Below are 57,671 nucleotides of genomic sequence, written 5' to 3'. Positions count from 1 at the left end.
TCGTAATCAAAAACCAAAGGTTCTTTGAATTTCATGGTAGCTTTCACGCCCATTTTTTTCAATTTCAACCCTTTTTTATCAAACGCACGACGGAATCCATCGATCACAACCGGAACGACAATTGGTTTGGTTTTCTTCACCAACAAAGCTGTCCCTCTTCTACCTGGTGCAAAAGCCGTGGTAGTTCCTTGTGGAAATGTAACCACCCAACCATTTTGCAAGGCTTTTTCAATATTGGAAATTTCCGAAATATCAACTTTTCGATTGATATTTTTCCCTGCCTCTCTCCAAGTTCGCTTCACCATGATAGCACCCGTATAGGCAAATAATTTCGTTAAAAAATTATTTTTCATGGTTTCTTCGGCTGCAATGTAGTAGAAATCTGTTTTCGGATTTAACAAATAAACCGGATTTTTAATGGTGTCAATGAACCCATTTTTCACACTACAAAAAACGTGATACATTGCAAATACGTCTGCAAAATAGGTTTGGTGATTGGAAACAAACAACACATTGGTATTGGGTAAATTCACCAAATGTTCCGTACCCGAAACTTTTAATTTGTTATACCCATTGTATCGATTATAGGTGAAACCTCCAAAAAGAAAAATCAATGATCTTTTGAGAAAATACAGATGTCCAAAAGCATCTCTGTATACATTTTTCTTAACCGCTTTTTGCTTTGCCATTTTTAATTTTACCCTTAATTGGAACTTGCAAAGTTACAGTTTTTCTATTAATGTTCCGAATTCGCTTAAGATCATTGCTGTTGCTCCCCATATGAATTCATTCTCACCCAACTCATACGCAGGAATATCGACGATATTTCCAGAAAAATCTCGCTCAAATGTCATAGGACTTGCTGCCATAAAAGCTTCCAAGTTAATCGGAACAATTTCAGCAACTTCCATTTCATCGGGCATGAATTCAGGAGATCCATGATGAATGGCAATGTACGGATAAACCAAAAAATTGCTCGGTGGAATGTACAATTCGGTCAATTGAGCAATAATTTCCAAATTATCTTCATCTACCCCCAATTCTTCAACCGTTTCGCGCAAGGCAGTATACGCCAAATCGATGTCCTCTGGCTCAAAAGAACCGCCTGGAAGCGAATATTGATTGGAATGAACACCTTCATAAGTATGGCGCAAAATCACAGGAAATTCTATGTCACCTTCATCATTTTCATACAAAACGATCAATACAGCGGCAATTCGAGGATTGGTCTTTTTCACTTCCTCCAAATCATAGGCTTGTCGATAAGGTGGCGAAAGCCTCAATTGAGCTTCCAATCCAGGCAATTCTCTGTCAAAATTTTCTAGCTTTTCTCGTAATTCCTCTAAGTACAATTTGGTAAATTTTCTTCAAATTTAACCATCTTACAACCAAAACTCCAATTTATCTTCTAAAGATTTGGGCAAATCTCGTTGGAAAAAAACTCAGAAAATTAAAATTCAATTCTAGCCAACGAGACCGGGCTATCCGTTCTATCTTTTTTGGATCAGGTTCCATTTCATTCACCTTCCCAAAAAAAGGATGCCACTGCTATCCCTTTTGCATTTAAAATCCTTACAATGCTATTGGTTTTGTGTATAGTAGTTAAAATCCTTCATCACAATATTGATAAACTCATAATCAGATAGATTGGATTCTATTTCCATTACTTCTTCCAATTTCCTTCTAAGTTTTTTAACCGTGACGAAATCCTTTCTTTTGGTAGCAGCAACAAAGGTATCTTTTATAATTCGCGCATCATTGTCAGACAATCGGATCACTTGCGGATAAGTTGGCACATAATCTTCTTTTAAATCTTCCAAAATGGTGATGTTGATGGAATGTTTTTCTTTCAGTTTTAAAACAGTTGTTCCCGCCACTATATCGCCCAAACGTTGCGAATTTTTCGTTTTTGAAATAAAAAATACCGCAACGATACCAGATACAGTCAAAAACATGGCAGAAATTCCAGCGCCAATTTCTTGCCCAAAAATGGGAATGAGAAAAAGAATCAAAAAGGAACCAGTCCAGAAATCAATGAATCGGAAAATCCATCTCGTGAAATACTCAGGAAAACCAGCTTTATATCCATCCAATTTCACAACTCTAATTCGGCAAATCATTTTCCCAAACGTTTGCCCTCTGAAAAGCATTTCGGTCCAAAGCGAATAAAAAAGAGCGGGAAAGAGTAAGATGATGTACAAAAACTCGATAAAAACGTTGATATCATATCGGGTTTGATCATCTGTATGGAGAATACTTGAGGTCATTCCCAGAATATTGACAAAAAAATATGTCATCGCAATTATGTAGACATAAATAAAAAACAAGTCGAGTAAAAACGCCAAAATACGCCATCCAATCCCTGCATGTGGGATGTTGACATTTACATTGAGCGGAGTTTTGATCGAAACAAATTGCATAAAAGGTTTAAACTGTTCACAAAGATTAAGAAAGAATTTTTAAAACCATGAATTTATCCACGCAAATTTTATACTTTCGAAATCAAGAAAACAAAAACCTAATATTATTGCTTTGAGAGAAGCTGCTTTTATTAAACAAAACAAGGAAAGGTGGTTAGAATTTGAAAAATTATTGTACAATTCTTCTAACAACAAACCTGAACGCTTGGCTGAGTTATTTATCCAAATCAACAATGATTTGGCGTATGCGCAAACCTATTACCCAAAAAGCAATGTCATAAAATATCTCAATGCAATAGCCGCTACTGCTTATCATAAAATCTACGGAAAATCAAAATCGGGCAATGGCTTCAAAAGTTTTTGGTCCTATGAAGTTCCCATGATTATGTTCCTTTACCGCAAATATTTCTATTTTTCTTTTGCTGTGTTTTTTCTGATGGTCATCATAGGAGTTTTTTCTTCCATTTATGAACCCGAATTCGTACGATCTTTTTTGGGTGATGACTATGTAAACATGACCGAAGACAATATTGCCAATGGCGATCCATTGGCAGTTTACAACAATGCAACGAGTTTTGGAGATTTCAATAGCTTTTTCATGATTGCTTTGAACAATCTTCGAGTTGGAATGATGGCTTTCATTTATGGAATTTTTGGAGGAATTGGATCCTTGTATTTTATGTTGGTCAATGGCATTATGGTGGGAAGTTTCCAATATATGTTCTTTGAAAAAGGGCACTTTTTTTTATCGCTTCGTACGATTTGGATGCATGGCGCCATGGAAATTTTTGCGATGTGTATTGAAATTGGTGCAGGCGTATTAATGGGAACTAGCTATTTATTTCCAGGTATTTTAACCCGAAGACAAGCTTTTTTCCAAAAAGGAAAAGCGGCTTTGAAAATTGTGATCAGTACGATTCCTTTTACAATCTCTGCTGCTTTAATTGAAGGATATTTAACCCAATATGCCAACGAAATGCCCATTCCAATTGCTGCAATAATTGTTTTGGGAACTTTTGGATTTATTTTTTGGTACTATTTAATTTATCCGCATTTTGTTTTCAAACGAAACCATTTTGATTATCATCATCTATTAAAAGAAGTCGGAAATGAGAAAGTGTAACTATCTGACATACTTCTTCTTTTGTTTATCAATTTTGGTGTTTTCACAAAATCCACCAGCGATTGAATCAATTTCCATTGAAAACGATGAGGATGAAACAATCGAATATTACGAAACCGATGACTATAATGATGACTATGATGAAGTTTCAGAAAATACCATCATCACAACTCCCTCAAGAGAGGAAAGAGGAGCCATATTTTATGAACAACGAAACTTAGATTCGAAATTTAAAAACGATTACAAAGGCAAAAAATATGACTACGATCGTGTGGTCAAACAAAAAGAAAAAGTCTTTAATCCGCCTTCTTTCAATTTTCCAACAGGGATTTTTAAGTTCTTGATGTATTTCATTCTTTCCGTTATTGTTTTGTTGGTCGTGTATTATATTCTCAAAAACGCAGGCGGATTTCGATTTGGAAATGAAAAAAATCGGATTAAAATTAATAATTCCGATGAAGAACAATTGGAAAATGAAGAGGAAATTTCCCATCATAATTTTGAACAATTGATTCAAAAAGCGAAAAACAATCAGGAATATCGCAAAGCCATCCGTTATTATTATTTATGGGTTTTACAAAAATTGGCAGACAAACGATTGATTCAATACAATAAAGAGAAAACTGATTATGATTATTTAGTCGAATTGGGACAAAATCCAATTCGAGAAGATTATTCTCAAACCACCTATTTGTATGATTATGTGTGGTATGGAAATTTCGAACTGAATGAAAGGCAATTTGGACTTGCCGAACGTATTTTTCAACGAACCATTCAAAAAATAGCATGAGAAATTGGTTCTATTACATAGGAATTTTGATTTCACTTCTGTCCACCAGTTGTGTCGATGATCCCGTTAATTGGACGCCTACCTATGATTCCACACACACCATACCGTATGGTACGGAAGTTTTGAGAAAGGAATTACCCAAAATATTTCCAGATTCCAAAATTCAAAACATCGGCGTAAACACCCATGAATTTTTCGATGAAACCGATGCTTACTACTCTTATGCGCATTATATGTACATCAATGAAATCGACATACATACGATAAGTACATGGAGTTTAATTTCTAATTTTGTTTATGAAGGAGGTTCTGCATTTATTGCAATCGGTCAAGGCAATACGGTACTTTTAAATGATTTAGGGATAAGTATCGATTCTTTTACAAAAGTTAAGGATGAACAGGCTATTTCATTAAGCCTACAAGCAGGAACTACCGAAAAATCTTTTGTGGCCGAAAAGGTTTTCAATACTGAGTACATTTCGAATTATAATCCCGAAACAACAGATATTCTGGGCTATCTGACTTATAATGGTCAAAAGGAACCCAATCTGGTCAAGGTCTATCATGGGAATGGATACTTTTTAATCAGCACCACTCCTAGCCTTTTTACCAATTATCATGTTTTGCGTAAAAATCACAACCAATATGTCCTCAACACCTTTTCTTTTTTGGAAGATGCCGATATATATTGGGACAATCACCGAATGAACCAACGAAGAGCAGGCGAGAAAAATGATGGTGGATTTTTCAATGGTTTAAGTTTCATTATGAAACATGAATCGCTTAGATGGGCGTTTTTCTTGCTTCTTTTATTGGGAATTCTTTATTTAGCTTTCAATTCAAAAAGAAGACAAAGAGCAGTTCCAATCATTTTGCCCTATTCAAATTATACACTTGAATTTGCCAAAACACTTTCAGAATTGTATCGTGGCAACCCCGACCATACGGCAATGGTTCGATACAAAATCAATTATTTTTTAGAACAAATTAGACAGAAATATCATATTACCTCAAAAGATACAGAAAAAGATTATGCTGAACTATTGAGTTTAAAATCAGGTGTTGACATCTACACCTGCCAAATAATTGTCACAACAATAGAATTATTTAAAGCGAAATCCTATTTAGACCGAGAAGATTTCGTTAGAATACAATCGCTTATCCAATTATTTAATCAAAAATCCCAAGCATATGCAAGATCCAACACAAGATCCTAATTCTTCCTATATGCCGCAAAGCAATGCGCAACCCAATGAAGAAACACAATCAACAGAATCTAATTTGGAATTTCAAAATCGAATTGATTTATCCAAAATACGTAATGGTGTTTTGGAAATTCGTCAACAACTAGGCAAAGTCATCATAGGGCAAGAAGATTTCATTGAATTATTGATTGTCAGCATCTTCTCCAATGGCCATGCTTTGATTGAAGGTGTGCCGGGAGTTGCGAAAACCATCACCGCAAAATTGCTGGCCAAAACCATGGATGTTGGATTTAGTCGAATTCAATTCACACCCGATTTAATGCCGTCAGATATTTTGGGAACTTCGGTATTTGATATGAAATCCAACGATTTCACATTCAAAAAAGGACCTGTTTTTTCCAATATTATCTTAATTGATGAAATCAATCGTGCACCAGCTAAAACTCAAGCGGCTTTGTTTGAGGTAATGGCGGAACGTCAAATCACCATGGATGGAACCCAATACGAAATGGATTTGCCATTTTTGGTGTTTGCCACTCAAAATCCCGTTGAGCAAGAAGGGACCTACCGATTACCCGAAGCACAATTGGATCGATTTTTATTCAAAATAGAAGTTGGCTATCCTTCTTTGGAAGATGAAGTGAAAATCATAGATGGAAATAATTCGCGTAAAAATCAAGATCCGTCGGATTTGATTCAACCGATCTTCAAAGCAAACGAAATCGCAGAATTTCAAGAAATCATACAAGGTGTTTTGGTAGAGAATAAACTCGTCCATTACATTGCACAGATCGTACATGCCACTCGAAATAATCCATTTCTATTTTTAGGAGCATCTCCGCGAGCTTCGATTTCCATTTTGAATGCAGCCAAAGCCTTGGCGGCTATTCGAGGAAGAGATTTCGTGATACCAGAAGACATCAAATTTGTCGCGATTCCAGCCTTGAAACATAGAATTGTGGTTTCACCAGAAAAGGAAATGGAAGGAACAACTGCAGACCAAATCATTCAGCAAATCATTGAACGAATTGAAATTCCTCGCTAATGAATTTTTGGAAGCAAATATTTTTGAATAAACCCTTTTTCTATGCTTTTGCAGTCGTCATATTTGGCTTCTGTCTAGGTTTCTATTTCCCCCTATTTTTAGACTTATCCAAATTGCTTCTATTCGCAGTGTTTTTGGTTTTCCTTGTTGACTATATTTTACTTTTTTCCCATCGAATTGGAGTTAGTGGACAACGAATGGTTCAAGATAAACTATCCAATTCCGACAAAAATAAAGTTCGCATTCAATTCAAAAATCATTTCCCTTTTCGAATCAAATATGAAATACTGGATGAAATTCCTATCCAATTTCAAGAATTTGATTTTAAGATAAAAGGTGTGCTTTCAGCGAAATCACAAAAGGAACATGATTATACCTTGACTCCGCACGAAAGAGGTGTCTATGAATTTGGAACAACTCAAATTTTTGTGAGTTCACCCATTCAATTTCTTCAACGAAAAATAACACTTGAAACCCAAAAAACCATCAAAGTATATCCATCATTTTTACGTTTGAATCATTTTAGTTTGAAAAATTTCAAAGCGCATATCAATGAAATAGGTCAAAAGAAAATTAGACGAATCGGACATAGTATGGAATTTGAGCAAATCAAAAACTATGTTATGGGCGATGACATCCGAACCTTAAATTGGAAAGCAACAGCTAAACATCAGAAATTGATGGTTAATCAATACGTCGATGAAAAATCACAACAAGTTTATTGTGTTATTGACAAGGGACGAATTATGAAAATGCCCTTTCATGAAATGACGCTTTTGGATCACGCCATCAACTCTTCACTTATATTTAGCAATATCGTCTTACAAAATCAAGATAGAGCAGGTATTTTTAGTTTTTCCAATCGCATAGAAAACTTCGTCAAGGCAGAAAGAAGAACCAATCAATTGCAAAAAATATCGGAATCCCTTTATGCTCTTCAAAGTAATTTTATGGAAAGTGATTTTGGTAAATTATACAATTCCATCAAACATAAAATCACCCAAAGAAGTCTCCTATTGTTGTACACCAATTTTGAAAGCATGGATTCTCTCCATCGCCAATTACCCTATTTGTTAGGTATCAATAAAAATCATTTATTGGTGGTAGTATTTTTCCGAAATACGGAGTTGGAAGATTTCTTACATAAGCCAACGCAACAACAGGATGAATATGAAGAAGCATTGGTTGAGAAGTTTATTTATGAGAAACAGCAAATTGTATTGGAATTAACCAAATATGGAATACAAACCATTTTAAGCAAACCCGAAGATTTAACGGTAAATTCTATAAACAAATACCTCGAGATAAAATCCCGAGGCATGATTTAAATTCTTTGATTAAAGGATTATAATTCCACGAATTCGGAAATATGAGAACCTCTTTTAATTAGTTTATTGTCTTTGTCCAATAAGAAAATGGTAGGTGTAGAAGTAACGCCAAACTCAGCAACTCCCGTTGTATCCCATTGCAATAATTCGGTATAATTCAGCCATTCAAAATCTTTGGTAGCTGATTCAAATGCTGCTTTGTCGATATCTAAGGAAATACTTAATATCTCACCTCCTTCTTGTTTAAAGTTGCGATAATATTCTTTTACAAATGGCATTTCATCATTACATGCTGGACACCATGAAGCCCAAAAGATGACCAATTTTTTGTCGGCTTTGATGTCATGCAACGATTTAATTCCTTTTATTGGAGTTTTGAAAACCAAATTTGGAACGACTTTACCAGGAGCAACATTGTTATGTGCATTCAAAGAGGTTTTCAATTCATCTGTAATTTCACAAGTTAATGCAGAAGCTTTAGAATAATACTTTTCCAACAATCCAGAAAACTGCTCCGCAGGTAAAACCAAAAAGATAGATGATAGAATGTTTTGTCCACGAGATGTCTCCAAATCAGTTTTTTCTAATAGAAGATCAATTTCCTTTTCCAAAGTCGTATTAATCTCTTGCTGACTTTGAGCACCTACAATAGAATTACGCAAATAATCCAAAACCAATTTGGACATAAAGCCGCTTCCTTCCAAATAATCATTGTCATTAACAAAACGAGTCAAAATTTTGTGCATATGCATTTGTGCAGCAGGTTTCCCTTCTGGTTGAGTATTGGACAAATCGCTCAATTCTACAAAATATTTCAACAATGGTAAATCAGTACTAGGGTTTAAAGTTTTGATTCTCTCTTCTTCCTTTACAACTGCTTTGTAAAATTCATCATCAGTTTTATAAACCTGTTTTACCATCGGAAAAACACTGTTTTTAATATCATTGAAAGCTTGAAAGTTCTGATAATTTTGAAACCCTTTGGCATTTTTTCCTTCTTTGAACTCCAAATTGGTGATACCATTTGAACTCAATTCAGAAGAAAATTGAACATTTTCATTGTCCGTTAAAATATCAACCAATGCGTTATTTGCAGGTAATGTTAAACGAACAATTCCACTAAATTTCTCTGGAATACTAACTTGAAATTTACCGGCTTTATCTGTCGTAATTTTGTTGATAAGCTTATCAGATGATCCTTTAAACAAACGGACCATCACTGCTTGTTCGTTATAATTCTTGATTTCTCCTGTTATTTTAAACTGAGAGAAAACAAGACTTGAGAAGGTTAAACCTATGGTAAGAAAAAAATATTTCATGAATTTCTAAATTTTTATCAAATATAAAAAAAACCCTTCCGAAAGAAAGGGTTTAGATTGTATGATCGTTAAAACTATTTAGTTTTTAACTAATTTTCTTTGATTCCAGAAATAATATGCACCAATCAAGGCAAATGCCAAAACCAAGATGATTAAATATTGATCGATTGGCGTATCTTGAGCTCCAGGTGTTCCAGAATCTTCACCATAATCTGGTGGAGGTGGAACTTGGGCAAAAATACTAAGTACAGGTACTACAAGTAGTAATATGGATAATAATCTCGTTTTCATCAAATTTATGTTTAGGAATTGGTTATATTATTTAACAATTTTTTGGGTATAAACATCACCAGTATTAGATTCAATCTTCACGACATAAATTCCATTGGTTGGCAATTTAATTTCAAAGTCAGCATCAGTTTTGACATTGAAATACTCCATAATTTTTCTACCTGACAAATCGTACACTTTCAATGTATTTGCTAATGACCATTCTGGGTTGAAACGTACTTTATGAGTAGCCTTATCTTTGTAAATAATAGTTGATTCTGCAATTAATTCCTCTGCAATAAGCTCTTTATCAGCAGTTGGAACAGCATTCCAATAAACTTGATATCTGTTTGTCAAATTCTCTCCAGAAGCTTGGATGTTATATGAGAAATCTGTTGTGATAGGTAATAAAACATCTTCTACACTATCATGGAAAAAGAATGAATTTCCATCTTGGTAGTTAAAATCTGATTCCGTCAATTTTGAAAAGATATCATGGAAATACAAGTTTGCTTTTACTACATATGTTTCATTATCTCCAGCTTTTCTATTAAAGAAGAATGGAATTGGCTTGTTGGTATAATTCAATGCGATTGTGTTGATATGCATCTTTCTATCAGAAGCGTCAACCAACGTACCATTTGCTCTTTCTTGAGCTAAATAGAAACCAGTTCTCTCTGCGAAATCACTGTATTCAGATTCTAATTTATTTGGAACTCCATTTTTTGCCATATTTGTTGCAACCACGAAAGCTTTATTTCCAGTAAACTCATCAGCCTGATTGTACAACATTAACTCAGCTTGATAAAAGTATTTTTTAGTAGAGAATGAAGCAGCCATTGAATTGTTGTTATGAACTCTATCTTCAGCTACATCTCCTTCTGCTGTTTCCATAGCGTTATCATCTTCTAATCTTGGTGCAACTGGTGCAGGATTAACTACTACTCCAGGAGCCATTGCAAAAGTCTTCAATTTATCACTGAAATTGATTACACGTGCATCACCAGATGCTGCATCATCCAAAATAATGATAAATGGTTCGAAAGGCTTAACGATTAACGCATCTGCGCTTCCTGACCACATATGATTTGTGTTGTCATATTTCGCAATAAACATATTGGATTCAGAAGTAATATTTCCACTCAATGGAGTCCATACAACTTTACTCAATTTAGCTACACCAGCTAAGTTTGTAATATGGTTTCCATCATCATATCCATCTGCTCTTCCAATAAACGCCAAATTTAAATTAGACGTATATGGGTTTCCAAACTGATAATGGTATTTACCGTAGTTAACGTCTGCGGTTCCATTTTGACGAATTTTATCATCAATATAAGTTCTATAACGCTCGTTGTGGCTATTTTTCAATTCTTTCCAATCATTCCAGTTTCCTGTAGGATATACAGAAGTTTGAAAAGTTCTAGAAAATGAACCATTAGTAGGGGTACCTGGATATAATAATTTATTGCTAGAAGTATCTTCCATTAACGTTCTGATACCACCGCTATAATATTTCAAATTCAAAATAACGTAATCACCAGGTGACATAGGGGAAGTAGATACAAGATGATCAAATTCTGGTTTATCTGTATTATCCCACGTCATCATAGAAGAATAATATCTTGATGATTGAACATAATTTGTTCCGAACAAAGCATTCATTGCATCATTTGCCGTTGCAAAACTATACGGAATAGAAAACTGTCCCCAATCAAAAGAGGCAGGAGAGATTTTTCCTTTTTCCATAGCCAAATGATTGGCTGTAGATGCTTCATTGATGATAACTTGTCCGTAATTTTTTTCGGCAGTCCAAGTGCTAATGAAATTTTTACCAGTTGCATCACCTGCATTAGCGAAATTTCCATTTACTTTAATGTTTCCAGCATTTTCTACCACTTTCACTGCTGTTACCGCATTGTTAAGTGTAAGGTTTCCACCAAAATAAACTAAGGTGTTGGGATTAACTTTAACCTTTTGGTTTCCAGTTACATAAGCGTCTTGAGCAATGGTAGTTGAAGATAACACCCCAATGCACAATGATAAAAATAAGTAGCTATTTTTCATTTACGATATATTTTAGGTTGGGTTTTACTAAAATTTTTCACGAATTTGCTACAAAGCGAAATTCGGTACAAATATAATATAATTTTCTAGTATCTAACAAGTTTGTTGAAAAATCTACGGATTGATTTTATCAACAACTTTATCAAAACTATTCTGATTAATCATTTCAGGAGTAACGGATAAGTCTTTGGGTAATTCATCAATTCTGTACATCAAATCCGTAAAAATCTCCTCCGTAACCGATCTTAATCCTCTTGCTCCCAAACCAAGTTCATCTGCCTTTTTCACAATTAAATCCAATGCTTCATCGGTCACATGAAGATTCACCCCATCCAATTCAAACAATTTCTCATATTGTTTGATCAAAGCATTTTTTGGCTCTGTCAAAATTCTCTTCATTGCAACATCATCAAGAGGCGTTAAATTGGCAATAACAGGCAAACGTCCGATCAACTCTGGAATCAATCCAAACGCTTTTAAATCCATTGCATTTACCTCTTTCAACAAATCTTGCGAATCTTTTGGAGCATCTTCATTTTTGAAACCAATAACATGGGTATTCATACGATTGGCAATATGTCTTTCGATTCCAGAAAATGCACCACCTGCAATGAACAATATATCTTTGGTATTGACTTCCACGAATTTTTGATCAGGATGTTTTCTTCCGCCTTTTGGTGGAACATTCACAATTGTTCCTTCCAAAATTTTCAACATCGCTTGCTGAACTCCTTCTCCCGATACGTCTCGTGTAATGGATGGATTATCGCTTTTTCGTGCAATTTTATCGATTTCATCAATGAAAACAATTCCTTTTTCGGCTAATGAAACATCATAGTTCGCATCTTGAAGCAATCTGGTCAAAATACTCTCAACATCCTCTCCGACATATCCTGCTTCGGTCAACACCGTAGCATCCACAATCGCAAAAGGAACATTCAACATACGAGCAATAGATTTCGCCAACAAAGTTTTCCCACTTCCGGTTTCTCCAACCAAAACAACATTGGATTTGTCAATTTCTACTTCGTCTTCTTCTCTGGTCGGATTCAATATTCTTTTGTAGTGATTGAATACTGCTACCGACATGATTTTTTTTGCGTGATCTTGTCCTATAATGTATTCATCCAAAAAAGATTTTATCTCTTTCGGTGACTTTAACGGCAATGGATTCACTAAATTTTGATTTTTCTTGAAAGAAATTTCTTCCTGAACAATCCCATATGCTTGTGAAATACATTGGTCACAAATATGCCCATCAATCCCTGCCACAAGCAGATTAACTTCACTTTTTCCTCTACCACAAAATGAACATTTATTTTCTTCCAATTTTTTCAATTTTTTGAGTTTGCAAATCTACGAAATTTCAACTATTTGGTAGAAAAGAATTTGTTAAGCATTCCAGCAGGAAGAATTTTCCTCCATTCTTCATCGGTCAATAAAAAACCATAAAGAAGTATAACAATCAATTCAAATTTCCACAATTCAAACTGAACCATCATCGTAAAGTGAATAATGATAGATAAACCGATAGCTAAAAATCTTGTTTTCTTCCAAATGACCAAGGGTACAAATGTCAATTGCTGTACAATGACAAAATAGCCAAGGTATTTTGAAATAAATGCATGGGATAATATTGGTTTAAAAATACTGGTTTCAAATCCTGCGTATTGAGAAAAACTATAAAACAAGGCTCTTCCACCCTGCCAATCTCCATCCATCATTTTGAAATAGGCATTGTTCATATATACCAAAAATAAATGCAGTATGATGGACCAAATTCCCAATTTGGAAATTACCCCTTGGTAATTGGATTTTTGAACCGATAGATATTGAAAGGAATTAACCAAAACGAAGTAAAGCAAGCTAAACTTTAAAATGGTATCTCCCCAAGTTAAAAGCGGCATTGTCATTTCTACCCAATACCAATAAAATAGAAATACCAAAAAGGAAATGATCGTTCGTCCTATTCCCAAAATGAAGAGTAATAGAATCAATCCATATACTCCAGAAAAGATTTTCCAATTTTCTGATAAAACAGATACAGTTCCTGAATTTGGAATGAAATTGTTATAGGTTGAATCAAATAAAAAGCTGCCTGAAGGAAGTGTGAAAATCAAATCTGTTAATAGCAATAATCCGATTAACACACGAAAGATCGCTGGATAAATTGTTCGATTAGCAACCCAGAACTCTTTCATTGGTTAAAGTTTAAGTGGGTTTTGAAAAAAACTCCTTTTCCAATTTCGTAGGTAAAATCATTTTTGAAATCGGGTTGGAAATTTAAAATCATCGGATCTCTTTTAACAGAAATCGAAACGCTATCAGATTTAAAATTTGAATTTTCTGCAAGATATAATTTCGCAAAATTCTGTAAATTCTTTTCAATTCGTTGAATTTTTGGCTGATTTAGCAAATGTTCATTTAAATCCAAAGAATCCTTCTTGTAACGCTTTTTATACAAAGCTGATTGAAATTCGAAATCTAAAACTTTTAGTGGTCCCTCGTAAACTTTGCTTTTGGCAAAATTCGTTTTGTCTTGAAAAATCCCTTTGGAATCATCCGAATGAATGTATTCTGACAATTCAACTGATTTCACTTTTTGTCCTGTCAAGTAGAAATCATATTGAACATGGTAATGCGTATTGGTTACGGGCGCATACATTTTGTAGGCCGATGGAATGATTCCTTTGAAAACAGACTTGGAAATTCCATCATAAAAAAAGGCTACTCCGTACACGCCGATCCAGTAAAGGATAAACAGTACAAAAAGTAACCTTTTGGGTTTCATATGAACGAAATTATTTCTTAGGCAATAATACCTCGTCAACCATTCCGTATTCTTTCGCTTCCAAAGAAGTCATCCAATAATCTCTTTCACCGTCTTTCTGAATTCTTTCAACCGTTTGTCCTGAATGCTCTGCGATGATATTGTACAATTCATCTTTCAACATCAAAATTTGCTTCAAGGTAATTTCCATATCGGTTGCTTGACCTTGTGCTCCACCCAATGGTTGGTGAATCATCACACGAGAGTGTTTCAAAGCAGAACGTTTCCCCGCAGCTCCAGCACACAATAAAACCGCTCCCATAGAAGCTGCCATACCTGTACAAATAGTTGCTACGTCTGGTTTAATGATTTGCATGGTATCGTAAATACCCAAACCTGCGTGAACTCCACCTCCTGGAGAATTGATATAGATCTGAATATCTTTGCTTGCGTCTACACTTTCCAAGAACAATAACTGAGCCTGAATGATGTTGGCAATTTCGTCGTTGATAGGCGTACCCAAAAAGATGATACGATCCATCATCAAACGAGAAAAAACATCCATTTGTGCTACGTTCAATTTACGCTCCTCTACAATATATGGAGTCATACTTTCAACATAACTATCCACATGAAGGCTATTGATGCCTTGATGTCCAGTTGCGTATTTTTTAAATTCTTCTCCGTAATTCATACTAATTTTTCTTTCTAATTCTAAGTGTTTAAGTCAAAAACCATGCAAAACGAAAGGTATGACTTTTTGTCCACTTTAATTAATTAGTGATTATGATCGTGGTCGTGAGAATGAGCTTTTTGTTTCTCTTCCATCAACTTCACGAATTCATCAAATGTAACAGATTTTTCATTCAATTTCACATTTGACTTGAAAGTTTCCATCATTTTGGTAGCAAAAACTTGGTCTGCCAAACGTTGGAATTCTTGTTGATTTTGCAAAGACCCTTGAACGATTCTTTCTAAATCTTCTTCTGGAATGTTTGCTTGTCCGTACATAGCCAATTGTTCTTTGATGATGTTACGCGTTGCTTCTTCAACATCTGCAAATTCAACTTTCAAATCATAGGTTTCGGCAACTTTCGCTTCGATCAATTGGTAACGTAAGCTATCTTCCATTTTCTTTACCTCTTCTGCGGCTTGTTCCAATGATTCTACTTTATCATTGGTTTGGTGCAACCATCTGTTCAAGAAATCGGTTGGCAAATCAAATTTGGTATCTTTGATCAAAGCCTCAACTACTTCGTTCATCATTTGTTTGTCCGTCTCACGGTCGTACATTTTTTCTGCTTCCGTTTTGATTTTGTTACGGAATTCAGCTTCGTCAGCTACAGAACCTTCACCATATACTTTATCAAACAAAGACTGGTCTACTGGAGATGCTTCCATCGCAGTGATTTCTTTGATTTCAAATTGCAATTGACCCTCAAATCCAGCAACTTTTCCTGCATCCCAAGAAAGGATTTGCTCCAAAGTCACTGCATCTTCATTGATTTCTTTTGCTTTTACAACCACAACATCACCAACTTTTTTCCCGATGAATTTTTTCGGTTTTGACAATTCGTCAACAAATAAGAACAAGTCTTTTTCTGTTCCTTCTATTTCTTTTTTGTCAGCATCCAATTCTTTCATCGTTACTTTCACGTTTGCTCCTTCTTCTACTTTTTCCAAAGTTTTCATGGAACCAAAACGCTTCGCGAAATTGTCTACATATTTTTGAACTTCTTCGTCGGTTACATTTACTTTATAGGTATCTGCTTTTACTTTTGATAAGTCAACTTTGAAGTCTGGAGCCAATCCCAATTCAAATTCAAATTCCAATTGGTCTGCATCCCAATCCATATTTTCATTGAATTTTGGAAGTGGATTTCCTAAAATGGAAATTTTTTCTTTTTGAATATATTCGTTGATTCCAGTTTGCAATAATTGGTTTACCTCATCGAAAATGATGCTTTTCTCAAATTGTTTTTTCACAAAGCTCATGGGAACTTGTCCTTTTCTAAACCCTTTGATAGCAGCATTTTTACGGTAATTATTTAAGGCTTTTTCAACTTTTTCTTTATAGTCGTCTTTTTCGATTGTTACGGTAAGTACAGCATTTAAATTATCGATACTGTTTTGAGTAATATTCATTTTCTAAAAAATTTTGGTGTGCAAAGGTAGAATAAAATTAATTGGTGATAGAAAAGTTTGAACCGAAAATTTCTTAACAAATTGAAAAAGAAGAGCAATCTTATCTATATTTACTTTTTATTCACTTAATCTTTCATGAAAACTTTACATTCTGTTTACCTATTTATATGGTTTAGCATTTCATTTGCTCAAAAAATACATTGGGGCGAATTGAAACAAAATGAAATTGAATTAAAAACAGTTGATTTTGAAACCGATGCAGACTTGGTAATTTTAGAAGAATTTGGAGATCTTAAAATCACAAGATTTGGATATGAAATTTTGGAATATTCCAAAATCAAAATTCTTACGCCAAATGGTTTGGATCTCATCAATCGATCATGGACCTATCCAAAAAATAACATCCATAATAAAGTAAGCTTTGAGAAAGGGAACGTTTTGAATGTTGAAAATAACGAAGTACAAATTCATCCTTTAAAAAAAACAGATCTGATTATTCATAGCATCGATGAAAATACAGAAGAACTAAAAATCCTCTTTCCCAATATTAGGGTTGGTTCCGTTGTGGAATATCGACGAAAAATACTTTCAAATGCAGATTTATATAGTTCTCCTTGGAGATTTCAAAACGATCATCCTACCTTAAAGTCTACCTTACGATTACAAAATGCAAGTAATTTTAAGTACAAGATCATTTTAATGGGGGATCGCTTGCACAAAAAATATGGAAACAAATCCAATCAAAAAGTATGGGAATTGACGAATATCCCAAGCACTAAAACCATCACTCATGTTCATAATGTAGAAGATTTCCGAGAGCGACTAATGCTTCAATTTGATTCTTCTACTTCAACTCATGGAACTTATTATTCCTCTACCAGATGGTCTGATTTCAAAAAGGTATTGATCAATGACATCAACACTTCTCTATACAAATTGAGCATTTCCAATATTGCTGCAAAAATTCCAAGTGGAAAGACCAAAGAGCAAACCCTTATCAATTGCATTCAATATCTACAAGACAATTACAAATGGTCTGGAAGATATTCAGTTACTCCAAAGGACTTAAAATTAAATTTATTATCGAATCAGCCTGCGCATTCAGCAGATTTCAATATTTTACTCAAAGAAATTTTAGCTTACAAAAAAATCAATTCCTATTACGTTATTGGAAGTTTTAGAAGCAGAGGGAAATTGGTTTTGGAATACCCTGTTTTTTCCCGAATGAGCAATCTATTTTTGGTAGTTGATTTGGACCAGAAAAAACAAAGACTGATTGATGCAGCAAGTATGGATCCTAAAAATATTGATTTTCCAAATCTCCGATTTTTCAACAATTCCTTTATACGAGTTGATACTTCTGTCGATATATTTTTAGCCATAGAACCGCAATTATCCGTTATGGAAACGGTAAGTGAATTGAATTTTATGAAATCAGAAGTTCAATTGAAATCACTTACCAAAGCAAATGGATACTTTGATGAAATTCGTATTCCTGAAATTGTTCAAAAGAATGCTGAATTTTCTACAAAATATGAAAGTGAACCTCAAACAAAGGACAACTGGACTAGCAAATCAAAAATCTTTCAAACAAATGATTTAAAAAACATCTTTCAATTTGACAATCCATTTGTTGATGATTTTCAAAAATTTGAAATTGAAAACAATCGAAATATTCCCATTGAATTTGATTTTCCATTTATCAAAACCTTTGTTCTTAAAATTAATCATTTTGATCGATACCAACTGATGAATGATAACTTCAATTATCAAGTAAGTTGTTTAGATTCTAGCCTAATTTATAGCCAAGACCTCCAAAAAATGGATGATCACTATCTCGTTACTTGGCAGTTTTTAGTAGGAAAATCTCATATCAATACGAGTGAAATCAAAGAATTCACCGAATTCCTTCAAAAAGTAAAATTGAATTTACAGAATAGCCTTATCCTTAAAAAGTCAAACTAGGAGAATTCTAAAAAAAACCAAGGTTTCATCAATTCCTCGTAAATTTGTACCTTAATATTAATTGAAATGAGCTTAGAATCGAAAATAACCGAACAAATGAAAGAGGCAATGAAAAGCAAAAATCAAATTGCCTTGGAATCTTTGCGTGCCATGAAATCTGAAATTTTATTGGTCAAAACTTCTGGTGGTAATGGAGAGATGAACGAATCTCAAGAAATTGCCATGTTGCAAAAATTGATCAAACAACGCAAAGAAGCAGCAGAACAATTCACCAACAATGGTCGTACTGAATTGGCCGAAAAAGAATTGGCTCAAGCAGAAATTATTCAAGGTTTTTTACCTCAACAATTGACGCAAGAAGAACTAGAATCTGAACTAAAAGCAATTATTGAAGAAGTTGGCGCAACATCTGCCAAAGAAATCGGCAAGGTAATGGGCACTGCATCAGCAAGATTGGCTGGAAAAGCAGAAGGAAAAATGATCGCTGAAACCGTCAAAAAACTCTTGAATTAAGCTTTAATTGTTAAAATTTTTAACAAATTATTAATTTTTAACATAAGTTTAACCGGGATAACTAATCCTTTTTCTACAAAGGATTTACACAAAAAATATGGGTTGATTTCGACCCATTTTTTTTGTCCTATATTTTTTGAAAACACAACCAACTTACCTTTGCATGAAATCTGAAAAATAATAAAAATGAAATCAATCATTACATTTGTATTAGTAATAGGGTTTATCGCATTTAGTGGAGCAGGTCTTTACAATGGTGCTACTTGGTTAGCAGGTAGTGGAAAAGCTTCTTATTATGGAGAAAAATTCCACGGTAAAAAAACCGCCAGCGGCGAAAAATATGACATGCATGACATGACAGCCGCACACAAATCACTTCCATTTGGAACGAAAGTGAAAATTACTAATCAACGCAACGGAAAATCTGTTGTAGTTGAGATCAACGACAGAGGTCCATTTGTAAAATCTCGCCAATTTGATTTAAGCAAAGCCGCTTTTTCAAGTATTGGGAATTTAGACAAGGGCATTATGACTATCGACTACGAAGTCATCAATTAGTAGACAACAAAACTGATTATAAAAGCATCCAAAATTTGGATGCTTTTTTTTTGTACTTTTAATTTCTAACAAAGTCCGCCATGTTAAGCCATTATATTCTGTTCAGCTGTATCAGTTTGATTTGTATCTTATCGGTATTGCCCTTACTCAAATCACCTAAGTGGTATGTTCGAGTTTGGGATTATCCAAGGTTTCAATTTTTTTGCGTTTCTATTTTCTTATTGATTTGCTATATCGTATTCATCGATTTTGAACATACGGCAGATTGGATCTTTTTGGTTGTTTTGATTGCAACAATCGTTTATTTGTTTTGGTTCATTTATCCTTATTCATTTTTATCTAAAAAAATGTTACCAAATGAAACATCTCAAAACCCGAAACATCGTTTAAAACTTCTAACAATCAATGTATACCAAGACAATGAGGAATATGCCTTAACAGTTGAACGAATCAAAGAAGTCAATGCAGATATTGTCTATTTGTTGGAAACCGATCAAGAGTGGATGGATGCTGTTCAGGAAATCAAAAAAGATTATCCCTATTTCATTGAAGTTCCTCAAGACAACACTTACGGTTTGCTGCTCTATTCCAAATATGAAATTCTCAACGAATCCATCAATTTTTGGATTGACGAGGAAATTCCCTCTTTAACCTTTGATATCAAAATCAAGGACAAACTTGTTCGTCTGTATGGCATTCACCCTACTCCACCCGTTCCCCAAGAAAATCCAGAAAGTACGGAACGCGATGCAGAAATATTAATTGTGGGCAAAAAATCTGAAGAATTCAAAGGACCATCTATTGTGTTTGGAGATTTGAATGATGTTGCATGGAGCCATACAACTCGTTTGTTTTTACGCATTAGCAAAATGCTAGATCCAAGGATTGGACGAGGAATGTTCAATACGTTTCATGCGAAATATTGGTTTGCCAAATGGCCACTTGATCACTTTTTTGTCAGCAGTCATTTTCGTTTAATTGAAATGAAAGTTGAAAAATCTGTTCAGTCCGATCATTATCCGATCAGCATCGATTTATCCATCCAATGGGAATTGAAAGAGAATGAATTAGAAGCAAGTCAAGATGACAAGGAGGAAGCTACCGAAATTATTGAGGAAGCTCGGGATTGATTTCATCAAAATCGAAAAAGGAAAAATGAACGTTTCCATATTTTCGGGTTTGCAACAAATGCTGATGTTCCTCAAATTTTATGGTAGCTGAATGTTCCACGACCAATTCACCTCCTTCATTTAACCATTTGTTCTCTCTTACCATTTCCACCAACTTATCGTATTCTTCCTGGGTAAACGTATAAGGTGGATCAACAAAAACAATATCAAAACTTCCGTAGGTATTGCGTTTCAAAAATTGGAAAACATCATTTCGTACGATGGTCATTCGATCTGCAATGGACAATTTCTGAGCAGTTTCAGTCAAAAACTTCACACAACCTGGATCTTGATCAACCGATACGATACGTTGACTTCCGCGCGAAGCAAATTCCCAAGAAATACTTCCGATTCCTGCAAATAAATCCAAAACCGAAATTTCATCAAAATGATAATGATTGTTCAAGACATTGAACAAAGCCTCTTTTGCAAAATCCGTGGTTGGACGTCCAGGTAAATTACTTGGAGCTATGATTTTTTTTCCTCGGAAGGAACCAGAAATGATTCGCATTTTGTTAAATTAAATAAAGTAAAATGTTCTAAAAAATTTTCGTCTTTCAGTCCTACACTTACATGTCGAACATATTTTTTGAAAATTTGAAATACTTTTGTATTGGCCAATAATTGACCATAGGTTTTGAGTTCAACTTTATTGGTATCCAAACTAATTTGCTCAATTGCAAACAATGTATAAAATAAAATGTCTTCGCCTGTTAAGGTTTCAAACAAATTGTAATAACCAATCTGTTCACCATTCATCACCAAAATCTCCAAATTTTGATGAACCAAATTCACATGAACAATGGTATTTGATGAAAGGGTAACGGAATTAATCAATACTGATCCTGAATGGTAAATTTCAACCTTGGCATATAATTCATTCAGCTTGTTGATCAACAATTGTGATCCACCAAACAAGAAACTTGCATGGAATCTCGTTGAACTTTCCAACAATATATTTTCTTCAAATTCAGATTCACTAAAGTTTAACAAGGATTCTGAATTGACGCTTAAATATTCATTGGGCACCATATTGAAAAAGCTTGTTACCAATCCAACTTTCACAACATCAAAGGTTCTTCTCAACAATAAATTCACTTCTAATTCACGTACGACCTCTTCTTCCCATTTGCTAAAATGCGACACTTCAAAAGTTGAAACTTTCGACATATTCCCATCTGCAGATTGGGTACAAAACGAAAATCCATTCTTATAAAAAAGCAATTGCAATGAATTCATAGGTGATTTTTCGCTGAACTGAATTAAAAATTTAAGCCGTAAAGATAACGACTTTCCAAGTAAAAACCGAAGCAAGATTCTGTGAATCCTTTAAAAATCGAATTATCCCAAGTAATCGTCCTACTTTTGCGATAATTTTGTAGATTTGATAAAACACAATTAGATTTTGAAAACCATTGCTGTTATTCCTGCACGCTATGCTGCAACCCGTTTTCCTGGTAAACTGATGGCTCAATTAGGAGATAAGTCTGTTATTTGGATGACCTATTTGAACACCATCCAAACCGAGCTTTTTGACGATGTTTTTGTAGTAACCGATTCTGAAGTAATTTTTGAAGAAATCACCAAAAAGGGTGGAAAAGCAATCATGAGCATCGCGGAACATCAAACAGGTAGCGACCGAATTGCAGAAGCAGTGAAAGATTTGGATTGTGATATCGTCGTAAACGTTCAAGGTGACGAACCTTTTGTGAAAAAAGAAGCGTTGGCAAAATTGGTTGAAGCCTACGAAAAGGATTTCAATCAAGAAATTTCCTTGGCAACTTTGGCGCAAGAAATAACCAACGAAGAAGACATACACAACCCCAATAGTGTGAAAGTGAATTGGGACATACATAATTTTGCCTTGTATTTTTCAAGAAGTCCGATTCCTTATCCACGCGAAACCAATTTCAAAGCAAAATATTACCAACATATTGGTATCTATGCATTTCGAAAATCTGCCTTATTAAATTTTGCAAAATTACCCATGAGACAAAATGAAAAAGCAGAAAAATTGGAACAATTGCGCTACTTGGAATATGGAATGAAAATAAAAGTATTGGAAACTGGATTTATGGGAATCGGAATCGATACACCAGAAGATTTAGAAAAAGCCAATGCTTATTTGAACAACCACCTAACTATTACGAAATGAGTTTTAGAAATTTCCCCATGGTTCCCCGTGTCATTTACGGAAAAGGATCTTCGCAACAAGTTGAGGAAATAGTGGAACCTATTCGTCAAAATGGGTATCCTATTATATATTTTGCCGATCATTTTTTCAAAGACAAATCTTTGGTTCAACATATTCCGGTTCAAAAAAATGATAAAATCATCTTCATCGATACAACCGAAGAACCCAAAACATCTGATGTTGATCAAATTAGAGATCAATTAATAGAAGAATTTGGAAAGGTTTCTGGGATCATTGGATATGGTGGAGGAAGTGTGATGGATATGACCAAAGCAGTTTCCTTGATGATGAACAATGAAGGTTCTTCTGCCAATTATCAAGGCTGGGATTTGATTCAAAACGAAGGCGTTTATCATGCGGGAATTCCTACTCTTAGTGGAACGGGAGCTGAAGTATCTAGAACCTGTGTCTTGACAGGTCCTGAAAAAAAACTCGGTTTAAATTCAGACTTCACGCCATTTAATCAAGTAATTTTAGATCCCAATCTCACGCAAGGAGCACCCAAAGAACAAGTATTCTTTACGGGAATGGATTGCTATATCCATTCGATTGAATCCTTAAATGGAACATTTCTGAACGCCTTTAGCCGTAGTTATGGTGAAAAAGCACTCGAATTGTGCAAGAAAATATTTCTAGAAAAATCGGAATGGGATGAGGAATCTGATGAAGATTTGATGATGGCTTCTTGGCATGGCGGTATGAGTATTGCCTATTCACAAGTTGGCGTTGCACATGCATTGAGTTATGGATTGTCATATGTTTTGGGCATCAAGCATGGGGTTGGAAATTGCATCGCTTTTGATCAAATTGCCGAATTCTATCCGGAAGGAGTCAAAGATTTCAAAAAAATGGTGGACAAATTTGAAGTGGAAATTCCAAAAAATATCTGTCAGAACTTATCGGACGAACAAATGAATAAAATGGTGGCTGTTGCCCTAAGTCTAACTCCTCTTTGGGAAAATGCATTGGGGAAAAATTGGCATCAACAGATAACCGAAAAGAAAATCAAAGAATTGTATGAAAAAATGTAGTTTGAAAATGAATTTAAAAATCTTTTCTCTCTTTTTAATCCTCTTTAGCGCTGGAAACTTGAAAGCGCAAACCGCAAAAAGTATCATTGAAAAAAATCTAGAAAATTCTGGAGGAATTCAAAAATGGCGTTCTTTAAATTCTATTATTTTAAAAGGTGATGCCGTTTGGGGATTGGATCAAAGTTTTCCAATGACCGTTTATCACAAACGTCCTTCGCAAAAGAAAGTTGTCTTTCTGATAGATGGTAAGGAGATATTAAACGAAGGCTATGATGGTAAAAATGGTTGGACCTACAACGAAATTTCGGGTAAAAACACAATCAAAAAAGACTATCAACCCGATTCTTTTGAATCTGACATTTTGGATTATGACAAGAAAGGATTTGAAGCAGTTTACAAAGGCAAATCAACTTCTGAAGGACAAGAATGTAATTTGGTAGAACTTACGAAAAATGTCAATAAAATCACCTATTGCTTTTCAACAAAAGATGCAAGTTTATTGTGGGAAGAGAACAAGGAAGAAAAAATGTATTACTACGATTACAAAATCTTTGACGGATTAAGATTTGCTACGCGAATGGTGGGTCACCCAAAAGAAGGAGGTGAATATGTCATCAAATTCTACCAAATTCAAATCAATCCAACAATTGATGATAAAGTATTTCGTTTTTAAAGACACAAAATATTAAATCCAAAACTGCTCACACTCGAGCAGTTTTTTTTATCAATAGGTTTGAATTTCCACATCTTTTTCCGAATTCAACACAATTTGAGGTTTGCCTTTGAATTCCACCAATTTTCCTTTGGCACAAACAGTTTTTCCCACAAGAAATTCAGCTGGATCATAGGAGAAATTCTTCCGATCTTTGGCATAAACCACAAAGGTTATAGGATTATCTGGAAAATCTTCACCCACATTTAATAAGGTTACTGGAGAATTTCCTTTGGTTAAATAGGAACCATAAATCTTGTCACAAATTTTGACATTTTTCCCCATATAATCGGGAATTTGATCAAGACTAATTAGTTTCTGACCAAATGAAATAGAAGAAACCAACACGAAAAAGAATAATAATCGCATCATAATCGTAAGTTTTTAAGTTGTTTAGGCTTAAAAAGATACGAAATTATCCAATAGAAAATTGTTAAAATTATCGACGCATTCCGATTTCAATTCCTTTGATTCTTCGGTACAATTCTGTCGCATAATTGTCGGTCATGCCCGAAACGAAATCCAATACGCCCAAAACCTTATGGTAATCTGACTGATCTTCGTATAAAAATTGATTGGGAATTAATTTAATCGCTTTTTCATCTGCTTTGCTTCGATTTTCAGCATGTAAAATTGGAGGAATGAAATGAGACAATAATTCTGACATAACGTTGAAACCTGCGTTTTCGATTTCCACCACTGCATGATGGTTGTAAATATTTTCAATCGAAAAGGTTTCTATCTGTTTCAATACAGCTTTGGAATTTGAATTTTTCTCTTCATCAATTAGACTTAACAAAGGCTTTTCCAAAGTTCCATTTAAAATTTCCTCAAAATGATTTTCAAATGTTTTAGCAGCATTCATCATCAAATGCCCGATAGATTTCGCACGTAAAAAAGCAATTTTTTCGTTTTTATCCTGAATCAAATGATGGCGATTTTTCAGTCCGTCCAATCCTTTTGCATCCAAAGAATCAATCAAGTCCAATAATAAATTCACGCATTTATCATGATCGATAATTCCTAAACGATGCGAATCTTCTAAATCGATGATGTTGTAACAAATGTCGTCTGCAGCTTCTACCAACCAAACAAAAGGATGTCTTTTGTAAATGGTTGGAATGGTTTGTTCCAAAATCATTTGGGTTTCTGTCGCAATTTTCTGGAAATTCTCCTTTTCTGCTTGGAAGAAGCCAAATTTCTTTCGATGCAAAATACCTTTGGTTCTAGCGATGGATTCACAGGGATATTTCGCAATAGCCGCCATGGTTGCAAAAGTTAAACCGATGCTTCCTTCCAACTTTCCTGTTTGCTGTTGAGTTAAGATTCGGATCGCATTGGCATTTCCTTCAAAATGGATAAAATCGGTCCATTCTTCTGCTGAAAATTTCGGTTTGTAAGTCGATTCATTTTTCTCAAAAAATGATGCAATCGCATCTTCTCCCGAATGCCCAAATGCCGGATTTCCTATGTCATGGCACAAACAAGCAGAGGAAATCACATTGTATAAATTATGACGATAAAACGATCTTGATTCTTTTGTTAACTGCTCTTTGTATTTTTTGACAATGAATTCACCTGCTAAATTTCCTAGTGAACGCCCAACAGATGCCACTTCCAAAGAATGCGTCAATCGATTGTGTACAAAAACACTACCAGGCAAGGGGAAAACTTGGGTTTTGTTTTGCAATCGACGAAAGGCAGAAGAAAAGATAATTCGGTCAAAATCACGTTGGTATTCTGTACGAGTATCTTTACTCGCATCTACTCCCAATCGTTTTCCAGAATATAGTTCGTTCAAATCCATCATAGAGCAAAGATAGAATTATGGATTGTAAGATTCGAATTCTTGAAAAATTTAATGCGAAAGAACTTTTGGTTTGGCGAGGGGAATTAAAAAGGCGACACCTAATTGATGGGTATTGATACCTTTAAATTCTTGGTTCGTTAATTTCCAGTTATATCCATAAAATATTTTCATTCCAAGAATCGTAGTTCCAATTTCCGGTCGGAAAACAAAACTTCCTTTTTCAAAATTGGTATAATAAATAGCGTTTAATCCTATTCCTAGTCCCATTCCAAAATACAAACCCAATTTAGGTCCAACAATAAAATCGGAACCACCCATTCGAAATTCTGAACCTATAAATTTGGTTACAAAAAGCATATGATGATAGGTAGAATGCAACGCAAATCCAAATTCACCATAAGAATTATGACCTAAATTATATCCTAAAATAACCGCTGGGCGATTGGAATAACTATGCGGATGAGCTATTCGAAGAGAGTCTGCAGAACTTCTTTTCCTTTCAAAATCTTTGATTTCCAAAGAATCTTTCTGTGCAAAAGATTGGGAAAATCCGAGAAGCAGAAATAACAAAAAATAGGATTTCCATTTCATGAAAAATTCAGTCAATATATATTAGTATGATGTGGATTAGAATAGAAAATATATCACCAACTTCCACTGGCTCCACCTCCACCGAAGCTTCCACCACCAAATCCGCCGAAACCACCTCCTGAGCTGCCACCGCCCCAAGAGCCACCTCCGCCCCATGAACTTCCGCCGCCCCAAGAACGAGTTCCACCGCTGGTAAGAATGACATCTCCCCAGTTAAATCCGCGACGACCACGATTTCCACTTCCACCGCCACCACCTTTACTTGAGATAATGATGAACAATAAAATGATGACAAAGAAAAATATAAAAACTCCCCAACCATCGCTACTGGATTGATTGGATTTGGGTTTTGCTTGGTATTTCCCAGCAAGGCTTAGGTGAATTGCATCAAGCGCATTGACCAAACCTTGGTAATAATTTCCATTTCGGAATTGAGGAATCATCTCTTTGTCGATGATCAATTTTGCAATACTGGGAGGAAGATGAATTTGCGCTCCGTAACCTGTACGAATGTCCACTTTACGATCTTCATTACTCAAAACAATGACAATACCATTGTGATCATCTTTTTGACCTACTCCCCAATTTTCACCAATTTCACTTGCTAAAAGATGAATGGGATAGCCATCTAGTTTTTGAAAAGTAACAACGACAACTTGAACAGAAGTTGAATCGTTATAGGCGACCAATTGACGTTCTAAATCGGCTTCTTCAACCGGATTCAACATATCGCCAAAATCATGCACCAACTTTACCGCTGGTTTATAATCTTTTTTCACAACCTCAAAAGGAGTTTGCGCAAAAAGGATGAATCCAATGAGGAAACTGATTAAGAATAATAATTTAGCCCCAACTGATTTCATCTGGCAATTCATTTTGGTCATCGTCTTGATAAGGAAAATGTTTTTGCAAAGCAAAACCGGCCATTTCAATGCCTTTTACTAAGCCTTTTACATATTTTCCTTTTTTAAATTTTTTAATCACTACATCTCTTATTTCATCCCAAAAATCATCGGGCGTCACAGCATCAATCCCAATGTCACCAATTATGGTGAAATTATGGTCTTTGGGTGAAACATGAAAAAGTACTCCATTGCGGTCTCTTGTTTCACTCATTTTGAGCGAATGAAAAACCGCAACGGCTACTTCCAAGTGATTAGGAGCTGGATCTGCGTCAATATGCACACGGATTTCTCCGCTTGTATTGCGTTCCGCTTCCTGAATCGCTTTGATGATCTTTTTCTGATCTTTTTTATTGAGTGTAAATTCCTTCAAAATCCATTATTTCGAAAAGTCAATTTTTGGAGCATTTTCTGATCCTTCAGTTGCCTTAAAGAATCCTTTCTCTTTGAAATTTAAAAAACCTGCTATTATGCTCTGAGGAAATGTTACAATCATTCTATTATAAATTTCTGCTTGATCATTATATTTTCTTCTTTCAAATAAAATCTCTTGTTCCATACTTGAAATTGTAGCTTGTAAACTAGAAAAATTTTGTACCGCTTTCAAATCGGGATATCTTTCAAAAGATGCTATCAATCTACTAAATGCACCTCCTAATTGGTTTTGTGCTTCTTGAAATTGAGCAATTTTTTCCGGCGATAAATCCGTACCTTCATCTATGTTAATTTGAGTTGATGTTGCTGTGGCTCTTGCATTTATTACTTCATTTAAAGTTTCTCTTTCATATTCTGCTGCTCCCTTAACAGTACTGACTGTTTGATCAATTAAATCCATTCTTTTTTGATAAGTATTTTCAACATTACTCCATTGTTTTTGAACAGCTAGATCTTGAAGTTTAACTTTATTATTAAAATTAATACCCCAGAATACCATAATTGCTAATAGAACTAATAGAATTCCACCACCTACTAAACAGCCTTTTTTCATAGTTTAATGTTTTTAATTTAATGTAAATGTAATTAATTCAATTGATGTTTTTACACATTTGTGGCTTGAATTAATGTTGCTGCCCAACTTTCTGAAAGAGGCAATTCCCATCCTTCTTCAAATGCGTCTAACCTTGTAATTCCATTGTGAAATACGGAAGCATGCATCGGAATTTCATTGTTTTTTACTTTTTGTTTGAATTCAGCCAATGGCAAAGTAATAATCTCTCCATCAATCTGATAGGAAACCAACATGCGGTTCAACAAACCAAACTGATATTTTTCTTCTAATCCTTTGATGATTCGGGTCATGCTATCAATGGAGCATCCCGATGCTTTGGTATGGTTTTCATCAACAGCCAACACGATAAAGCGATCATATGGAATTGCATAGGCAGCTGTTAAAGCCGCACCATGAGCATTCCACTCCTTCATAAATGCATCCAAGGTTTGTTCAATTTCTACAATTTCTTCCGCAGTAAAATTTCGTTGCGATTGGAAAATCCATATTTTGGAATCTTGTGGTAAGTTCATATTTTCAATTCTTCTTGCAAATATCGCAAATCCTTTACCAAAGTTTCCTTTTTCTCCTTGAAGAATTCAATTCGCAAAAAAAACATTCTTACATCATTGATTTGGAATGATTTTTAGTAAATAACCTAATCAAAATAAAACCCTATGAATAACCTCATTAAAATTTTAGTCATTTGCTTTTTACCTTTAGCAGGATTTGCTCAAACCATTGGATATGATTTGGACAAAAATAGATGTAACAAAGCTGCAGGTATGACGTTTTCGAAAATTAAAAACGAATGCGTTCAGCCGTTTAATCAACCGATTATGGTTCAAAGTTTGGATGATGGAACGAAATCTTATTCGACACAAACACCCTTGATTTTCAATGAAGATAAATCCAAAGTTGAAGTATTTCTTCCCGATTCAAACAAATCCTTGATTTTGAAAAGAAGCAAAAAAGATCCTACCACATGGAAAAAATCTGGTGTTCAAGTAAAAGAAGATGGTAATTCCTATCAAGTGCATCAAAAAGGTAAACTGATTTACCAATCAGCATAAAATGAAAAAGCCCGAATGATTTCGGGCTTTTCTATTTCTAAATTGTTTGTTTTTATAAATCTTGTGCTTCGGCAATCAATTCGGCTAAATCCTTCACCAAAACTTCTGATTCTTTGTTGGCGTGTTTTACACCGTCGGTCATCATGGTGTTACAGAAAGGACAACCCGTTGCAATGATGTTGGGTTGTGTTTCCAAAGCCTCTTCTGTACGCTCGATGTTGATGTCTTTGTTTCCTTTTTCTGGCTCTTTGAACATCTGAGCACCACCAGCACCACAACAAAGTCCGCGGGTACGGCAACGTTTCATTTCGACCAATTCTGCGTCCAATTTTTCAATCAAACTTCTTGGTGCTTCGTAGATATTGTTTCCTCTTCCCAAATAACAAGGATCGTGGAAAGTGATTTTCTTTCCTTTGAAAGGCTGGCTACCTTCGATGGTCACGCGACCTTCATTGATTAAATTTTGTAAATATTGGGAATGGTGTAATACCTCATAATTTCCACCCAAAGACGGATATTCGTTTTTAAGAGTATTGAAACAATGCGGACAAGCTGTTACAATGGTTTTGATTTCGTAAGCATTCAAAACTTCGATGTTCATCATGGCTTGCATCTGAAAAGCAAATTCGTTTCCAGCACGTTTTGCAGGATCACCTGTACAACCTTCTTCGGTTCCCAATACGGCAAATTCTACTCCTACTTTGTTCAGAATTTTGACAAATGCTTTGGTAATTTTTTTTGCTCTATCATCGAAACTTCCAGCACATCCTACCCAAAATAAAACTTCAGGTTGTTTGCCTTCCGCCATGTATTGTGCCATTGTTTTTACTTCCATCCTACTCGTATTTTAAAACTTCAAATTTTGGATTTAATTTTTAGGACAAACCCATTAGTCTTTTGCCCAATTTAATCGGTCTTGTTGGTTAAATTGCCATGGAGCGCTATTGTTCTCGATATTGGCCATCATCAAATTCAACTCTTGAGGAGCTGCCGATTCTTCCATCACCAAGTATCTTCTCAAATCCACAATAATGGACAAAGGATCAATATTAACAGGACAAGCTTGGGTACATGCATTACAAGTTGTACACGCCCATAATTCTTCTGCAGAAATATAATCGTGAACCAATTTTTTGCCATCATCTTCCCATTTTCCTTTTTCATCGATGATTTTGCTTACATCTTCTAGACGATCGCGCGTATCCATCATGATTTTACGAGGCGATAATTTTTTGCCTGTAATATTGGCTGGACATTCAGATGTACAACGCCCACATTCTGTACAGGTATAAGCATTCAATAGCTGAACTTGATTCAAATCAAAAATATCTTTCGCTCCAAAGGTTCCCGGATCGGCCATTTCGGTTCCTTCAGCAGGAGCTGCAAATGGATCGGCATTTGGGTCCATCATCAATTTCACTTCATTGGTTACCGATTGTAAATTGTTGAATTCACCTTTTGGTTCCAATTTTGAAAAGTAGGTATTTGGAAATGCTAAAATGATATGCAAATGTTTGGAATAGTACAAATAGTTCAAGAAGAATAAAATTCCAATGATATGAAACCACCAACATACACGTTCTATGATGATCAAAGTGGATTCACTTAAACCCGATAAAAGAGGTTCGGTCAACCAACCACTCATCAAGAAACTTCCTGTTTGGGTATAACCTTCAGCACCTAATTTCTGCAAGGCTGCATCAGCACCATTCATCATTAACAAAGCCACCATAAAGGCAACTTCCATATATAAGATGTAATTGGCGTCAGATTTTGGCCAACCTTTCATTTCTGGATTGAGGAATCGTTTTACTTTGACGATGTTTCTTCTGATCAAGAAAATGATACATGAAACCAAAACCATAAAGGCTAAGAATTCAAAGAATCCGATCATTCCTGTATAGAATCCGCCTAAGAAACTTAACACACGGTGCGTTCCGAAAATCCCGTCAATAAGAATTTCCATCACTTCAATATTGATCAAAAGGAAACCTACATACACAAAGCCGTGTAAGATAGCTGGAATAGGACGAACGCCCATTTTGCCTTGTCCCAATGCGACGCGAAACATGGTGTTCCAACGATCGGCAGGGCGATCAAAACGATTTAAGGGTTTACCTAACTTGATATTACGGATTAATTTCTTGACGTTTTTGCTGAAAAACCATCCTGCGAATCCTAAAATAAGTACAAAAATAATGTTGTCTATGTATTGCATAAACTAGTCTTCTTTGGGTGTTGCTTGCTTTTTGCCAAAGATAGAAAATTGTACATATCTGTTTGGATTTTCTTTAAAATCTAGCAACAAAGCATCCAATGTTTCTGATGTTCTCGTTAAATTATCATACAGCTCACGATCGTTCAAAAGTGCGCCCATAGTGCCCTTACCGCTGTTTATATCATTCATGGTTTGGTTTAATTTTGCAGATGCCTCTTCAAAATTAGCCATAATTTTTTCCAATTCTAAATTATTCATTTTATCGGCTACCAAAGCAAATTTGTCCATTGCTTGTTCGGCAGAAGCCAAAGTATTTTTCAATTGCGCATTGTTATCTGCGATTAATTTATTGGCACCATCAGAAGTACGTGTCAATGACTGAGAAGTTTGACCAATATTTTGCAAGGTTGCATCTAAGTTTTTCAACACTTGTTTCAAGGTTTGACGATTTTCTTCGTCTAGCATTTTGTCAACACTTCCCATGGTCGAATTAAACGTAACCAATAAAGAGTCTAATTTGTTTTTGGTAGGTCCCAATTCTTTGGTTAACATATCGGTCATTGCCGATTTGATCGTACCTTGAAGTGTATCACCTGATTCAGCTTTTGGACCTTGATAATCCAATAATAATCGAATTTCTGGACCAGACATCAAACCTGGTTCCCAAATTTCAGCTTTGGTTTCTTTTGAGAAATCAATGTGACGATCCAATTTGATGGAAACAATAAAGGAAATGGGTGTTTTATCATCTACAATAATGATATCTTCAATACGACCAATTTTTAAACCATTTACTGTAACTGATTTTGAGGGTGTTAAACCGCTTACATTTTCATATTTAATATAATAGGTTTCCCCACTTGAAAATAAGTTTTTTCCTTTTAAGAAATTATAAAGTGCATAAAACGCTATCAACGTCACAATCACTACAAAACCCGTCTTCACTTCTTTTGTGATTCTCATCTTCTCATTTATTTAGGGCAAAAATACGGAAATAATTCTGCCTAGTTGTTGGTTAGTTTTTCTCCATCAAATAGTACAATAAAAGCATTTTTAAATCCTTTGTCTTGTACCAATTTTAATTGTTTTTGGGCATCTTCATAAGTTTTACTCGATCCATAGAAATACAAATGCATATCTCCACGTTTCACACGTAATACATTTTTTAAGCCGCCAAATTTATTGTCACGATCTCTATATCTGCTTCCAGATGCCAAGAATTGAATACGATAATTTTCTTTCCCTTTTAATTTTTCATTGTTGACGAATTCCGCCACAAATGCATCTTTGAAACCTTTTCGTTTGACATATTCTAATAATTCATCTCGTTCCGAAGGCAAATTAGTAGAACCGTAATAATATTTATAAACATCACCAGCTTGTACAATTTCCACGCCAGTTAAACCTTTTAATTGTTCAGAACTTGGCGAATATTTGTTTTTGGATACCAAAAATTGGATTTTAAAGGTTTTTCCAGCCACTGGTTTTTCAACTACTTTTGGTTTTTCTTCGACCTCTTCCTCCAATCCATTTTTGCGATCGTATTCTTTTTTGAATTTATCAAATGCTGTCATCAAAGATTCGGTCATGGATTTTTTTCCATATTCAGTCGATAGGAATGTCCCTTCATCTTGATTGGAAATGAATCCCAATTCCACCAAAACAGCAGGAGATGCATTGGAACGCAATACGTGAAAATTCGCTTGTTTCACTCCACGGCTATGACGATTGTTTTTGACGAATTCATCTTCAACTAATTTCGCAAAGCTGATACTTTGATCTTTATAAGCCGAGAACATAATGTCAAATGCGATAACCGCTTCCGGATCATTGGGATCGAATTTCTGGTATTTTTCTTGGTTATCTTCCAATAAAATAACGCTATTCTCACGCTTTGCCACTTCCATAGTTTCTTGGCTTCTTGCTACCCCCATTACAAAGGTTTCTGTACCGTATGCACTTCTGTTTCCAGCGGCATTACAGTGAATGGATACAAATAAGTTGGCATGATTGCGGTTGGCAATTTGGGTACGTTCCCATAATTCCAAAAAGACATCAGTTTTACGTGTGTAAATGACTTTGACATCTTTGTATTTTTGCTCAATCATCTTACCGAAACGCAAACTTACATCGAGTACAATATCTTTTTCATCCTCCACTACACCCCTTGCTCCTGGGTCTTTCCCACCATGTCCTGGGTCAATAACAATGACAAAATTTTGCTTTTTTTGAGCAAAGGAATTCACTCCAAAAAAGGCTATAAATAGAATCCCTAATAAAATTTGTTTGTTAATCCTTGTTAATCTCATTCTTCAGCCACAATTTTTGATTACTTTTGACACGATTTAGCGCAAAAATAAGTTTTATACTTTGCATAACAGATTTTTTAAATATCTATTTGCATTATTTTTTCTACTGCTTTTCAACAGTAAAGGTTTTTCGCAGGTTGATCCCGATCAAAATAACGTAAAAACTCCTACTGTTGTTGTGGAGGATAGTATCAAAATTGATACCGTTCAGAAGCCTGAACGATTGGAAGATATCTTGGTATATAATTCTGATGATCAAATCCATGAATGGAGAAAAAAAATGAGTTATTTACTTCGTAAAGCCGTGGTGCAGTATACGGACATGGAGATTCGTGCCGATTATATTGAAATTAATTGGGACACGGGTGACGTCTATGCCGATGGTAAAAGAGACTCTCTTGGTATGATCGTTGAACCTACGATTTTCAAACAAGGAGGAAAAGAATACGAACAACATAGTTTCAAAATTAATTTCAAAACCAAAGTCGGAGTTGCCTATAATGTGCGCATTGTGGAAGGCGAAGGTGTTTTGGTTGGAGATCGTGTAAAACGTGCCAACGATAGTATTATGTATGTTCGTGGTGCGGATTATACAACAGATACTTATTTTATTGAAAGAAAAACAGACGAACCTGACTATGTGTTAAGAACACAAACCGCAAAATTCATTGACGGAGATAACAAAGTTATGATTACCGGTCCAATCAATATGCGTATTTATGATGTACCAACACCGCTTACTTTACCATTTGCTTATTTACCGATGGGTGATACACGTTCTGCAGGGATTATCATTCCGTCATTTGGAGAGCGAACCGATGTAGGTTTCTTCTTAGAAGGTGGAGGATTTTATTTACCAATCGGCGAACATTTGGATTTGGCGTTAACTGGAGAAGTTTACACCAAAGGTAGTTGGGGTATTCATGGAAAATCGGCTTATCGTAAACGTTATCGCTACAGTGGAAATTTCGGATTGGATTATCAAAATCGTGTTACAGGAATTAAAGGATTGTCCAATTACAACAAATCAACTTCATTTGCAGTCAACTGGACGCATGCACAAGATACAAAAGCCAATCCAAACCTGACATTCAACGCAAGCATCAATTACCGATCTTCCACCTATTACCGTGAAGGAATTAACAACCAAAACGTTATCAATGGAAATGTCTATGACAACAATAGTAATTCCTCCATTGCGATCAATAAAATATTTCCAAATACACCTTTTACGATGTCTTTGACGGCATCTAACAACTCCAATTTCAACACAGGTGATATGCAATTTACGTTGCCGCAATTAACAGTAAACATGAGTAGAATTTATCCGTTTGCACCAAAGGTTGGAAGTAAAAAAGGCTTGTTGAAGAATTTGGCAGTGGGTTATAACATGAATTTGGTGAACATGATTGACACCAATGAAGATGATTTATTTACCCAACGTATGTGGGACAATGCCAAAAATGGTATGCGTCAAAAAATTGATTTCAATACAGGAGTGACTTTGGCCAATTATTTTCCTGTAACCTTGTCTGCTAACTATGATGAAGTTTGGTATTTGAAAACATTTGAAAAATGGTATGATCCCGAACAAGACAAAGTTGTGGACTTGGAAAAGAAAGGTTTTGATTCTTATCGAACATTTGGAGTTAGTGGTAGTGTTTCTACCAATTTGTACGCGACCTATCAAAATAAAAATACCGAAGCTACGATTCAGGGAATTCGACATGTTCTATCACCTACGATTGGGGCAAGCTTCCGTCCAGATTTTGCATCGGAAGAATGGGGTTATTATGATTATTACCGTACGGCAAATGGAATCAAAGAATTGTATTCAAGATTTTCAAATGGTGTTTATGGTGCACCTTCCCAAGGACAATCTGCTTCTGTCAATTTTGGCTTGAGAAACAATTTGGAAATGAAAGTTCGTTCCAAAAAAGATTCAACTGGAAATCAAAAAGTCAAAATTTTTGAATATTTGGACATTACTTCCTCTTATAATTTTGCTGCAGACGAATTCAAATTATCTCCTATACGCATCAATGGTATGACGAGATTGTTTAATCAACAATTGAATGTTCAATTTAGCGCCAATTTCGATCCGTACAAAATCGTATTTGAAGATGGCGTTGAAAGAGGAACAAGAATCAATGAATTAGGAGCTTTCCGTTTGACGAATTATAACATCAATTTCGGGTATAACTTTGACAATAAAACCTTTGGCGGAGGACAAATGGATCCTAAAAAATATTCCAAACGCGGTGATGTCCGAAATGAAAATTTCTATTTTGATGAAGAAGATTATGCCCATTTTACCATTCCATGGAGATTGGGATTGAATTTCAACCATAGCTATTTCAGAAATGACACCCGCGAAGGAACCAATACAACGGTTTTAGCACTTAATGCCTCTATATCTCCATCTCCATTCTGGAGTTTGAGTACTTCAACCTCGTATGATTTCAGAGCGAAAGAATTTTCTCAAGCAAGAATTTCCTTGAACCGTGATTTAAGAAGTTTCAATTTATCGTTTTCTTGGGTACCTTTTGGACAATACAAAACTTGGGATTTCTTCATTGGCATCAAAGCGAGCATCTTGAGCGACGCGGTAAAATACGATGAACGTTCCTCCAACATTTTGAATCAAGCCAATTTCTAAACGAAATTTATTCCCATAAAAAAGCCGAAGGTTTGAATGTTCGGCTTTTGACTTTTATAATGGCTACTATTTTAGTTTGATAATCAGCAAATCTGAACCTCCTTTGTTTTCGGTAATATCGCCATTATTGCTTTCGGTTACACCCACAGCAATAATTGTATTGTCTAATTTTTGAATGGCATCGTACGCAAAATCAAACTGCGCTCCACCCACCGATTTTTGCCAAAGCAATTCGCCAGATTGGTCGGTTTTGATGATCCAAGCATCATTTCCTCCTTTGTTTTGGGTAACATCACCATTGGTACTTTTGGTACTTCCCGAAATCAAAAATCCGTTGTCAGAAGTTAAAATAACCGATCTGGCCGCATCATAATCATTTCCACCATAGGATTTCTCCCAAATCAATTCTCCATTTGGATTTATTTTAATCATCCATAAATCGGCTGATCCTTTGTTTTCGGAAACGAATTGATCTTCGCTTCGCGTATCTCCGACAATAATGAAATTCCCATCACCCGAATGCGTAATGGCACGTGCTTCGTCTATACGTTCACCCCCATAATTTTTGGACCAAAGGAATTCTCCAGTGGAGTTAATTTTAATAATCCAGAAATCATAGGTTCCTAAATTTTGAAACATTTCTGTTTCATAGGAATCAGATGAACCAACGATGATATACCCACCATCTTCCGTTTGAACCGCACCATAAGGAGTATCTGTAAAGAACCCACCATAATGTTTGCTCCATTCTTTTTGACCATTGGCATCGATTTTAATCATCCAATAATTTCCACCAGGATGTCTAACAATCCCTTGACCATTTGAAGCAAAAGCATCCAAAAGTCCGGTTAATAAGAATCCGCCATCTGTAGAAGGTGTGATGATAAATCCTGTATCGCCACCTACAAATCCAAAGGTATTTTTCCAAAGTATATTTCCGTTCGAGTCCAATTTCACCACCCAAGCATCAGAAAGTCCGTGATTGATCCCAACATCTCCATCATTACTCTGGCTATATCCTAAGATAACGTATCCTTGGTCAGAAGTTTGGACGATATCATATCCATGATCATTGGAAGAACCTCCAAGGGTTTTACTCCACTCCAATTCATCATTGGCATTAAATTTCAAAACCCAATAGTCAAAACTATCATCGGTCTTATCTTCAATATCGCCATTCATACTAGACGTTGACCCAATAATGGCATATCCACCATCTTGTGTCAAAACGATCGCTCGACCTTCATCATTTCTAGAACCACCAAAAGTTTCAGTAAATGCCACTTCATTTTGGAAATCATTTGGACTTCCATCTCCAGAATCATCTTCCTTACAACTCCAAACAAGGAGAAATAACAGAAAGATTATATAGTGTTTTCTCATCATTCCTTTTTAAAAATTAAATTATTTCACGACCAATTTTTTGGTAATCGATTGGTTAATTTTCACAAGGTAAATTCCTTTTGCTATACCCGATAAATCAATTTGAACGTTATTCGAATTTAATTTAGATTTCGTTAGTAAGACTTGCCCCACAGTATTGATCACTTGAACATCTTGAATCATTTGATTATTTTGAGTTCGAATTTGAACAAAATTTGTGGCTGGATTTGGAATGATTTGAATTGATTTTTCATTCCAATCTTGAGTTGCCATTGTTTCACTTTCTTTCAAAACAAATAAACCTCCCGAAATGTCGCTCACCACTATATTTCCACTCTCAAAATATGGATAAATACTCCAAGCGCCATCAAAATCTGCGACATTGTTATTGGGAAATGTATCAAAATGACCAATTTCTGTCATCGAATTGGTGGAAGTTCCTACTGTTGAAATATCTATTACTCGCATTCCAGCCGTATAATTGGCCAAATAGAATTTGTTATCTCTTACGTATCCATTGTGGTCAATTGCTGGCGTCGGACCGAAATATTGACTTAGGACTTGAGGATTGTCCAAATCTTGTACATTGAATATGATGGTTCGGGTATTGTTTCCAGAATCCATTTCATCTAATTCATCTCCTAAAATAAAATATCTTTGGTCTTCTGTTAACCAACCTTGATGCGTATAACCCGGAACATTGTAGGTAATGGATGAAATGAATATAGGATTGGATCCATTTGTCACATCTAAAAATACAACATAATTATTGGACCCAAAATTCCCATTGCTGGCAACTAAAATTTGTTTCCCTTGATAATCTGGATCGGGTCCAGAATAGGTTACCACCTGTGCATCATGCGTATAACCACTTCCTCCATATCCCCCAATTTCAAATGGAGCTGTAGGATTGGAAATATCCAAAATAGTTGGTCCTCCTGCATAATTTGGGCATCCCACTAAATAAGCATAAGGTTGCGATTCATTGATGACAATGTTGTGGCAACTTCCAACTCCATTGTACACATGATCTGGCGCAAATACTTGAGGAGAAGTGACGGTGCGTAATCGGGTTAAGTCAAAAACTTGCATACCATGATTACCCGCATCATCTGCGACAATAAACGCATGATTTTGATATACTTTGATATCTCGCCAAAGACTTCCATAGGTTTCGGTAGGAATTCTACCCAAATAAACCGGATTGATTGGGTCCGAAATATCCACAAATCCAGTTCCATCGCTATATCCCACGATGGCATATTCTTTACCCGAACTTGGATCGGTCCATCCCCAGCAATCATTTCCCGATACATTTTGCCCACCCGATAAAACATTTAAGGTTACATGAGATTGTAAATCATATCCATTACAAGAATATTCTCCTGCCATACCATTTACGCATGGCGTTTGACCAAACATGCTAGTTGTTAGGCCAAAGGAAATAAGTAAAATTTTAAGTTTCATGTGTTAAATTAATTTTTGATTCGTTTTTCACTATACTTTTTTGCTAAATTTTCGTTTTAATTAAAATTCTGAAAAGTTTGGATTCACTAAAAAATCCGGATCGGTCAATGTTTTTAAAAAGGCAATAAGATCTTGTTTTTCAGAATCTGAGAGTGGAATTCCAAGAATGCCATTTTCTTGCAACAAAGGATCTAATTGAGGATTCGGAACAATTCCAGATGAATAATGATTTAGAACGGCTTCCAATGAAAGAAATCGTCCATCATGCATATAGGGAGCTGTAACCTCAACGTTTCGTAAACTTGGAACCCGAAATTTCATGAAATCTGCCGAATCCATGGTTACTCTATATCGACCTCCATCAGCCAATTCGGAATTGTAAATCAAACCTGTATTTCGGAAGGATTGATCGGTTTGTAAGACTCCAGCATGGCAGGAACTACAGTTTTGTTCAAATATGTTTTTGCCAGAATTTTCAGCATCTGTTAAAGTAATTTCGCCCTTTAAATATTGATCAAATTTGGAATTATCTGAAATCATACTTGCCATGAATTGGCCCAAAGAATGCAAAATTCTTTCTCCATTGATTTCCTCATCTCCATAAGCAGCCTTGAACAATTGTTTGTATTGAGATTCTTGTTTCAACTTTTGAATGATATCGGGAAAATTAGAATCCATTTCTTCATGAGCTGTAATAGGACTAATGGCTTGTTGATCCAAATCATGAATGACTCCATCCCACATAAAATGCTGCATAAATGCCAGATTTTGCAAAGGTGGAGCATTTCTGATTCCTCTCCTATCCTCTATTCCATGACTTATACCATGACCATGATGTGTAAAAGCAAATTCTTGAATATGACAAAAACCGCAAGAAATAAGGTTGTTTCGAGATAGTTTTCCTTCATAAAACAACCGCTTACCAAGAGCCACTTTGTTTTGGCTCAATGGCATGCGTTCATAGGTTATTTCTGGAAAATAATTGGGAAATGACAACACCAAAATCTCATCAACTGGCATACCTTCTTCTTTGTCTTCTTGACAAGAAAACAGACAAAATAAGGTAAGGCTTCCAATAATCCTCAGAGTGAATTTAAAAAGTCTGAATGGAATCATATCCACTTTAGTTTTGATGTATATGATCAATGCTGAACATTTTGCTAAGATTCTTGGTTACATTTACCAAATGTTCTGAAGAACCCATTGCATCTTGGTTGGAATTGTCTAATAAAATAGGAGTTTCTCCACTTAAAAATTGGTTCAAATCGGCTAGGATATGGATAGCCGGATATCTTTGAGCAGAAACTTCCATCGTAACTGGGAAGGACAATTGAATTTCACGATATAAATTGGGCGTTCCATTTGCTAGAACATCTCCCATATTGCCTGAATGACTGGAAAAATTGACATCGGGTGATTCTGTCCCATATTTTCCTTCCAAAACGGAAAACACATAACCAGCCGCCCAAGACCATGTCATTCCAGCGTTTGAAGCTTGGGCCCAAAATTGACCTTGATGATCCAATCCCAACAAATAGGCATTGGGGCTTATCCCTAATCCAAATTTGATTTGGGTATAATTTCCAGCTGGAATGGAATCTAAGCTAACAGTAATTTCATTCAGAATAGCATTTCCTTGATCAATGATAAAGGCTCCTTTGTCTGGATTGTTGAAATGATACTGAAATTCTTGTCCCGATTGATTGATTAAGCTAATGTTGCTTACAATGTATTGAAGTTTTGAAAACAAATGCTTTTGTCCATTGCTTGAAGTTTGAATGGTTTGATTCAAAATAATCGGACTTAAATCTTTGAATTGATTTTCAAATTTCAATTGGACTTGTCCCCATTCTTCTTGTGTTGATGAGGAATTTTCATCATCTGATGAACATCCCGTAAGCATTAGAAAACCAGAAATCCCCAATGCTAAAAGGTATTTAGTAAGTCTCATCTGTGTGTTTGTTTAAGAATATCTCTAACAAAAATACATTTTTATTTGTTTGTTAACACATAAAACTCTGCGCTTCATTGAATTATAAGAAAGCATTCTAAATGGTCATCAAATGCTGTAATTGGGATTAACATACCGCATTCTTTTTGAAATTTCAATATATTTGCAACTTCACAAACTCGTTCATTGAGCGAGGTATGATGCATAAAACGTTTTAAACAAATGAAAAAGCAAATCAATACAATCAACGCTCCACAAGCGATTGGTCCTTATAGTCAAGCCATTTCTATCAACAATATGTTATTTATTTCTGGTCAGATTCCAGCCAATCCAGAAACCAGAGAAATTGTGACAGAAATTTCAGAGGCAACTCACCAAGTGATGAAAAATTTACAAGCGATTTTAACCGAAGCAGGTGCAGATTTTTCTCATGTTGTAAAAACCACCATTTTCTTAAAAGATATGAATGATTTTGCAGTTGTGAATGAAATTTATGCTTCGTATTTCCAAGACGGAGTTTATCCTGCAAGAGAAACGGTTCAAGTGGCGAAATTGCCAAGTGATGTGAATGTCGAAATCTCCATGATTGCGTTTAAATAAGTAAATGGGAACAGTTTTACGAAATTCTATTGCCGTCCTAATCGGACTAACGGTTGCATTGGTCATCACCATGTTGGGAATTCAATTGAATGATAGTTGGATTGAATATGACTATTCTAAATTCCCTTATGAACATTGGAACCGTGTTATCAAGTATGCAGCTAGAACGCCTGAAGTTAGAGATGAGTTTTTCATCGCACTTTTAATTTCGCAAGGGATAGGTGCCACATTTGGTGGATTGATTACCGCGAGCATTGTGTCAAAAGCAAAAAAAGCCTACGCGGTATTTGTAGGCTTTATCTTATTTTTAATCGCTCTTGGCGATGTGATTTTTACGGCTTATCACCCAACTTGGTATGAATTATCCATCATGCCTGTTCTTTTCTTCTTCTCTTGGTTGGGAGGATTGTTAACCGATGTGGTTTCTAAGAAACTTTCTCCGGCGAAGAAATAGGGTTTTCTGCTAGCCAAATTCCATCTTCAATCAAATGCGCCACATCTTTTCGTTGTGATGCCATTTGCATGAGGTATTCTTTCATGTCTTGATATACCAAGAATTTGGAAGAATAGGCTAATTCGTATAATTCAACGTTTAACAACCATTCCAACGGATATTCAGATTTCAAAATTCCAAAGATTTCGGAGATTTTTCCTTCGTGAATAGCTGAATTTTCTCGCATGGCACGTACTTGCATGTACAAATCTCTTAGTTGTAATTCTTTTGGATCGATTTCCAATTTTTTCGGTTTGGTTTCCAATTCATGCGTAATCATATCAAAGGAAGTGAAATCTGCAGGACCTGCATAGGCAGCTACAATGGATTTCCCAATCGCCATATCATAAACACCCCAATCTGGATGAAACAAAATTTCGTCATAATGCTTCACCGTACAATTCTTCAAGGAAACAATAAGCACTTTTCCTTTTCGATTTCGAGTTCCGGTGATTACTTCTCCTTGAACAGTTATTCCACCTTCAAATTCCAAATAAGTCATTTCACCCTCCTTGATTTTATAGGCTTCCAAATCAAAAGGAGACATATTTTCAATAGCGATGTTGATGTTTTTCAACTTTCCTATTGGCGAACCAAAACCATGTGCATGATAAGAAGTTCCATGTCCAATCAATTCTGTTTCATGATAGGAAAGTGCCGTTGGACCTTCGGTTTGAACATATACTGGATTTCCATGATGATCCTTGATGATGTTTTTAAACACACCAGAAACTTGAATACCCGTATTATATTCGATCGTTCCTAAATTTTTGGACTCAATCAATTGTTCAATCCCTTCTGCACCACCTCTACGCAAGCCCATTTGGTTGGCAAATTGTTCCAACACAAAATTCAAATGTGCGAAATCGGGCGTCACAAATAATTGAGGTTGCGGTTTTGTAATATCAAAGGAAACATCGGCAGCGGTTATATCATACGGTAATTTCAACACTTCGGAACCCATACACCATTTGCTTTCACCAATAGAAGAAAGCAATCCAGCTCCATAAATTTTAGGATTGTCCAAGGTTCCAATTAAACCATATTCGACTGTCCACCAATGAAGGTTTCTAATTTTTGCCATTTCCGATAATTCGGTCATGGAATTTTGCAAATCCAACACATGCTGTTCTGCTCTATCAATCACTTTAGGATCGGATTCACGATCTTCTTTCACGATGGATAAATGTCGAATGGCTTCGTACATTTCATAATCCAATGCCGAAGAAATGGCTTTGCTACCAATCTCTCCAAAACGACGCAAATATTCCGCATATTCTGGATTGGCAATTATGGGTGCATGCCCAGCAGACTCATGAATGATATCGGGAGCCGGCGTATATTCAATGTTTTGAATTTGTCGAATGTCTTGCGCAATCACTAACACATTGTAGGCTTGGAATTCCATAAAAGCCGTCGGAGGAATAAAACCATCTACTGCAACTGCAGCCCAACCGATGTCTTTTAAAATTCGGTTCATCCCATACATACTAGGAATGTATTCCGTGGAGATTCCTGTTTTACGCAATCCTTCTACATAACTACCGTGCGCAACTTTTTTCAAATAATCCACGTTTTTACGCATCACATAACGCCATACAGCTTGATCTACGGGCGTATAGTTTTCGTAATTTTGGTTATTGATAAATTGTTTCAAATGCTCTGGCAATCGCCTCAATACTTCGTTTTCTTCGTACGACATTTCGAAATGTTTTTATTTTTTGCGTTTAGCTAATTTACGGTTTTAATTTGGGAATGGATAATTTGTAGATTTGAATTTGAATTATATCCAATAAAAATCCCTTTCCAATTTCTTGAAAAGGGATTCAAAACGAATCAATTTCGTAAAAATTATTCAGAAACTAACAACCTGAACCCTTCTCCATGAATATTGACAATTTCTACGTTTGAATCGTCTTTCAAATATTTTCTCAATTTGGCAATATACACATCCATGCTTCTCGAAGTAAAATAGTTATCGTCATGCCAAATTCTAGTTAAAGCTACATCTCTCGGCATCAAATCATTGCGATAAATCGCCAACAATCTCAACAATTCACTTTCTTTTGGCGAAAGTTTATGCGAGATGCTTCCAATTTGCAATTGACGCAATTTTGCATTGAAATTGAACTTCCCGATTTTGAATTCTTCTTGTTCAAATTTTTCTTCGTCAGCCGAATGTCTCTGCAATACCGCTCTGATTTTATACAATAAAACTTCTGAATCAAAAGGCTTTAATATATAATCATCAGCACCAATTTTATAACCATTCAATACGTCTTCACGCATGTTTTTTGCGGTTAAAAAAATGATAGGCTGCTCACTTTTCAAATCTTTGATTTCTTTTCCTAATGTAAATCCGTCTTTTTTAGGCATCATTACATCTAGGATACACAAATCAAACTCCCCCGATTTATACTTTGCTAAACCATCTTCACCATCAATTGCATGGGTTACATCAAAGTCATTTATGGCAAGGTAATCTTTAAGAACTGCTCCAAAACTTGGATCATCTTCTACTAAAAGTAGTCTTTGTTTGTCATTCATGTTAGTATTTATTTAGTTGGCAGTTTTATATAAAATACACTTCCTTTCCCTACTTCACTTTCGGCAAAAACTTGGCCTTTATGCAATTCAACAATTTTCCTTACATACGCCAAACCAAGACCATGACCTTTCACGTTGTGTACGTTTCCAGTTTCTTCTCGGTAGAATTGGTCAAAAATCTTTTTCAATACAGATTTTGACATCCCAATTCCCTCATCTTTCACCTCTATAACGATATTTCCCTCGTTATCATTGTATGTTTTAACAAATATTTGCGGATTTTCTTTGGAATATTTCCTCGCATTATCCAAAATATTGTTAAGTGTGTTCTCTAAATGGAAAGAATCACCGTCTATTAATACACTGCTTGCTTGATAATCTTCAAAAATAGTGCCATTTAAGTTACCTACGATGAAGCGCATAGTCGATACACTTTTTTTGACCAATTCTTGGATATTTACTTCTTGTAAATTGATGTCAACTTGGTTTCGTTCCAACTTCGCCATTCTCAACACCATTTCGACCTGAGCGTTCATACGCTTGTTCTCTTGTTTGATTAAATCTGCATAGTATTTCACTCGGTCAGGATCGGCAATGATTTTATCATTTTTGATCGCATCTGTGGCAATGTTAATCGTGGCAATAGGCGTTTTGAATTCATGCGTCATATTGTTGATGAAATCGGTTTTGATTTCTGAAATATTACGCTGAAGCTGCATATAGTAAATAGCCAAAGAAAACACCGAAATAATGATGATGGTAAAAATTATCGTCAACATTACTATCGGGATAATCGGACCCAAAATGGACAATTGTTTGTCGGGAAAATAGGTAGATATTAAATATTGCGGTTTTTCTTGGTTATCATAAAAAATAGGAATGGTATATTCTCTTTCTTTGTTATCAAATTCCTCCGTAGCTACTTTCGTCATGGTAGAATCCGCCTTCAAAACGGCTAATTGAGGATGAGATTGCACCCCTCTTTTGCGTAATTCTCGCGTGAAAATAGAATCCAACACTTTAATATCTAGACGTTTATCAATGGGTTTATTCCCTGCATCTAATCGCGCTAATCTCTCAATGGTATAATTTGAATTTTTAAAATTTTCTTCTGTATCAATTGTGAAGTTTTGAATCATATTGGCCCCAGAATCCTTCGGGATTTTGAGTACTTGCTCTTGCGAATATAAATCCGCTCGAATCAAACTATCGTTGTATTGACCCGACAAAGGCACAACGGAACGCTCCAAAATGTATCTTGTAAGGGTAATATAGGTAGTTCCGGCTGAATCTTGAACCAATTGAGATGACATCACTTGTGGTTTATCTCCACCTGCTTTGAAATCATTGTGAACGTTTTCAAAACGCTTGTAATATTGATTCAATTCTTGTTTTGAAACCTCATCTACCGTTTCATTTAAGGCTTGATATACGCGCCCATTGAATTCTTCGGTATGTGAAACAAACACTTTCTGTGTCCAATAAAATTGAATAATGACCAATCCAATGAGTGCCACACTCATTAAGATGATCAATATTTTATTAAATCCTTTTTTCATAGATGTTAGTACAAACTTAAGCTTTCCCGAAATGTTAAAATTGCCTTTAACACTTATTAACTTCTTTGAATCCTCTTTAACAATTTTTTGTACGTCTTATGGAATTGATTTTTCAAATCTTCCAAACTGGCATTATTGTATAAAACGAAATCTGATTTCTCGATTCGTTGTTCATCTGTCCATTGATTGGCAATTCTTGCTTGGACTTGTTCTTGGGTGACTTGATCACGTTCCATCACGCGCTGGATTCGGATGGACTCATCGGCTGCCACAGTTAGAATAAAATCACAGTCTTTATAGGAACCACTTTCAAACAAAATCGCAGCTTCTTTCACCACAAATTCTGAATTTTGTAGGCTTACCCATTCTTGGAAATGATGAAAAACTGCTGGATGAACAATTGCGTTTAAAGCGGCTAATTTTTCCTTGTTTTCAAAAACTTGTTCCGCAACAAACTTCCGATTGTATTCATTGTTTAGATAAGTTTCAGGTCCAAATAAATCAATCAATTGAGATTTGAGTGATGGATTTTCATTCATCAATAATTTCGCCTCCTTATCGGAATCATAGACGGGAATTCCTTTTTCAAGGAACCATTTCCCGATGGTCGATTTCCCTGAACCAATTCCACCTGTTAATCCTAGAATGTACATTTCGAAATGTTAAATTTTCTGTCAAATTTGCAAAAAAAAACCGAAGCTTAACTTCGGTTTTACGTATGATTTTATTGAATTAATCAACTTTTTCAACGCCTGATTTATATCGGGCTGAACTCAATTCTCTGGAAATTGCTGCTCTTTCAAATTTAATTTTGCCAGCACCCGTTTCCAAAACAACTGTATCTGGAGAGATTTCAACAACTTTCCCGTGAACTCCGGAAGTTGTTACTACCCAATCCCCTCTTTTCAGTTCTTCTTGGTACTTTTTTTCTTGTTTTTGCTTCTTCATATTGGGACGGATCATCAAAAAGTACATGATCAAAAACATCCCACCAAACATGATCAAGGTTGACCAACCTTGTCCTCCTGCTTCCTGTAAAAAAATATATGCCAATTGTTTCATTTTATAAAATTAAGATCCTTGCAAAGTTTGCATTGGATTGTTGCTCTTTGCATTGGTTTCTGGCAATGTAGCCATGAATGTACAAGTTTCTTTTCCTTTTACTGTATTGGTTGTCAATGTAACCGTTTTTTGTTGTCTTCCCGCTTGCGTTCCTGCATCATAGGTAATTTTGATAGAGTCTGTTGCTCCAGGTGCGATAGGTTGTTTTGGGAATTCAGGAACAGTACATCCACAAGATCCTTTTGCATCTTTAATGATCAATGGAGATTTTCCTGTATTGGTAAATTTAAAGTAGTGATCCACTTTTGCTCCTGTTGGCAAGTTTCCGAAATCATAGGTCTCAGACTCAAACGTTAAAACCGCTGCTGTTGCAGGATCAACTACTGAAGATGCTTGTTCTTGTTTCTCAGCATCTGTAAATAATTTCGATGCATTATCTTGTTTACATGAAACTAAACCTAAAACTGCAAATAATGAAATTGCTATTAAATTACTTTTCATTTTTCTTATTTTTATTGTGATGTATTAAAGGGACTAAAGTTAGTAAATCTATTTTAATAATTATATACCCTTCATTTCTTTCAAGGAACGATCCAAAATACCATTGACGAAAATTTTACTTTTTTCGGTTGAATAGATCTTCGATAATTCGATATATTCATTCAAGGTAACCTTGGGTGGAATGTTCGGAAAATATTGAAATTCCGTTAAGGCCATTTGCAATAGTACTAAGTCCAATACAGCTATTCGATCGATTTCCCAGTTGGTAGCTTTTTCTTCTGTCAACTTCAAAGTAGCATCGTTATAACGAATGGTTCGACGGAATAATTCTACAATAAAATCACGATCTTCATCGTCTTTGTAAACTTTGAACAATTTCAAGGTTCCAGTGCTTTTGGCGATAAAGGATTTTAAAGTAGTCACCACCATGGTATTGGCTATGTACACATCGTCTGCCCAAAAAATATTTCGTTCTTCAAACCATTCATGAAGCGTTTCATTGGGTGCAATGTATTTTTCAAAAATATCGATGATAAATGCTTTGTCTTGTTCAAAAGATTGAATCGGATCATTCATGTATTCTTCATACTCTGGACTCGAAACAATTTCTTTGTAAATCGAATTTGGATAGGTATCCAAAATATCCCAATTCAATTGTTTGTTTTTAGACGTGTAGGAATTTAATTCCTCGTTTTCATCTAAAATTCTAAAAATCTGATTGTTGACAAATTTTAAATTCGGATTTAAATCTTCCTTGGTTGGGAAATTTTTGTTTTTCCCTAATTCAATTTTGCTTTCTGCAATTGTTTTTTGGAAGTAAATTAAGTTAAGAAGATAAATGTATAAGTCGTAAATTTCGTCAACTCCTTTTAACATGTTTTTTTCAATCGTCCTTTGGTCTCCTTCTTCTCCAGACGTTTTCCAAGCATAAATTGCTTGCATTGCTTTTTCGCGAAGTTGTCTTCTCCCTAACATAATTTCAATGGTTCATTTCAATTTTACATTCTCGTGGCCTTGATCTAAATCGCTGTATCCTATCCACAACTGAAAATCACTAACCGCACTTTTTCCTAAAGTTAAAATGCTTTAGCGACTGCAAAGGTAAGCAAAAAGCAGTAACTTTGCGCAGTGAAGGAATTACAATCTTTAAATAAATTTTTGTGGAAATATCGTTGGAAACTCCTAGCTGGTTTTCTGATGATTGTTGCCTCTAACTTTATTTCTATTTATTCCATCAATTTCGTTGGAAAAGCTATCAACCAAATTGAAACCATCCTTGTACAATATCAAAACGGAACTGTTAGCAATTTAGATCTTGTTAAAAAGAGTTTGATGTATGCTGCACTTTTGTTCATTGGATTGAAAATTGTTGCAGGATTATTAACCGTTGGAGTTCGATTGATGATCATTGCAACTTCTCGTCATATCGAATACGATTTAAAAAACGATATTTTCCAGCAATACCAAAATCTATCCTTATCCTTTTATAAAAAGAATAAAACGGGTGATTTGATGAACCGAATTACAGAAGATGTCGCTTTTGTTAGAATGTATTTAGGTCCTGGAATTATGTATCCGATCAATTTAATTTCCACCGCAACGATTCTTTTGGTATTTATGATCAACATAGATCCTATGATGACTTTGTATACCTTGGGGCCTTTGCCCATTTTATCTTTTTTGATTTACAAAGTAGCTTCTACCATCAATCAAAAAAGCAAGGATGTTCAAAAACAACAATCCCATATTTCTTCTATCGTTCAAGATACTTTCTCTGGAATCCGAGTGATCAAATCCTTTAACACCGAGAATTCCACCGAAGAAAGTTATGAAAAAGAGGCTGCATCATACGAGAAAAAGTCTTTGTCTTTGGCTCAAACGGAAGCTTTCTTTTTTCCTTTGATGATTTTGATTGTCGGAGTAAGTAATTTACTCATTCTCTATATGGGTGGCGTTCGCTATGCAGAAGGAAAATTGGATATTGGGGTCGTTGCTCAATATTTTATGTATTTGAATATGTTGATTTGGCCTTTTACCAGTTTAGGTTGGGTTACAATGTTAATCCAACGTGCTGAAGCTTCTATGGGTCGAATCAATGAATTTTTAAAACAAGAACCCGAAATCCAAAATACCGTTGAAGAATTAACTCCAATAGCAGGAAAAATCGAGTTCCGAAATGTAAGTTACACCTATCCGAACACTGGAATTCAGGCATTGAACAATGTTTCATTTACGATTGAAAAAGGACAATCCATGGCCATCATGGGAAAAACAGGTTCAGGAAAATCGACCATTGCATTATTATTGGCTCGAATGCTACAACCTTCGTCAGGACAAATATTGATTGACAACATTCCGTATGAGAATTTGAATTTGAATTCACTTCGTGAAGCCATTGGATTTGTGCCACAAGAATCCTTTTTGTTTTCCGATACAATTGCGCATAATATTTTGTTTGGAGTGGACGACGAAAAAGACCTTGACAAAGCAAAAAAATATGCCAATAAAGCAGCTGTTCACCAGAACATTGAAGGTTTTAAGGAACAATATGAAACCATTCTTGGGGAACGAGGCGTTACGCTTTCGGGTGGACAAAAACAGCGTGTTTCCATTGCAAGAGCTTTGATCAAAGAACCCGAAATTTTGGTTTTTGATGATAGTTTATCGGCTGTCGATACCGAAACCGAAGAAGAGATCTTACGCAATTTACAATCAGAAATCAATCAAAAAACGACTTTGATCATCACCCATCGCGTTTCCTCCGCTAAAAATACTGACCACATTTTGGTTTTGGATGATGGTAAAGTTGTGGAATATGGAACGCACGTTGATTTATTGGAAAAAGAATCGGCTTATTATGCTTTGGTCAAAAAGCAATTGATGGAGATTGAAAACAATTAAAATTTCAGCTCTCAAATTCCAATTCAAATCCATCAACCCTCTGAATTTTAACGAAAATAATTGGTAATTACTGATTTTTTTATAGATTTGTTAGCAAAGCATTAACATTTCTTAATTAATACATGATGGGCGACAATGAACATTTAGAAAGAACTGAAGCTGATGGGATATACTCCAAGGTATTGAGAGCAGGCAGAAGAACTTACTTTTTTGACGTAAGAGAAACAAGAGCAGGCGATTATTATCTTACAATCACAGAGAGCAAAAAGAATACGAATGAGGACGGATCTTTTTTCTACAAAAAGCACAAAATTTATTTATACAAAGAGGATTTTGGAAATTTCAAAGAAATTTTAGATGAAATCACTTCGTATGTGGTAGATAAAAGAGGGGAAGAAGTAATTTCTGAACGTCACCAAAAGAATTTTGAACCACAAACAGAAAGCCTTGTTTCAAATCAAGTGAAATCAACCACCGATTCTTATACCGATGTTGATTTTGATGATATTTAAGGTTTGAAGTTAAATTAACAGAATTGAGTAAAATAAAAAAACCGTCTTGTGAGAAACAGGACGGTTTTTTTGGTATATAGAATTTCTATTATCCGTTTAATAAAGCTTCAATTTTCTCTTGCTCTTCTTGTGCCAATTCAGCATCGACCAAAATACGTCCAGAGTGCTCGTCAGAAATAATCTTCTTACGTTGCGCAATGTCCATTTGTCTTTGTGGTGGAATGGTAAAGAATGAACCTACTGAAGCATTTCTGTTTACAGGAACAACTGCCAAACCATTTTTCATATTGGAACGAATGCGTTTGTATGCTGTAAATAAACGCTCATCCAATACGCTAGAAAATTCTTCTGATTTTTTCAACAAGAATTCTTCTTCTTTTTCTGTTTCTTTTACAATCGAATCCAATTCCGCTTTTTTGTGCCCTAAGTGCGTACGCATAGAGTCCAATTTGGTATTGATTTCTTCTTGCATTTGTTTTTTATGATCAATTTTGGCATTGAATTCTTTGATTCTCTTTTCAGACAATTGAATTTCCAATTCTTGGAATTCAATTTCTTTAGCCAAAGCATCAAATTCGCGATTGTTACGAACGTTATCTTGTTGCTTTGCATATTTTTTCATCAAAGCTTCAGAATTTTTAATGGCTTCTTTTTTCAACTTAATTTCACCATCCAATTCTTTGATTTCTTCATCAATTTTTTGAATTCGGGTTTCCATTTGAGCCACGTCATCGCTTAAATCTTCCACCTCTAAAGGCAATTCCCCGCGAGTGTTTCTGATTTCGTCTAAACGTGAATCAATTAGTTGTAAATCATACAATGCGCGTAATTTTTCTTCTACGCTCATTTCTTTTTGCTGATCTTTCTTTGCCATATCTTATTTATAATGAACAGGATTCGTATTAATCTCTGAATTTAGGACTGCAAAATTAGGAAATTTTTCTGACAGATAAGCAGTTAATAAAATTTTAGTGAATTGTTCTGACTCATAATGGCCTATATCGGCCAATAAAATCTCATTTTCTGCTTGAAAAAAATCATGGTATTTCAAATCGGCTGTCACAAAAACATCGGCTCCTTTCTGTTTTGCATCCTTAATCGCAAAACTTCCTGAACCTCCTAAAACAGCCACTTTTTTCACTTTTTTGTTTCGTAATTTGGAATGACGAATTATTTCGGCCTTCATGTTGATTTTCAAATAGTCGAAAAAGTCCAATTCGTCCATTTCCTCTTCCAATTCCCCAATCATTCCCATCCCAATGGTTTGATTTTTATTTTCCAATGCTAAAATTTCATAGGCAATTTCTTCGTAGGGATGAGTAGCGCGCAAAGCTTTCAAAATCGACTGTTCCAAATGCTTGGAATAAATGGTACTAATTCTGATTTCGTTTTCTGTATGAATTTCCCCGATTGAACCCACAAAAGGATTGGCTCCTTCTGTTGCACGAAATGTTCCTTTTCCTTCTAGATTGAAACTGCAATAATCATAGTTCCCTACACTTCCAGCACCAGCTTCTAACAAAGCATTGCGAACGGCTTCTGCATGTTCAACAGGTGCATAGGTAATCAATTGTCTCAAGGTTGCATTTTGAGGAATTAATATTTCGGTATTCTGTAATTTCAATTGCTGACATATCTGGTAATTGACGCCAAACTGCGAATTGTCCAATGCTGTATGTGTCGCATAAATCGCAATATCATGTTTGATCGCTTTTTGAACGACAAGTTCCACATAAGTCTTCCCAGTTAATTTTTTCAATCCAGAAAATACAATCGGATGAAAACTCACAATGAGATTGGCTCCTTTTTCAATGGCCTCTTCCACAACTGCCTCCAAAGTATCCAAAGTCACCAATATTTTTGTGACTTCGGTTTGGGCATCGCCTACCAAAAGTCCCACATTGTCAAATCCTTCTGCATAAGCAGTAGGCGCTAATTTTTCAAGTTCTTGAATTACTTCACTAATTTTCATTCCTTATAATTGTTATGGTTGCAATTTAACCAAATCCTCTGATAAAATGAACTAATTTGAACCAGCTATTTCTTAGAATTCCTTTTCTCAAAATTTATAAAATCAGTATATCTGAAAATAAAAAAAACCTCATTTGATCCAACAAATGAGGCTTCCATATTTTAAAAACTAAATTTTATTAATCTAAAATTTCCATATCGAAATACAAGGTTGCATTTGGCGGAATGATTCCTCCTGCTCCTTGTGCTCCATATCCTAATTCAGGCGGAATGATCAAGAAGACTTTCGTTCCTTTTTTGAACAAAGTCAATGCTTCCATCCATCCTTGAATCAATTGAGTAACACCAACTGTTGCAGTCAATGGCATGTTGCGTCCAAATGAAGAATCCAACACAATCCCATCGTTTAAACGTAAAGTATAATGAACGTTTAATTCGTCACCATGTTTCGGCATTTCACCTGTTCCTTCTTTTTCAATAAAGTATTTCAAACCAGAAGCGGTGCTTTGCGCTTTTGCTGTCAATTCTTGTTGACGATCAATTTCTACTTTTGCTTCTGCCAATTCTTTTGCTTTCTCTGCCTCTTGTCTTGCTTTTTCAGCTTCTTTGAAATCAGCTAACTTTTTTGGGTAAGCTGCCTTTGCTGCTTCAAAAGCTTTTCCTCCATCGTAATTTTTGTATTTATCCCCTTTTTTGATGATGCTTACTTTGTTCATCACGATATCTTCTTTCGGACGATCTTGCGCTCCTTTTTCTACAGAAACGATTGCATCAATCACGTCTAATCCGTCGATAACTTGTCCAAAAACAGTATGACGACCATCTAACCATGGAGTTGCAACTTCTGTGATGAAGAATTGACTTCCATTGGTTCCAGGGCCAGCATTTGCCATTGACAAAATCCCTTTTTTATCGTGTTTTTTATCAGAGAAAAATTCATCTTCAAAATCATATCCAGGTCCACCTGTTCCTTTTCCATCTGGATCACCTCCTTGGATCATGAAATCTTTGATAACACGGTGAAAAATGATTCCATCATAAAAAGGAGTTCCCAACGGTTTCGCTTTGTTTTCTTTGGTTCCTTCTGCTAATCCAACAAAGTTGGCAACGGTCAAAGGAGCTTCTTCCTCAAACAATTCGATCGTCATGTTTCCTTTGCTTGTTTCCATTTGGGCATACAAGCCATCCTTTAAATTATTGTATTCTTCTTTACTCATTGAATTTGGTATTTTGACAGTTGAACAGCTTGCGAAAAAAACTGCCGCTGTCAGGATTGATATAATTTTTTTCATGTTATCTCGGTTGTTTTTCTATTGTTTGAATATGTATTTTAAATATCAAGGGTTCATTTCCTTTAATTTTATTTCGGTCACCATATCCACCATACGCCAAGAAAGAAGGCAACAAAACGGTTGCAGAATCTCCTTTTTCAATCATTTGCAACGCAACTTGAATTCCTCTTGGCAAATCAGATCTTCCCATCATAATGGTCTGAGTTCCTAGTTCTTCTTCTGAATAAATAATTTCATTGGAAAAATTCGAAACTTCATAATCATATTTTACAACATCACCTGTTTTAGCCATTGTTTCCGTTGCAATACCCGAATTGGAAATCCAAAATCCGTATTGCGTTCGAACAAATTTTTGACCTATACTATCGATATAATTTGCAATCAATTCGTTGTCTTCTGCTAAAATCTGTTTGTTTCGATCTTGTGAAAATTGCATGAATTTCTCTCGATCGTCTTCGTAATTCACAGGTTTTTGAATCACTTTGTTTTTACAAGCGATGGTACTCAATAAAACGAATATGATGGCTAATTTTCTCAAATTCTAACTTCTTGTAATTCTTCTTTATACTCTTCCAATAAATCTGCAAATTTCTGAATGGTTTGTTCCATATTCAGATCTGACCTTCCTCCTGCAGCATTGATATGCCCGCCTCCATTGAAATGTTTACGTGCAAAACTATTCACATCGAAATTCCCTTTTGATCGAAACGAAATTTTAATGAAATTATGTTGTTGATCCTCAATAAATATGGCCGAAAAGACATAATCATTGATTCCCAAACCATAATTAACAAAACCTTCGGTATCTCCTTTTTGGGAATTGTATTCCAATTGTTGCTTGCGTGTCAAATGCATACAAGCCGCACGTTTCTCTGGAAAAACTTTTAAAGAATCCAACGCCAATCCCAATAATTTCAAACGTGTTGGAGATTGTGTGTCAAATACGTTGTTGTAGATTTTGTCAATTTCAATTCCTCTTTCCAACAATTCGGCGACAACTCGATGAGTCGTTGCTGATGTATTGCGAAAACGGAAATTGCCCGTATCGGTCATGATTCCTGTATAAATACATTCTGCAATGGTTTTGTCAATTTTGTCCAAATGATTCATCGCATCGATAAAATTGTACACCATTTGACAAGTTGCCGGAATCGTCACATCGGAATACATGAAGTCAAATTCTTCTGGTTCCTGATGGTGATCAATCATGACTTTTGGAGCTCTTGCTTCCCGAATCCATTCGCCTAATTCGTCAATTCGACTAATCGAATTAAAATCCAAAATGAAAATGATTTCGGCTTTTTCGATTAAGATTCGAGCTTTGGCTGGATTGTATTCCGCAATGACAATCTTTTTGGCACCGTCCATCCATTTTAAAAATTTCGGAAAATCATTGGGTGCGACAATTTCACAATCATGTCCTAATTGGGACAAATAATGAGACATTGCCAGCGTAGAACCAATGGCATCACCGTCTGGATTTCTATGTGGCAAAAGGACAATCCTTTTGGGTTGAAGTAATAATTCTTTTAAACTTTCAAAATTCTGCATCTGCATAGGTTGCGAAGATACTTCATAATGTACAAAGTGGAAAATTTCGTACTTGAAAATTACATTTCCTAAATTTGATTGATAGAATTTACTATAAATCCCTTTTCTTCAACAATCTAAAAGACAAAAACCAGAATAATAGGGTATAAACAATCGCTACGATGACAAAACTGATATCGACTTTCCCTAAACTAAAAACTTCTAATCCATTAATAAAATTCATGGGTTCAAATTCTGGAAACTGAATCAAATTATAGGATGTATTCAAAGGCAAATACTCGCTTATCCAAAATTTTGTCTGAGCAGCTTTTTCAAAATCCCAATCCAAACGAAATGCATAAATCATGAATTCGACTAAGTGAAATGCTTTTTCAATCATCCACCAAACGACAATTCCTAATAAGGCAAACGCACTTTTTTTCAAGAAAATGGAAAAAAACAAACAGATGGAAAAGAACAGCATGAGTTTCAAAAAGTAAGCGCCAATAAATTCCACGCCACTGAAAAAACTATTGTCGTTTGGAAAAATAAATACACCTAAAATAAAGGTAATGACCAAAACAAAGAGTGTGGACAAAGACGCAAAAACAAAGTTTGTCAAAATTTTGGATTGAATAAATTCTCTTTTGCTCAAGCCATCTATAAGATTTTGTTTCAAAGTACCATTGGAATATTCATTGGTTACATTGGTGATGATGATCACTGCC

At 35.3% G+C, this 57,671-nt stretch carries 59 protein-coding genes (2 of these 59 cut by a window edge); 18 read left to right on the top strand and 41 right to left on the bottom strand.

Annotated elements, in window-relative coordinates; all coding sequences use genetic code 11:
• The 3 genes from ABID46_RS07715 to ABID46_RS07705 form a co-directional block, all read right to left on the bottom strand.
• Positions 1-689 carry the 5' portion of a lysophospholipid acyltransferase family protein gene (locus ABID46_RS07715; protein WP_354508734.1) on the bottom strand. The gene continues 127 nt to the left of window position 1, outside the view, so 689 of the gene's 816 nt are visible here — the first part of the coding sequence; the start codon lies at positions 687-689; its stop codon lies off the left edge, out of view.
• Between the two features lie 33 nt (positions 690-722).
• Positions 723-1,352: an NUDIX hydrolase gene (locus ABID46_RS07710; protein ID WP_354508732.1), complete on the bottom strand. Its 630-nt coding sequence runs from the start codon at positions 1,350-1,352 to the stop codon at positions 723-725.
• Positions 1,353-1,580: 228 nt separating this feature from the next.
• Positions 1,581-2,420 (bottom strand): RDD family protein, encoded by an 840-nt coding sequence (locus tag ABID46_RS07705; protein WP_354508730.1) that lies wholly within the window; start codon positions 2,418-2,420, stop codon positions 1,581-1,583.
• A gap of 112 nt (positions 2,421-2,532) precedes the next feature.
• Here ABID46_RS07705 and ABID46_RS07700 point away from each other — a divergent pair, with 112 nt between their 5' ends.
• From ABID46_RS07700 to ABID46_RS07680, 5 genes are all read left to right on the top strand, one after another.
• A complete protein-coding gene (locus ABID46_RS07700; RefSeq protein ID WP_354508728.1) occupies positions 2,533-3,543 on the top strand; it encodes a stage II sporulation protein M in 1,011 nt (336 codons plus the stop codon).
• Positions 3,530-4,333, top strand: coding sequence for a hypothetical protein (locus ABID46_RS07695; protein ID WP_354508726.1), 804 nt, complete (start codon positions 3,530-3,532; stop codon positions 4,331-4,333). The genes ABID46_RS07700 and ABID46_RS07695 overlap by 14 nt, the downstream gene beginning before the upstream one ends.
• Positions 4,330-5,550: a DUF4350 family protein gene (locus ABID46_RS07690; RefSeq protein WP_354508724.1), complete on the top strand. Its 1,221-nt coding sequence runs from the start codon at positions 4,330-4,332 to the stop codon at positions 5,548-5,550. The genes ABID46_RS07695 and ABID46_RS07690 overlap by 4 nt, the downstream gene beginning before the upstream one ends.
• Positions 5,551-5,560: 10 nt before the next feature.
• Positions 5,561-6,583 carry an AAA family ATPase gene (locus ABID46_RS07685; RefSeq protein WP_354508783.1) on the top strand — a complete coding sequence of 341 codons (1,023 nt, stop codon included), beginning with the start codon at positions 5,561-5,563 and terminating at the stop codon, positions 6,581-6,583.
• Positions 6,584-6,696: 113 nt separating this feature from the next.
• Entirely contained in the window at positions 6,697-7,911 is a 1,215-nt protein-coding gene (locus ABID46_RS07680; protein WP_354508722.1) for a DUF58 domain-containing protein, read from the top strand.
• Positions 7,912-7,928: 17 nt separating this feature from the next.
• Here the strand turns inward: ABID46_RS07680 and ABID46_RS07675 are convergent, their stop codons facing one another.
• The 8 genes from ABID46_RS07675 to tig all read right to left on the bottom strand — a co-directional run bounded on the left by ABID46_RS07675 (position 7,929) and on the right by tig (position 16,482).
• Positions 7,929-9,230, bottom strand: a complete 1,302-nt coding sequence (locus tag ABID46_RS07675) for a thioredoxin-like domain-containing protein (protein WP_354508720.1) — start codon at positions 9,228-9,230, stop codon at positions 7,929-7,931.
• 78 nt (positions 9,231-9,308) lie between these two features.
• A complete protein-coding gene (locus tag ABID46_RS07670; protein WP_354508718.1) occupies positions 9,309-9,521 on the bottom strand; it encodes a hypothetical protein in 213 nt (70 codons plus the stop codon).
• Between the two features lie 27 nt (positions 9,522-9,548).
• Entirely contained in the window at positions 9,549-11,567 is a 2,019-nt protein-coding gene (locus ABID46_RS07665) for a T9SS type A sorting domain-containing protein (RefSeq protein ID WP_354508717.1), read from the bottom strand.
• Between the two features lie 114 nt (positions 11,568-11,681).
• Positions 11,682-12,896 (bottom strand): ATP-dependent Clp protease ATP-binding subunit ClpX, encoded by a 1,215-nt coding sequence (gene clpX, locus ABID46_RS07660; protein WP_354508715.1) that lies wholly within the window; start codon positions 12,894-12,896, stop codon positions 11,682-11,684.
• Positions 12,897-12,937: 41 nt separating this feature from the next.
• Positions 12,938-13,768, bottom strand: a complete 831-nt coding sequence (locus ABID46_RS07655; protein ID WP_354508713.1) for an HTTM domain-containing protein — start codon at positions 13,766-13,768, stop codon at positions 12,938-12,940.
• Positions 13,765-14,358 carry a hypothetical protein gene (locus ABID46_RS07650; protein WP_354508711.1) on the bottom strand — a complete coding sequence of 198 codons (594 nt, stop codon included), beginning with the start codon at positions 14,356-14,358 and terminating at the stop codon, positions 13,765-13,767. The genes ABID46_RS07655 and ABID46_RS07650 overlap by 4 nt, the downstream gene beginning before the upstream one ends.
• Positions 14,359-14,368: 10 nt before the next feature.
• Entirely contained in the window at positions 14,369-15,031 is a 663-nt protein-coding gene (gene clpP, locus ABID46_RS07645; protein ID WP_354508709.1) for an ATP-dependent Clp endopeptidase proteolytic subunit ClpP, read from the bottom strand.
• Between the two features lie 83 nt (positions 15,032-15,114).
• The gene (gene tig, locus ABID46_RS07640) at positions 15,115-16,482 is read right to left on the bottom strand and encodes a trigger factor (protein WP_354508707.1); all 1,368 of its coding nucleotides are present in this window, start codon (positions 16,480-16,482) and stop codon (positions 15,115-15,117) included.
• Positions 16,483-16,617: 135 nt separating this feature from the next.
• Here tig and ABID46_RS07635 point away from each other — a divergent pair, with 135 nt between their 5' ends.
• The 4 genes from ABID46_RS07635 to ABID46_RS07620 all read left to right on the top strand — a co-directional run bounded on the left by ABID46_RS07635 (position 16,618) and on the right by ABID46_RS07620 (position 20,648).
• Positions 16,618-18,447, top strand: coding sequence for a DUF3857 domain-containing protein (locus ABID46_RS07635; protein WP_354508705.1), 1,830 nt, complete (start codon positions 16,618-16,620; stop codon positions 18,445-18,447).
• 66 nt (positions 18,448-18,513) lie between these two features.
• A complete protein-coding gene (locus tag ABID46_RS07630) occupies positions 18,514-18,960 on the top strand; it encodes a GatB/YqeY domain-containing protein (RefSeq protein ID WP_354508703.1) in 447 nt (148 codons plus the stop codon).
• Positions 18,961-19,146: 186 nt separating this feature from the next.
• Positions 19,147-19,518 carry a septal ring lytic transglycosylase RlpA family protein gene (locus ABID46_RS07625; RefSeq protein ID WP_354508701.1) on the top strand — a complete coding sequence of 124 codons (372 nt, stop codon included), beginning with the start codon at positions 19,147-19,149 and terminating at the stop codon, positions 19,516-19,518.
• An 80-nt stretch (positions 19,519-19,598) separates the two neighbouring features.
• On the top strand, positions 19,599-20,648 hold the full coding sequence (locus ABID46_RS07620) for an endonuclease/exonuclease/phosphatase family protein (protein WP_354508699.1): 1,050 nt from the start codon (positions 19,599-19,601) through the stop codon (positions 20,646-20,648).
• Here the strand turns inward: ABID46_RS07620 and rsmD are convergent.
• Positions 20,626-21,198 carry a 16S rRNA (guanine(966)-N(2))-methyltransferase RsmD gene (rsmD, locus tag ABID46_RS07615; protein ID WP_354508697.1) on the bottom strand — a complete coding sequence of 191 codons (573 nt, stop codon included), beginning with the start codon at positions 21,196-21,198 and terminating at the stop codon, positions 20,626-20,628. The two genes, ABID46_RS07620 and rsmD, sit on opposite strands and share 23 nt — an antisense overlap.
• Positions 21,156-21,926: a DUF3822 family protein gene (locus tag ABID46_RS07610; protein ID WP_354508695.1), complete on the bottom strand. Its 771-nt coding sequence runs from the start codon at positions 21,924-21,926 to the stop codon at positions 21,156-21,158. Before ABID46_RS07610 ends, rsmD begins: the two co-directional genes overlap by 43 nt.
• Positions 21,927-22,092: 166 nt before the next feature.
• Here ABID46_RS07610 and kdsB point away from each other — a divergent pair, with 166 nt between their 5' ends.
• The 3 genes from kdsB to ABID46_RS07595 are packed head-to-tail and all read left to right on the top strand — an operon-like array spanning position 22,093 to position 24,585.
• Positions 22,093-22,842 (top strand): 3-deoxy-manno-octulosonate cytidylyltransferase, encoded by a 750-nt coding sequence (gene kdsB / locus ABID46_RS07605; RefSeq protein WP_354508693.1) that lies wholly within the window; start codon positions 22,093-22,095, stop codon positions 22,840-22,842.
• A complete protein-coding gene (locus ABID46_RS07600; RefSeq protein WP_354508691.1) occupies positions 22,839-23,912 on the top strand; it encodes an iron-containing alcohol dehydrogenase family protein in 1,074 nt (357 codons plus the stop codon). Before kdsB ends, ABID46_RS07600 begins: the two co-directional genes overlap by 4 nt.
• A gap of 7 nt (positions 23,913-23,919) precedes the next feature.
• The gene (locus tag ABID46_RS07595) at positions 23,920-24,585 is read left to right on the top strand and encodes a LolA family protein (protein WP_354508689.1); all 666 of its coding nucleotides are present in this window, start codon (positions 23,920-23,922) and stop codon (positions 24,583-24,585) included.
• Positions 24,586-24,636: 51 nt separating this feature from the next.
• Here the strand turns inward: ABID46_RS07595 and ABID46_RS07590 are convergent, their stop codons facing one another.
• The 7 genes from ABID46_RS07590 to ABID46_RS07560 all read right to left on the bottom strand — a co-directional run bounded on the left by ABID46_RS07590 (position 24,637) and on the right by ABID46_RS07560 (position 29,448).
• The gene (locus ABID46_RS07590) at positions 24,637-24,996 is read right to left on the bottom strand and encodes a hypothetical protein (RefSeq protein ID WP_354508687.1); all 360 of its coding nucleotides are present in this window, start codon (positions 24,994-24,996) and stop codon (positions 24,637-24,639) included.
• Positions 24,997-25,063: 67 nt separating this feature from the next.
• The gene (gene dgt / locus ABID46_RS07585; protein WP_354508781.1) at positions 25,064-26,431 is read right to left on the bottom strand and encodes a dGTP triphosphohydrolase; all 1,368 of its coding nucleotides are present in this window, start codon (positions 26,429-26,431) and stop codon (positions 25,064-25,066) included.
• 51 nt (positions 26,432-26,482) lie between these two features.
• Positions 26,483-27,025, bottom strand: coding sequence for a hypothetical protein (locus ABID46_RS07580; RefSeq protein ID WP_354508685.1), 543 nt, complete (start codon positions 27,023-27,025; stop codon positions 26,483-26,485).
• Between the two features lie 53 nt (positions 27,026-27,078).
• Positions 27,079-27,888: a TPM domain-containing protein gene (locus ABID46_RS07575; protein ID WP_354508683.1), complete on the bottom strand. Its 810-nt coding sequence runs from the start codon at positions 27,886-27,888 to the stop codon at positions 27,079-27,081.
• Positions 27,869-28,300, bottom strand: coding sequence for a TPM domain-containing protein (locus ABID46_RS07570; protein WP_354508681.1), 432 nt, complete (start codon positions 28,298-28,300; stop codon positions 27,869-27,871). The genes ABID46_RS07575 and ABID46_RS07570 overlap by 20 nt, the downstream gene beginning before the upstream one ends.
• A gap of 6 nt (positions 28,301-28,306) precedes the next feature.
• The gene (locus tag ABID46_RS07565) at positions 28,307-28,915 is read right to left on the bottom strand and encodes a LemA family protein (protein WP_354508679.1); all 609 of its coding nucleotides are present in this window, start codon (positions 28,913-28,915) and stop codon (positions 28,307-28,309) included.
• 50 nt (positions 28,916-28,965) lie between these two features.
• Complete coding sequence (locus tag ABID46_RS07560) at positions 28,966-29,448, bottom strand: ABC transporter ATPase (RefSeq protein WP_354508677.1); 483 nt, start codon at positions 29,446-29,448, stop codon at positions 28,966-28,968.
• A 144-nt stretch (positions 29,449-29,592) separates the two neighbouring features.
• Between ABID46_RS07560 and ABID46_RS07555 the strand changes: the two genes are divergently transcribed.
• Entirely contained in the window at positions 29,593-29,988 is a 396-nt protein-coding gene (locus ABID46_RS07555) for a hypothetical protein (RefSeq protein ID WP_354508675.1), read from the top strand.
• A 52-nt stretch (positions 29,989-30,040) separates the two neighbouring features.
• Here the strand turns inward: ABID46_RS07555 and ABID46_RS07550 are convergent, their stop codons facing one another.
• From ABID46_RS07550 to ABID46_RS07535, 4 genes are read right to left on the bottom strand one after another with little or no spacing between them, the layout of a single operon-like run.
• Entirely contained in the window at positions 30,041-30,823 is a 783-nt protein-coding gene (locus tag ABID46_RS07550) for a (Fe-S)-binding protein (RefSeq protein WP_354508673.1), read from the bottom strand.
• Between the two features lie 54 nt (positions 30,824-30,877).
• A complete protein-coding gene (locus tag ABID46_RS07545) occupies positions 30,878-32,206 on the bottom strand; it encodes a 4Fe-4S dicluster domain-containing protein (RefSeq protein WP_354508671.1) in 1,329 nt (442 codons plus the stop codon).
• A 3-nt stretch (positions 32,207-32,209) separates the two neighbouring features.
• A complete protein-coding gene (locus ABID46_RS07540) occupies positions 32,210-33,169 on the bottom strand; it encodes an MlaD family protein (protein WP_354508669.1) in 960 nt (319 codons plus the stop codon).
• Between the two features lie 41 nt (positions 33,170-33,210).
• Positions 33,211-34,515 carry an N-acetylmuramoyl-L-alanine amidase family protein gene (locus ABID46_RS07535; protein WP_354508667.1) on the bottom strand — a complete coding sequence of 435 codons (1,305 nt, stop codon included), beginning with the start codon at positions 34,513-34,515 and terminating at the stop codon, positions 33,211-33,213.
• A gap of 61 nt (positions 34,516-34,576) precedes the next feature.
• Here ABID46_RS07535 and ABID46_RS07530 point away from each other — a divergent pair, with 61 nt between their 5' ends.
• Entirely contained in the window at positions 34,577-37,174 is a 2,598-nt protein-coding gene (locus tag ABID46_RS07530) for a putative LPS assembly protein LptD (protein WP_354508665.1), read from the top strand.
• Between the two features lie 66 nt (positions 37,175-37,240).
• Here the strand turns inward: ABID46_RS07530 and ABID46_RS07525 are convergent, their stop codons facing one another.
• From ABID46_RS07525 to ABID46_RS07510, 4 genes are read right to left on the bottom strand one after another with little or no spacing between them, the layout of a single operon-like run.
• A complete protein-coding gene (locus ABID46_RS07525) occupies positions 37,241-38,560 on the bottom strand; it encodes a hypothetical protein (protein WP_354508663.1) in 1,320 nt (439 codons plus the stop codon).
• An 18-nt stretch (positions 38,561-38,578) separates the two neighbouring features.
• Positions 38,579-40,024, bottom strand: a complete 1,446-nt coding sequence (locus ABID46_RS07520; RefSeq protein WP_354508661.1) for a choice-of-anchor B family protein — start codon at positions 40,022-40,024, stop codon at positions 38,579-38,581.
• A 60-nt stretch (positions 40,025-40,084) separates the two neighbouring features.
• Complete coding sequence (locus ABID46_RS07515) at positions 40,085-41,140, bottom strand: cytochrome-c peroxidase (RefSeq protein ID WP_354508659.1); 1,056 nt, start codon at positions 41,138-41,140, stop codon at positions 40,085-40,087.
• Between the two features lie 7 nt (positions 41,141-41,147).
• Positions 41,148-41,975 (bottom strand): MbnP family protein, encoded by an 828-nt coding sequence (locus tag ABID46_RS07510; RefSeq protein ID WP_354508657.1) that lies wholly within the window; start codon positions 41,973-41,975, stop codon positions 41,148-41,150.
• Positions 41,976-42,197: 222 nt separating this feature from the next.
• Here ABID46_RS07510 and ABID46_RS07505 point away from each other — a divergent pair, with 222 nt between their 5' ends.
• Both ABID46_RS07505 and ABID46_RS07500 read left to right on the top strand, forming a co-directional pair.
• Positions 42,198-42,575, top strand: coding sequence for a RidA family protein (locus ABID46_RS07505; protein ID WP_354508655.1), 378 nt, complete (start codon positions 42,198-42,200; stop codon positions 42,573-42,575).
• Positions 42,576-42,579: 4 nt separating this feature from the next.
• The gene (locus ABID46_RS07500; protein ID WP_354508653.1) at positions 42,580-43,029 is read left to right on the top strand and encodes a hypothetical protein; all 450 of its coding nucleotides are present in this window, start codon (positions 42,580-42,582) and stop codon (positions 43,027-43,029) included.
• Here the strand turns inward: ABID46_RS07500 and ABID46_RS07495 are convergent.
• From ABID46_RS07495 to ABID46_RS07465, 7 genes are all read right to left on the bottom strand, one after another.
• The gene (locus ABID46_RS07495; RefSeq protein WP_354508651.1) at positions 43,001-44,770 is read right to left on the bottom strand and encodes an aromatic amino acid hydroxylase; all 1,770 of its coding nucleotides are present in this window, start codon (positions 44,768-44,770) and stop codon (positions 43,001-43,003) included. The genes ABID46_RS07500 and ABID46_RS07495 overlap by 29 nt on opposite strands.
• A 149-nt stretch (positions 44,771-44,919) precedes the next feature.
• Positions 44,920-45,615 carry a response regulator transcription factor gene (locus ABID46_RS07490; RefSeq protein ID WP_354508649.1) on the bottom strand — a complete coding sequence of 232 codons (696 nt, stop codon included), beginning with the start codon at positions 45,613-45,615 and terminating at the stop codon, positions 44,920-44,922.
• Positions 45,616-45,623: 8 nt separating this feature from the next.
• Positions 45,624-47,174 carry a sensor histidine kinase gene (locus ABID46_RS07485; protein WP_354508647.1) on the bottom strand — a complete coding sequence of 517 codons (1,551 nt, stop codon included), beginning with the start codon at positions 47,172-47,174 and terminating at the stop codon, positions 45,624-45,626.
• Positions 47,175-47,230: 56 nt separating this feature from the next.
• Positions 47,231-47,827: a dephospho-CoA kinase gene (coaE, locus tag ABID46_RS07480; RefSeq protein WP_354508645.1), complete on the bottom strand. Its 597-nt coding sequence runs from the start codon at positions 47,825-47,827 to the stop codon at positions 47,231-47,233.
• 79 nt (positions 47,828-47,906) lie between these two features.
• On the bottom strand, positions 47,907-48,173 hold the full coding sequence (gene yajC / locus ABID46_RS07475) for a preprotein translocase subunit YajC (protein ID WP_354508779.1): 267 nt from the start codon (positions 48,171-48,173) through the stop codon (positions 47,907-47,909).
• Between the two features lie 72 nt (positions 48,174-48,245).
• A complete protein-coding gene (locus tag ABID46_RS07470) occupies positions 48,246-48,737 on the bottom strand; it encodes a DUF1573 domain-containing protein (protein ID WP_354508643.1) in 492 nt (163 codons plus the stop codon).
• Positions 48,738-48,797: 60 nt separating this feature from the next.
• A complete protein-coding gene (locus ABID46_RS07465) occupies positions 48,798-49,712 on the bottom strand; it encodes a transcription antitermination protein NusB (RefSeq protein ID WP_354508641.1) in 915 nt (304 codons plus the stop codon).
• Positions 49,713-49,895: 183 nt separating this feature from the next.
• Between ABID46_RS07465 and ABID46_RS07460 the strand changes: the two genes are divergently transcribed.
• Positions 49,896-51,638 carry an ABC transporter ATP-binding protein gene (locus ABID46_RS07460; RefSeq protein WP_354508639.1) on the top strand — a complete coding sequence of 581 codons (1,743 nt, stop codon included), beginning with the start codon at positions 49,896-49,898 and terminating at the stop codon, positions 51,636-51,638.
• 125 nt (positions 51,639-51,763) lie between these two features.
• Entirely contained in the window at positions 51,764-52,150 is a 387-nt protein-coding gene (locus ABID46_RS07455) for a PUR family DNA/RNA-binding protein (protein ID WP_354508637.1), read from the top strand.
• Positions 52,151-52,238: 88 nt separating this feature from the next.
• Here the strand turns inward: ABID46_RS07455 and ABID46_RS07450 are convergent, their stop codons facing one another.
• The 6 genes from ABID46_RS07450 to ABID46_RS07425 all read right to left on the bottom strand — a co-directional run.
• Positions 52,239-53,024 carry a zinc ribbon domain-containing protein gene (locus ABID46_RS07450; RefSeq protein WP_354508635.1) on the bottom strand — a complete coding sequence of 262 codons (786 nt, stop codon included), beginning with the start codon at positions 53,022-53,024 and terminating at the stop codon, positions 52,239-52,241.
• 3 nt (positions 53,025-53,027) lie between these two features.
• Positions 53,028-54,122, bottom strand: a complete 1,095-nt coding sequence (locus tag ABID46_RS07445; protein WP_354508633.1) for a Nif3-like dinuclear metal center hexameric protein — start codon at positions 54,120-54,122, stop codon at positions 53,028-53,030.
• 178 nt (positions 54,123-54,300) lie between these two features.
• Positions 54,301-55,413 (bottom strand): peptidylprolyl isomerase, encoded by a 1,113-nt coding sequence (locus tag ABID46_RS07440; protein ID WP_354508631.1) that lies wholly within the window; start codon positions 55,411-55,413, stop codon positions 54,301-54,303.
• A 1-nt stretch (position 55,414) separates the two neighbouring features.
• The gene (locus ABID46_RS07435; RefSeq protein ID WP_354508629.1) at positions 55,415-55,951 is read right to left on the bottom strand and encodes an FKBP-type peptidyl-prolyl cis-trans isomerase; all 537 of its coding nucleotides are present in this window, start codon (positions 55,949-55,951) and stop codon (positions 55,415-55,417) included.
• Positions 55,948-56,970 carry a DHH family phosphoesterase gene (locus ABID46_RS07430; RefSeq protein ID WP_354508627.1) on the bottom strand — a complete coding sequence of 341 codons (1,023 nt, stop codon included), beginning with the start codon at positions 56,968-56,970 and terminating at the stop codon, positions 55,948-55,950. Before ABID46_RS07430 ends, ABID46_RS07435 begins: the two co-directional genes overlap by 4 nt.
• 85 nt (positions 56,971-57,055) lie before the next feature.
• Positions 57,056-57,671: the 3' portion of an ABC transporter permease gene (locus ABID46_RS07425; protein ID WP_354508625.1), read on the bottom strand. The gene runs 227 nt beyond the window's last position; the window shows 616 of its 843 coding nt (coding positions 228-843); the start codon falls outside the window, past its right edge; its stop codon occupies positions 57,056-57,058.

Origin of the sequence: Moheibacter stercoris (assembly GCF_040545805.1) — a bacterium.
In the GTDB taxonomy this organism is placed as follows: domain Bacteria; phylum Bacteroidota; class Bacteroidia; order Flavobacteriales; family Weeksellaceae; genus Moheibacter; species Moheibacter stercoris.
Note: the sequence above shows the minus strand (reverse complement) of the source record. Positions and strands in the feature narration are given on the sequence as shown.

Coding starts and splice junctions, on each gene's coding strand:
- ABID46_RS07705 (WP_354508730.1), bottom strand. CDS start 2,420: ATGCAATTTGTTTCGATCAAAACTCCGCTCAATGTAAATGTCAACATC.
- ABID46_RS07695 (WP_354508726.1), top strand. CDS start 3,530: ATGAGAAAGTGTAACTATCTGACATACTTCTTCTTTTGTTTATCAATT.
- ABID46_RS07690 (WP_354508724.1), top strand. CDS start 4,330: ATGAGAAATTGGTTCTATTACATAGGAATTTTGATTTCACTTCTGTCC.
- ABID46_RS07685 (WP_354508783.1), top strand. CDS start 5,561: ATGCCGCAAAGCAATGCGCAACCCAATGAAGAAACACAATCAACAGAA.
- ABID46_RS07675 (WP_354508720.1), bottom strand. CDS start 9,230: ATGAAATATTTTTTTCTTACCATAGGTTTAACCTTCTCAAGTCTTGTT.
- ABID46_RS07670 (WP_354508718.1), bottom strand. CDS start 9,521: ATGAAAACGAGATTATTATCCATATTACTACTTGTAGTACCTGTACTT.
- ABID46_RS07665 (WP_354508717.1), bottom strand. CDS start 11,567: ATGAAAAATAGCTACTTATTTTTATCATTGTGCATTGGGGTGTTATCT.
- ABID46_RS07655 (WP_354508713.1), bottom strand. CDS start 13,768: ATGAAAGAGTTCTGGGTTGCTAATCGAACAATTTATCCAGCGATCTTT.
- ABID46_RS07650 (WP_354508711.1), bottom strand. CDS start 14,358: ATGAAACCCAAAAGGTTACTTTTTGTACTGTTTATCCTTTACTGGATC.
- clpP (WP_354508709.1), bottom strand. CDS start 15,031: ATGAATTACGGAGAAGAATTTAAAAAATACGCAACTGGACATCAAGGC.
- tig (WP_354508707.1), bottom strand. CDS start 16,482: ATGAATATTACTCAAAACAGTATCGATAATTTAAATGCTGTACTTACC.
- ABID46_RS07635 (WP_354508705.1), top strand. CDS start 16,618: ATGAAAACTTTACATTCTGTTTACCTATTTATATGGTTTAGCATTTCA.
- ABID46_RS07630 (WP_354508703.1), top strand. CDS start 18,514: ATGAGCTTAGAATCGAAAATAACCGAACAAATGAAAGAGGCAATGAAA.
- ABID46_RS07625 (WP_354508701.1), top strand. CDS start 19,147: ATGAAATCAATCATTACATTTGTATTAGTAATAGGGTTTATCGCATTT.
- ABID46_RS07620 (WP_354508699.1), top strand. CDS start 19,599: ATGTTAAGCCATTATATTCTGTTCAGCTGTATCAGTTTGATTTGTATC.
- rsmD (WP_354508697.1), bottom strand. CDS start 21,198: ATGCGAATCATTTCTGGTTCCTTCCGAGGAAAAAAAATCATAGCTCCA.
- ABID46_RS07610 (WP_354508695.1), bottom strand. CDS start 21,926: ATGAATTCATTGCAATTGCTTTTTTATAAGAATGGATTTTCGTTTTGT.
- ABID46_RS07600 (WP_354508691.1), top strand. CDS start 22,839: ATGAGTTTTAGAAATTTCCCCATGGTTCCCCGTGTCATTTACGGAAAA.
- ABID46_RS07595 (WP_354508689.1), top strand. CDS start 23,920: ATGAATTTAAAAATCTTTTCTCTCTTTTTAATCCTCTTTAGCGCTGGA.
- ABID46_RS07590 (WP_354508687.1), bottom strand. CDS start 24,996: ATGATGCGATTATTATTCTTTTTCGTGTTGGTTTCTTCTATTTCATTT.
- dgt (WP_354508781.1), bottom strand. CDS start 26,431: ATGGATTTGAACGAACTATATTCTGGAAAACGATTGGGAGTAGATGCG.
- ABID46_RS07580 (WP_354508685.1), bottom strand. CDS start 27,025: ATGAAATGGAAATCCTATTTTTTGTTATTTCTGCTTCTCGGATTTTCC.
- ABID46_RS07575 (WP_354508683.1), bottom strand. CDS start 27,888: ATGAAATCAGTTGGGGCTAAATTATTATTCTTAATCAGTTTCCTCATT.
- ABID46_RS07565 (WP_354508679.1), bottom strand. CDS start 28,915: ATGAAAAAAGGCTGTTTAGTAGGTGGTGGAATTCTATTAGTTCTATTA.
- ABID46_RS07560 (WP_354508677.1), bottom strand. CDS start 29,448: ATGAACTTACCACAAGATTCCAAAATATGGATTTTCCAATCGCAACGA.
- ABID46_RS07555 (WP_354508675.1), top strand. CDS start 29,593: ATGAATAACCTCATTAAAATTTTAGTCATTTGCTTTTTACCTTTAGCA.
- ABID46_RS07550 (WP_354508673.1), bottom strand. CDS start 30,823: ATGGAAGTAAAAACAATGGCACAATACATGGCGGAAGGCAAACAACCT.
- ABID46_RS07545 (WP_354508671.1), bottom strand. CDS start 32,206: ATGCAATACATAGACAACATTATTTTTGTACTTATTTTAGGATTCGCA.
- ABID46_RS07540 (WP_354508669.1), bottom strand. CDS start 33,169: ATGAGAATCACAAAAGAAGTGAAGACGGGTTTTGTAGTGATTGTGACG.
- ABID46_RS07535 (WP_354508667.1), bottom strand. CDS start 34,515: ATGAGATTAACAAGGATTAACAAACAAATTTTATTAGGGATTCTATTT.
- ABID46_RS07525 (WP_354508663.1), bottom strand. CDS start 38,560: ATGATGAGAAAACACTATATAATCTTTCTGTTATTTCTCCTTGTTTGG.
- ABID46_RS07520 (WP_354508661.1), bottom strand. CDS start 40,024: ATGAAACTTAAAATTTTACTTATTTCCTTTGGCCTAACAACTAGCATG.
- ABID46_RS07515 (WP_354508659.1), bottom strand. CDS start 41,140: ATGATTCCATTCAGACTTTTTAAATTCACTCTGAGGATTATTGGAAGC.
- ABID46_RS07510 (WP_354508657.1), bottom strand. CDS start 41,975: ATGAGACTTACTAAATACCTTTTAGCATTGGGGATTTCTGGTTTTCTA.
- ABID46_RS07505 (WP_354508655.1), top strand. CDS start 42,198: ATGAAAAAGCAAATCAATACAATCAACGCTCCACAAGCGATTGGTCCT.
- ABID46_RS07500 (WP_354508653.1), top strand. CDS start 42,580: ATGGGAACAGTTTTACGAAATTCTATTGCCGTCCTAATCGGACTAACG.
- ABID46_RS07495 (WP_354508651.1), bottom strand. CDS start 44,770: ATGTCGTACGAAGAAAACGAAGTATTGAGGCGATTGCCAGAGCATTTG.
- ABID46_RS07490 (WP_354508649.1), bottom strand. CDS start 45,615: ATGAATGACAAACAAAGACTACTTTTAGTAGAAGATGATCCAAGTTTT.
- ABID46_RS07485 (WP_354508647.1), bottom strand. CDS start 47,174: ATGAAAAAAGGATTTAATAAAATATTGATCATCTTAATGAGTGTGGCA.
- coaE (WP_354508645.1), bottom strand. CDS start 47,827: ATGTACATTCTAGGATTAACAGGTGGAATTGGTTCAGGGAAATCGACC.
- yajC (WP_354508779.1), bottom strand. CDS start 48,173: ATGTTTGGTGGGATGTTTTTGATCATGTACTTTTTGATGATCCGTCCC.
- ABID46_RS07470 (WP_354508643.1), bottom strand. CDS start 48,737: ATGAAAAGTAATTTAATAGCAATTTCATTATTTGCAGTTTTAGGTTTA.
- ABID46_RS07465 (WP_354508641.1), bottom strand. CDS start 49,712: ATGTTAGGGAGAAGACAACTTCGCGAAAAAGCAATGCAAGCAATTTAT.
- ABID46_RS07455 (WP_354508637.1), top strand. CDS start 51,764: ATGGGCGACAATGAACATTTAGAAAGAACTGAAGCTGATGGGATATAC.
- ABID46_RS07450 (WP_354508635.1), bottom strand. CDS start 53,024: ATGGCAAAGAAAGATCAGCAAAAAGAAATGAGCGTAGAAGAAAAATTA.
- ABID46_RS07445 (WP_354508633.1), bottom strand. CDS start 54,122: ATGAAAATTAGTGAAGTAATTCAAGAACTTGAAAAATTAGCGCCTACT.
- ABID46_RS07440 (WP_354508631.1), bottom strand. CDS start 55,413: ATGAAAAAAATTATATCAATCCTGACAGCGGCAGTTTTTTTCGCAAGC.
- ABID46_RS07430 (WP_354508627.1), bottom strand. CDS start 56,970: ATGCAGATGCAGAATTTTGAAAGTTTAAAAGAATTATTACTTCAACCC.